This is a genomic window from Paenibacillus sp. YN15 (assembly GCF_003285005.1).
GTDB lineage: Bacteria > Bacillota > Bacilli > Paenibacillales > NBRC-103111 > Paenibacillus_AR.
In genome coordinates this window covers 1-51,713 of sequence record NZ_QMFA01000048.1, presented here as the reverse complement: position 1 = coordinate 51,713, position 51,713 = coordinate 1, and the positions used below count along the sequence as shown (strand labels likewise).

Annotated in this window: 43 protein-coding genes and 1 pseudogene; 35 read left to right on the top strand and 9 right to left on the bottom strand. The window is 55.6% G+C overall.

The annotated features are described in order from the left end of the window. The first annotated feature begins 594 nt into the window (after positions 1 to 594). The 9 genes from ruvC to DQG13_RS26465 all read left to right on the top strand — a co-directional run bounded on the left by ruvC (position 595) and on the right by DQG13_RS26465 (position 12,042). The gene (gene ruvC, locus DQG13_RS26505) at positions 595 to 1,098 is read left to right on the top strand and encodes a crossover junction endodeoxyribonuclease RuvC (RefSeq protein ID WP_113023195.1); all 504 of its coding nucleotides are present in this window, start codon (positions 595 to 597) and stop codon (positions 1,096 to 1,098) included. Further along, entirely contained in the window at positions 1,095 to 1,742 is a 648-nt protein-coding gene (gene ruvA / locus DQG13_RS26500; protein ID WP_113023194.1) for a Holliday junction branch migration protein RuvA, read from the top strand. Before ruvC ends, ruvA begins: the two co-directional genes overlap by 4 nt. Positions 1,743 to 1,847: 105 nt before the next feature. Continuing rightward, the gene (ruvB, locus tag DQG13_RS26495; RefSeq protein ID WP_113023193.1) at positions 1,848 to 2,855 is read left to right on the top strand and encodes a Holliday junction branch migration DNA helicase RuvB; all 1,008 of its coding nucleotides are present in this window, start codon (positions 1,848 to 1,850) and stop codon (positions 2,853 to 2,855) included. A 19-nt stretch (positions 2,856 to 2,874) separates the two neighbouring features. After that, positions 2,875 to 4,992, top strand: coding sequence for a SpoIID/LytB domain-containing protein (locus DQG13_RS26490; RefSeq protein ID WP_181593013.1), 2,118 nt, complete (start codon positions 2,875 to 2,877; stop codon positions 4,990 to 4,992). 5 nt (positions 4,993 to 4,997) lie between these two features. Beyond that, positions 4,998 to 6,059: a tRNA preQ1(34) S-adenosylmethionine ribosyltransferase-isomerase QueA gene (gene queA, locus DQG13_RS26485; RefSeq protein ID WP_113023191.1), complete on the top strand. Its 1,062-nt coding sequence runs from the start codon at positions 4,998 to 5,000 to the stop codon at positions 6,057 to 6,059. 59 nt (positions 6,060 to 6,118) lie between these two features. Then, positions 6,119 to 7,252 (top strand): tRNA guanosine(34) transglycosylase Tgt, encoded by a 1,134-nt coding sequence (gene tgt, locus DQG13_RS26480; protein ID WP_113023190.1) that lies wholly within the window; start codon positions 6,119 to 6,121, stop codon positions 7,250 to 7,252. A 73-nt stretch (positions 7,253 to 7,325) separates the two neighbouring features. Next, complete coding sequence (gene yajC, locus DQG13_RS26475) at positions 7,326 to 7,682, top strand: preprotein translocase subunit YajC (RefSeq protein ID WP_258525878.1); 357 nt, start codon at positions 7,326 to 7,328, stop codon at positions 7,680 to 7,682. Between the two features lie 122 nt (positions 7,683 to 7,804). After that, the gene (locus DQG13_RS26470; RefSeq protein WP_181593012.1) at positions 7,805 to 8,944 is read left to right on the top strand and encodes a response regulator; all 1,140 of its coding nucleotides are present in this window, start codon (positions 7,805 to 7,807) and stop codon (positions 8,942 to 8,944) included. Then, positions 8,941 to 12,042, top strand: coding sequence for an ATP-binding response regulator (locus tag DQG13_RS26465; RefSeq protein ID WP_181593011.1), 3,102 nt, complete (start codon positions 8,941 to 8,943; stop codon positions 12,040 to 12,042). The genes DQG13_RS26470 and DQG13_RS26465 overlap by 4 nt, the downstream gene beginning before the upstream one ends. Positions 12,043 to 12,097: 55 nt before the next feature. Here the strand turns inward: DQG13_RS26465 and DQG13_RS26460 are convergent, their stop codons facing one another. Then, positions 12,098 to 12,484 (bottom strand): TIGR04086 family membrane protein, encoded by a 387-nt coding sequence (locus tag DQG13_RS26460; RefSeq protein ID WP_113023186.1) that lies wholly within the window; start codon positions 12,482 to 12,484, stop codon positions 12,098 to 12,100. A 272-nt stretch (positions 12,485 to 12,756) separates the two neighbouring features. Between DQG13_RS26460 and DQG13_RS26455 the strand changes: the two genes are divergently transcribed. Beyond that, positions 12,757 to 13,440 carry a DUF421 domain-containing protein gene (locus DQG13_RS26455; RefSeq protein ID WP_113023185.1) on the top strand — a complete coding sequence of 228 codons (684 nt, stop codon included), beginning with the start codon at positions 12,757 to 12,759 and terminating at the stop codon, positions 13,438 to 13,440. 10 nt (positions 13,441 to 13,450) lie between these two features. Here DQG13_RS26455 and spoVB read toward each other — a convergent pair whose 3' ends face one another. Further along, positions 13,451 to 15,040: a stage V sporulation protein B gene (gene spoVB / locus DQG13_RS26450; RefSeq protein ID WP_397334022.1), complete on the bottom strand. Its 1,590-nt coding sequence runs from the start codon at positions 15,038 to 15,040 to the stop codon at positions 13,451 to 13,453. Between the two features lie 243 nt (positions 15,041 to 15,283). Between spoVB and DQG13_RS26445 the strand changes: the two genes are divergently transcribed. The 6 genes from DQG13_RS26445 to DQG13_RS26420 all read left to right on the top strand — a co-directional run bounded on the left by DQG13_RS26445 (position 15,284) and on the right by DQG13_RS26420 (position 21,888). Beyond that, positions 15,284 to 15,499, top strand: coding sequence for a post-transcriptional regulator (locus DQG13_RS26445; protein WP_113023198.1), 216 nt, complete (start codon positions 15,284 to 15,286; stop codon positions 15,497 to 15,499). Between the two features lie 141 nt (positions 15,500 to 15,640). Further along, positions 15,641 to 16,873, top strand: coding sequence for a protein translocase subunit SecD (gene secD, locus DQG13_RS26440; protein WP_113023184.1), 1,233 nt, complete (start codon positions 15,641 to 15,643; stop codon positions 16,871 to 16,873). After that, on the top strand, positions 16,863 to 17,798 hold the full coding sequence (secF, locus tag DQG13_RS26435; RefSeq protein WP_113023183.1) for a protein translocase subunit SecF: 936 nt from the start codon (positions 16,863 to 16,865) through the stop codon (positions 17,796 to 17,798). Before secD ends, secF begins: the two co-directional genes overlap by 11 nt. Before the next feature lie 161 nt (positions 17,799 to 17,959). After that, positions 17,960 to 18,913, top strand: a complete 954-nt coding sequence (locus tag DQG13_RS26430) for a cation diffusion facilitator family transporter (RefSeq protein ID WP_113023182.1) — start codon at positions 17,960 to 17,962, stop codon at positions 18,911 to 18,913. Positions 18,914 to 18,934: 21 nt separating this feature from the next. Further along, complete coding sequence (gene recJ / locus DQG13_RS26425) at positions 18,935 to 21,379, top strand: single-stranded-DNA-specific exonuclease RecJ (protein ID WP_113023181.1); 2,445 nt, start codon at positions 18,935 to 18,937, stop codon at positions 21,377 to 21,379. Beyond that, positions 21,376 to 21,888: an adenine phosphoribosyltransferase gene (locus DQG13_RS26420; RefSeq protein WP_113023180.1), complete on the top strand. Its 513-nt coding sequence runs from the start codon at positions 21,376 to 21,378 to the stop codon at positions 21,886 to 21,888. The genes recJ and DQG13_RS26420 overlap by 4 nt, the downstream gene beginning before the upstream one ends. 436 nt (positions 21,889 to 22,324) lie before the next feature. Here DQG13_RS26420 and DQG13_RS26415 read toward each other — a convergent pair whose 3' ends face one another. Together DQG13_RS26415 and uraA are read right to left on the bottom strand one after the other, a co-directional pair. Beyond that, on the bottom strand, positions 22,325 to 22,504 hold the full coding sequence (locus DQG13_RS26415) for a hypothetical protein (protein ID WP_113023179.1): 180 nt from the start codon (positions 22,502 to 22,504) through the stop codon (positions 22,325 to 22,327). A gap of 162 nt (positions 22,505 to 22,666) precedes the next feature. Beyond that, positions 22,667 to 23,935 carry a uracil permease gene (uraA, locus tag DQG13_RS26410; protein WP_113023178.1) on the bottom strand — a complete coding sequence of 423 codons (1,269 nt, stop codon included), beginning with the start codon at positions 23,933 to 23,935 and terminating at the stop codon, positions 22,667 to 22,669. Positions 23,936 to 24,843: 908 nt separating this feature from the next. Here uraA and DQG13_RS26400 point away from each other — a divergent pair. The 5 genes from DQG13_RS26400 to DQG13_RS26385 all read left to right on the top strand — a co-directional run bounded on the left by DQG13_RS26400 (position 24,844) and on the right by DQG13_RS26385 (position 31,594). Further along, on the top strand, positions 24,844 to 27,039 hold the full coding sequence (locus DQG13_RS26400; protein ID WP_113023176.1) for a RelA/SpoT family protein: 2,196 nt from the start codon (positions 24,844 to 24,846) through the stop codon (positions 27,037 to 27,039). Between the two features lie 107 nt (positions 27,040 to 27,146). After that, a complete protein-coding gene (dtd, locus tag DQG13_RS26395; protein ID WP_113023175.1) occupies positions 27,147 to 27,587 on the top strand; it encodes a D-aminoacyl-tRNA deacylase in 441 nt (146 codons plus the stop codon). Between the two features lie 120 nt (positions 27,588 to 27,707). Then, on the top strand, positions 27,708 to 27,872 hold the full coding sequence (locus DQG13_RS31020; RefSeq protein ID WP_181593010.1) for a hypothetical protein: 165 nt from the start codon (positions 27,708 to 27,710) through the stop codon (positions 27,870 to 27,872). Positions 27,873 to 28,049: 177 nt separating this feature from the next. Then, positions 28,050 to 29,585: a coproporphyrinogen III oxidase gene (locus DQG13_RS26390; RefSeq protein ID WP_113023174.1), complete on the top strand. Its 1,536-nt coding sequence runs from the start codon at positions 28,050 to 28,052 to the stop codon at positions 29,583 to 29,585. A 50-nt stretch (positions 29,586 to 29,635) separates the two neighbouring features. Next, complete coding sequence (locus tag DQG13_RS26385) at positions 29,636 to 31,594, top strand: FAD-dependent oxidoreductase (protein WP_113023173.1); 1,959 nt, start codon at positions 29,636 to 29,638, stop codon at positions 31,592 to 31,594. A gap of 143 nt (positions 31,595 to 31,737) precedes the next feature. On the opposite strand, the gene DQG13_RS26380 is transcribed toward DQG13_RS26385, so the two are convergent. Further along, entirely contained in the window at positions 31,738 to 31,995 is a 258-nt protein-coding gene (locus DQG13_RS26380) for a hypothetical protein (protein ID WP_113023172.1), read from the bottom strand. Between the two features lie 1,023 nt (positions 31,996 to 33,018). Between DQG13_RS26380 and hisS the strand changes: the two genes are divergently transcribed. From hisS to DQG13_RS26345, 6 genes are all read left to right on the top strand, one after another. Further along, the gene (gene hisS / locus DQG13_RS26375; protein WP_113023171.1) at positions 33,019 to 34,269 is read left to right on the top strand and encodes a histidine--tRNA ligase; all 1,251 of its coding nucleotides are present in this window, start codon (positions 33,019 to 33,021) and stop codon (positions 34,267 to 34,269) included. 37 nt (positions 34,270 to 34,306) lie between these two features. Then, the gene (gene aspS, locus DQG13_RS26370; RefSeq protein ID WP_113023197.1) at positions 34,307 to 36,082 is read left to right on the top strand and encodes an aspartate--tRNA ligase; all 1,776 of its coding nucleotides are present in this window, start codon (positions 34,307 to 34,309) and stop codon (positions 36,080 to 36,082) included. Positions 36,083 to 36,149: 67 nt separating this feature from the next. After that, positions 36,150 to 36,902: a tRNA threonylcarbamoyladenosine dehydratase gene (locus tag DQG13_RS26365; RefSeq protein WP_113023170.1), complete on the top strand. Its 753-nt coding sequence runs from the start codon at positions 36,150 to 36,152 to the stop codon at positions 36,900 to 36,902. A 635-nt stretch (positions 36,903 to 37,537) separates the two neighbouring features. Then, positions 37,538 to 38,524, top strand: coding sequence for a tryptophan--tRNA ligase (gene trpS / locus DQG13_RS26360; protein ID WP_113023169.1), 987 nt, complete (start codon positions 37,538 to 37,540; stop codon positions 38,522 to 38,524). A 411-nt stretch (positions 38,525 to 38,935) separates the two neighbouring features. Continuing rightward, positions 38,936 to 39,949, top strand: a complete 1,014-nt coding sequence (locus DQG13_RS30585) for a hypothetical protein (protein WP_146767209.1) — start codon at positions 38,936 to 38,938, stop codon at positions 39,947 to 39,949. Positions 39,950 to 40,170: 221 nt separating this feature from the next. After that, complete coding sequence (locus DQG13_RS26345) at positions 40,171 to 40,953, top strand: stalk domain-containing protein (protein ID WP_113023166.1); 783 nt, start codon at positions 40,171 to 40,173, stop codon at positions 40,951 to 40,953. 218 nt (positions 40,954 to 41,171) lie between these two features. Here DQG13_RS26345 and DQG13_RS26340 read toward each other — a convergent pair whose 3' ends face one another. Both DQG13_RS26340 and DQG13_RS26335 read right to left on the bottom strand, forming a co-directional pair. After that, positions 41,172 to 41,408, bottom strand: a complete 237-nt coding sequence (locus DQG13_RS26340; protein WP_113023165.1) for a hypothetical protein — start codon at positions 41,406 to 41,408, stop codon at positions 41,172 to 41,174. 28 nt (positions 41,409 to 41,436) lie between these two features. Further along, on the bottom strand, positions 41,437 to 42,699 hold the full coding sequence (locus tag DQG13_RS26335; protein WP_113023164.1) for a replication-associated recombination protein A: 1,263 nt from the start codon (positions 42,697 to 42,699) through the stop codon (positions 41,437 to 41,439). 795 nt (positions 42,700 to 43,494) lie between these two features. Between DQG13_RS26335 and DQG13_RS26330 the strand changes: the two genes are divergently transcribed. Next, a complete protein-coding gene (locus tag DQG13_RS26330) occupies positions 43,495 to 44,214 on the top strand; it encodes a hypothetical protein (RefSeq protein WP_113023163.1) in 720 nt (239 codons plus the stop codon). A 243-nt stretch (positions 44,215 to 44,457) separates the two neighbouring features. On the opposite strand, the gene mnmA is transcribed toward DQG13_RS26330, so the two are convergent. Beyond that, positions 44,458 to 45,555: a tRNA 2-thiouridine(34) synthase MnmA gene (gene mnmA, locus DQG13_RS26325; protein ID WP_113023162.1), complete on the bottom strand. Its 1,098-nt coding sequence runs from the start codon at positions 45,553 to 45,555 to the stop codon at positions 44,458 to 44,460. Between the two features lie 254 nt (positions 45,556 to 45,809). Here mnmA and cymR point away from each other — a divergent pair, with 254 nt between their 5' ends. The 5 genes from cymR (at position 45,810) to DQG13_RS26300 (ending at position 49,467) form a co-directional block, all read left to right on the top strand. Next, complete coding sequence (gene cymR / locus DQG13_RS26320) at positions 45,810 to 46,229, top strand: cysteine metabolism transcriptional regulator CymR (protein ID WP_113023161.1); 420 nt, start codon at positions 45,810 to 45,812, stop codon at positions 46,227 to 46,229. Positions 46,230 to 46,256: 27 nt separating this feature from the next. Next, positions 46,257 to 47,408 (top strand): cysteine desulfurase family protein, encoded by a 1,152-nt coding sequence (locus tag DQG13_RS26315; RefSeq protein WP_113023160.1) that lies wholly within the window; start codon positions 46,257 to 46,259, stop codon positions 47,406 to 47,408. Between the two features lie 106 nt (positions 47,409 to 47,514). Further along, positions 47,515 to 47,991: a PRC-barrel domain-containing protein gene (locus tag DQG13_RS26310; RefSeq protein WP_113023159.1), complete on the top strand. Its 477-nt coding sequence runs from the start codon at positions 47,515 to 47,517 to the stop codon at positions 47,989 to 47,991. 46 nt (positions 47,992 to 48,037) lie between these two features. Continuing rightward, the gene (locus DQG13_RS26305) at positions 48,038 to 48,238 is read left to right on the top strand and encodes a hypothetical protein (protein ID WP_113023158.1); all 201 of its coding nucleotides are present in this window, start codon (positions 48,038 to 48,040) and stop codon (positions 48,236 to 48,238) included. Between the two features lie 158 nt (positions 48,239 to 48,396). Then, the gene (locus DQG13_RS26300) at positions 48,397 to 49,467 is read left to right on the top strand and encodes an AI-2E family transporter (RefSeq protein ID WP_113023157.1); all 1,071 of its coding nucleotides are present in this window, start codon (positions 48,397 to 48,399) and stop codon (positions 49,465 to 49,467) included. 76 nt (positions 49,468 to 49,543) lie between these two features. Here the strand turns inward: DQG13_RS26300 and asd are convergent, their stop codons facing one another. After that, positions 49,544 to 50,629, bottom strand: coding sequence for an aspartate-semialdehyde dehydrogenase (gene asd, locus DQG13_RS26295; protein ID WP_113023156.1), 1,086 nt, complete (start codon positions 50,627 to 50,629; stop codon positions 49,544 to 49,546). Positions 50,630 to 51,023: 394 nt separating this feature from the next. On the opposite strand from asd, the gene DQG13_RS26290 reads away from it, so the two are divergent. After that, entirely contained in the window at positions 51,024 to 51,260 is a 237-nt protein-coding gene (locus tag DQG13_RS26290; protein ID WP_113023155.1) for an NUDIX hydrolase, read from the top strand. A gap of 176 nt (positions 51,261 to 51,436) precedes the next feature. Further along, positions 51,437 to 51,713, top strand: a pseudogene (locus DQG13_RS26285) (Rpn family recombination-promoting nuclease/putative transposase); the annotation flags it as partial.

Genomic DNA, 51,713 nt, shown 5'->3' with positions numbered 1-51,713 from the left:
CCATTATTTCCAAATTAACCTACGTTGAAGCAAACTGGATGTCGGTTTCGTTCATTATAACTATTCCAGTCAGTTTGTTCGTGGGGCCCAATTAGCGGAAATACCGTTCCGTTATCTGAGGAAAGGGAGAGGGCCCCCGTTTCCACCACGCACCGCGTATTCGGAATAGCGGAAAGTGAATTTCCGCTATTTCCTGTTAGAGCAGGCGAATTTGGCAATAGCGGAAGGCTATTTTCCTCTATTAAGCTGTTTCTCTATCACAACTCCCGACTTGGGGACTGATAGCGGAAATTAGACTGTCCTTATTCTCTCGAAAGCAGCCGCTCGGCGCAAATAGAGGAAAATTGGCTTCCGCTATCCTGAGAAACATCCGTCTGACTATCCGCAAAGAGAGGGCGCCCATCATCATGCCCAGCCTGCCCCCCAGAAGAGAAATGAGTGGAGAAGCTACCTGTCCGGTCCGCCCGGCCATCCGCATATTTGACCCGAATTGATTCTCCGGCAGGTACTCAAGCCTCTCATAATCTGCTATAATGTCAAAGAAAGAATACATATGTTCGCCTGCAACCGGCGGATTTTGACAGGAGGACTCTCGTGCGGATTCTGGGAATCGATCCGGGTATCGCCATTGCGGGCTTCGGGTTCATCGACAAAGAAGGCAGCAGAATAACACCCGTTCAATTCGGGTCCATCCAGACAGAGGCGGGCACCGATCCGGGTTTGCGCCTGAAGCAGGTATATGAGGCTGCCGTGCAGCTTATCGATACATACAAGCCGGAGGCTATGGCGGTGGAGAAGCTTTTTTTCAACCGCAACGTGACCACGGCCTTCACGGTTGGGCAAGCCAGAGGGGTTATTATTCTGGCCGCCGTCCAGGCAGGCATACCGGTGGCGGAATACACGCCTCTCCAGGTGAAGCAGGCGGTGGTAGGGTACGGCAACGCGGAGAAAAAGCAGGTGCAGGAGATGGTGCGGATTTTTCTTAAGCTTCAGGCTGCGCCCAAGCCCGATGATGTGGCGGATGCCCTGGCCGTTGCCATTTGCCATGCCCATTCCTGCACGTTAACTCAAAAATTGAACGGAGCATTCAAATCATGATCGATTTTCTGCGGGGGACACTCGCGTTTACGGATACGGATTTTGTGGTGCTGGATGTGCAGGGAGTGGGCTACCGGGTGTTTTGCGCCAACCCCTATGCCGTCGCCGCCCAAGAGAAAGAGACGGTTATGCTGTACATTCATTACCATGTCCGGGAGGATGCCGTCCAGCTGTACGGGTTCACCTCAAGGGAGGAGCAGTCCCTGTTCCGGCGGCTTTTGGAGGTATCCGGCATCGGTCCCCGGGTGGCTCTGGGCATTCTGTCGGCGGGACGGCCCGATGAGGTGGTGGGGGCGATTTACCAGGAGAATCTGGGCTTCCTGATGAAGCTTCCCGGCATCGGCAAAAAAACCGCCCAGCGGATTATCCTGGACCTGAAGGACAAGCTGGCCGATCTGCCTATGGCCGTTTCCGCCGCAGCAGCGGCTGCGGGAAGCGGAGCCCTCTCGGCAAAGCCGGGCAAACCAACCGCAGCGGGACATGGCTCCCGGGAATGGCTGGAGGCCAAGGAGGCGCTAATGTCCCTTGGCTATACGGAGCCGGAGGCGGACCGGGTATGGCCGCAGGTGCTGGAGAAGGCGGGAGAAGGCGCTTCGGCGGAGGCGATGGTGAAGCTGGCGCTCCAGGCGTTGTTCCGGGGGTAGTCGGCCGCTTGGCTTCAAGCGGGGACGCTAATGTTCCCGGACAGATTATTACGCGACAACATCAGGCATCGCTATAGAGCGGTTTGACCCTTGGGAGGAGAAAGCATGGAGGAGGACCGGATTATCTCCGCCAATTTTATGATGGAGGACCAGGTGATGGAGCTAAGCCTCCGTCCCCGCTATCTGGCGGAGTATATCGGCCAGGCTCAGGTCAAGGAGAACCTGAAGGTATATATTGAAGCGGCCAAGCAGCGCAAGGAATCGCTGGATCATGTGCTTCTGTACGGGCCGCCCGGGCTGGGCAAAACCACCCTGTCCGCCATTATTGCCAATGAGCTGGGCGTAAACATCCGCACCACCTCCGGCCCGGCCATTGAGCGTCCGGGAGACCTGGCCGCCATTCTCACTAATCTTCAGGAAGGCGATGTTCTTTTCGTGGACGAGATTCACCGGCTTCACCGGACGGTGGAGGAGGTGCTGTACCCGGCCATGGAGGATTTTGCTTTGGACATTATTATTGGCAAGGGCCCCAGCGCCCGTTCCGTACGGCTGGATTTGCCCAAATTTACCCTTATCGGCGCCACCACCCGGGCGGGGCTGCTGTCGGCGCCTCTGCGGGACCGGTTCGGGGTGGTCAGCCGCCTGGAATATTATACCGAGGACGAGCTGACCTTTATCGTTTCCCGGACAGCGGACATTCTGGGGGCGCAGATTATCGGGGAAGCGGCCCGTGAGGTGGGCAAACGCTCCCGGGGCACGCCGCGGATCGCCAACCGGCTCCTGAAGCGGGTCCGGGATTACGCCCAGGTGAAGGGCGACGGCATCATCACCCTGGAGCTGGCCCAAATGGCCCTGAAGCAAATTCAGGTGGATGACCGGGGCCTGGACCATATCGACTACAAAATGCTGGAAGCCATTATCCGCATGTTCAACGGCGGCCCCGTTGGCCTGGATACCATCGCCGCCACCATCGGCGAGGAAAGCCAGACCATCGAGGATGTGTACGAGCCGTATTTGCTCCAATTGGGATTTATCCAGCGGACTCCCCGGGGGAGAACCGCCACCCGTTTGGCTTATGCCCATCTGGGCATCACGCCGCCGGATGACAAATAGTGAAAGGAGAACCTGCATCATGATGAAGCCTGTTATCGGCCTTGCCGCTGCCGCATTCCTGGCCTTCAGCGCCACGCTCCCCGCTTTTCTGGCTCCCGCAACGCCGGTTAAAGCCGCAACAGAAGCCGCCGCCGGAGCGGAAACCATCCGGGTGGCGCTGATGCTGGAAGCCGGCAAGCTTAAATCCGCCGCCGCCTCTGTCACCATATCCTCTCCGGAAGGATTGACCGCCGCTCTCCGGTCCGCCGCAGGCACTGTACCGCTGCCGGCGGACGCCTTGTCCGCCAACACGGTCCGCGCAGCGGGCGACCAATTTCGGCTGAAGCTGCTGGAGACGGCTGATTTTACCCAAGCCAAAACATTGCAGGATCAGGTCGCGTCCGCTGTCCAGCCCGTGTTCCTGTTGACGGAAACCCGCAACGGGAAACCGTCCTACCAGGTGGTGGCGGGAGACTACGCCACCAAAGCGGCGGCGGCAAGCGCCCTGGCCGCTCTGAAGCTCCAGCCTGCATTGGCCCTGATGTCTTCCTCGCCGCAGGTGCAAGGCCCCTTCCGGCTCGTCGCGGGCAGCTATGCCAGCCAGGCGGAGGCGGACAAGGCCCGGGCTGCTTTTGCCAACAAGGGCTTCGAAACGGCAGTGGCTCTCACGGCCAAAACCGGCGCCGCCGCAGCCTATGAGGTATGGCTTGGGGCGGAAACGGACAATGAGGCGCTGGCTGCCCTGAAGCTGAACGTGCTCAAGTCCCAGCCGGCTGTTCAACTGGCGACGGCGGATACGTCCAAGCCCTATGCGGCCGTCAGGCAGGACGCAACCTCCTCCGAAAACGGAGCCGCCAATGCCTCCCTGCTGCTGTTCCCTGTACAAAACGTGAAGCTGGACGTGACCCCCAAAAAGGGCGAATTCGCTGTGGCTGAGAAGTTCAACCGGACGTACCGGGGCAAGGCCGAGATCTCCTACCATAACAATAAGCTGGCCGTGATCAACGAGCTGACTTTGGAAGAGTATCTGTATTCCGTGGTCAGCGGGGAAATGGGCAAGGGCTGGCCCGCCGAAGCCCTGAAGGCCCAGGCTGTGGCGGCCCGGAGCTATGCCAAGGCCTCCGGGATCAAATACGAAATTGCCCATGTTTCCGATACCAACCTGGATCAGGTTTACGACGGCAACGAGGACGCCGATTCCATCGCTGCGGTGAACGCAACTGCAGGAGAGGTGCTGAAGGACAAAAACGGCCCCATTCTGGCTCTCTTTTCCGCCAATGCGGGAGGAATGACCAGCGACGGCTCCGATGTCTGGGGCAATACGGTATCTTATCTGTCCGTGGGTCCCAGTCCCGACGACGGGGCGGAGAAGGCCAAGGCCCTGTGGAGGAGAGGGGTGCTGCCTGACGGCCAGGTGGCGTATATCCACTCCGATTATCTGGAGAATACGGGAACCAAAAACAGCGCCGGGCTGCCTGTTTACCAAATTACCGATAATGCTGTCAACGCCCGCAAGGAGCCTTACGTGGACAATGCCAAAAATCCGGCGGTGGCCAAGCTGAACCAAGGGGACAAGGTAACGGTGTTTGATGAAGCCCGGGAATCCAATTCCTATTCCTGGTTCCGCGGCCCTTATGACAGCGGCGAGCTGCTGGCCCTGATGAACAAAACCTTAAGCGAACCCATCACCGGCCCCCTCACAAGCCTGGAGGTCACCCAACGGGGCGCTTCCGGCCGGGTGACGGAGCTCTCGGTCAACGGAAAGCCTGTAGCCGTATCCACTCCCGACGCCTACCGTTCCGTATTGGGCGGAGTGCCCAGCACGCGGTTTGAAATTGAGCGCAGCGGAGGGTATACTATACAAGGAGCAGGCGGAGCGGTTTCCTCCGCTGCCAATGGGACGGCTTTGTATGCCTTGACGGCAAGCGGACAAGCCCAGCCGGTCAATGCCTCCTCATATTTTGCGCTGAACGGGGACGGCAAGGTAAGCTACACGGCGGGCGGCGCAGCAACCGCCATGTACACCATCAAGGGCACCGGCAACGGCCATGGCCTGGGTTTATCCCAGTGGGGCGCAAGAGGCTGGGCCGAAAAGGGCTATGACTACAAGCAAATTCTCGCCTATTATTATGACGGCGTAACCCTGACGAAGGAATGAACGGAATGGATGTCAATTTGTTTGATTTTGATTTGCCGGAAGAGCTGATTGCCCAGACTCCCCTCTTGGAGAGGACGGGCTCCCGCCTTCTGGCGTTGAATAAACGAACCGGAGAAATCGGCCATTGCCGCTTTGAGGACATGGCTGATTTTTTGCGCCCGGGCGATCTTCTGGTGCTGAACGACACCAAGGTGATTCCGGCGAGATTGTACGGCCATAAGGCCGATACCGGGGCCAAGGCGGAGCTTCTGCTCCTGAAATCCCTGGGGGAGGACCGCTGGGAAGCCTTGGCCAAACCCGGCAAACGGCTGCGTAAGGGCGCAGTCCTCCATTTTGGCCAGGAGGAAAACGGGAAGCCGCCGCTTGCGGCGGTGATTGAAGAGGAGGGCGAGATGGGCGCACGGATCATCCGGTTTCACTACACGGGGATTTTTAATGAGATCCTCGACCGGCTGGGCGAAATGCCCCTTCCCCCTTATATCAAAGAACAGTTGGAGGACCGGGACCGCTATCAGACGGTGTATGCCCGTCATGAGGGTTCGGCGGCTGCGCCTACTGCCGGTCTTCATTTTACCCGGGAATTCCTGGACCGGCTGCAGCGGCAGGGGGTTCAAATCGCCACTGTCACCCTGCATGTGGGCCTGGGCACCTTCCGCCCGGTTTCCGCCGATACGGTGGAGGGCCATGCCATGCACGCCGAATATTACGAGCTGCCCGAGGCTGCGGCGGCAGCCATCAACGCCGCCAAGGCGGCGGGGGGACGGGTGGTGGCTGTGGGCACCACCTCCGCCAGAACCCTGGAAACCGCGGCAAGGCGCTTTAAGCGGGAAGGGGAGGAGGCCATCCGTTTCGAGGCTTGCTCCGGATGGACCGATATTTTCATCTACCCCGGAGTGACCGTGCTGGCGGTGGATGCTCTTCTGACCAATTTCCATCTGCCCAAATCCACATTGGTGATGCTGGTCAGCGCCATTGCCGGCAGGGAGCATATTATGGAGGCGTACCGCCAGGCAGTGGAGGAGCGCTACCGGTTTTTCAGCTTCGGCGACGCCATGTTTATTTATTAGGAGAACTTATCCGGCCTTTGGCTTGGACCAAGTTATTCCCAGATGAGAGGAAGAGGCTATTGGCAGTCACATACGAACATATCAAAACCTGCAAGCAATCCGGCGCCCGCCTGGGCCGGGTGCACACCCCCCACGGGGTAATTGAAACTCCGGCTTTTATGCCCGTAGGCACCTTGGCCACGGTAAAGACCATGAGCCCCGAGGAGCTCAAGGCCATGGATGCCCATATCATTTTGAGCAATACCTATCACCTGTTTCTCCGTCCCGGCCATGAGATTATCCGCCAGGCAGGCGGTCTGCACAAGTTCATGAACTGGGACCGCCCGATTCTGACGGACAGCGGCGGCTTCCAGGTGTTCAGCCTAAGCGACATGCGCAAAATCTCGGAGGAGGGCGTGGCCTTCCGCTCCCACCTGAACGGGGACAAGCTGTTCCTGTCTCCCGAAAAGGCGGTGGAGATCCAAAACGCCCTGGGCTCCGACATTATGATGGCCTTCGACGAATGCCCGCCGTTTCCGGCCACCCACGAATATGCCAAGCAGTCTCTGGAGCGGACCACCCGTTGGGCGGAGCGCTGCCTGAAGGCCCATGAAAACACCAAGAATCAAGCCCTGTTCGGCATTGTGCAGGGGGGCATGTATGAGGACCTGCGGAAGCAGAGCGCTGCCGATTTGACTTCACTGGATTTCCCGGGGTATGCTATTGGAGGACTCAGTGTCGGCGAACCCAAGGAATTGATGTATGAGATGCTGGAGTACACCACGCCTGTTCTGCCGGCCAACAAGCCCCGTTATCTGATGGGCGTCGGCTCCCCGGATGCCTTGATCGAAGGCTCCATCCGCGGCGTGGACATGTTCGATTGTGTGCTGCCCACCCGGATTGCCCGCAACGGCACCTGCATGACAAGCGAAGGCAGACTGGTGATCCGCAATGCCCGGTTTACGGAGGACTTCGGACCCCTTGACCCCAAATGCAGCTGCTACACCTGCACCAACTATTCCCGCGCCTATATCCGCCACTTGATCAAGGCGGATGAAACCTTCGGCCTGCGGTTAACCACCTACCATAACCTTCATTTCCTGCTGGAATTGATGCGCTCTGTGCGCCAGGCCATCCGGGACGACAGACTGCTGGATTTCCGGGACGAATTTTTTGAAATGTACGGCATGAACGAAAACGGCCGGGGCTTCTGATTGCTGGAATCGGGTTTAATGAAAGCACATACATAAACCGCAACATCACTAATTGAAAATGGGAGGAATCCGCGTGTTTTATCTTGCAGAAGAACAAGCTGCAGCAGGAGGAGCCGGCTTGCTGGTCACCTTCGTTCCGTTCATCGCCATTTTTGCGATCATGTACTTCCTGATGATCCGCCCGCAGCAAAAGCGGCAAAAGGCTCGCAACATGCTGTTGGCCGGTATCAAAAAAGGCGACAAAATCACCACCATCGGAGGACTGCACGGCACCATCCTGGAGCTTACCGACGATACTGTGGTGCTCCGCGTCAATGATGTCACCAAGCTGACCTTTGACCGCTCGGCCATCAACAATGTAGTACAAGCCGCTCCTTCCACTCTGGAAAAGAAGGAAGAGAAGAAGGCTGACGGCGAGATTAAGGACTAAGGAACTGTATGAAAGGGGCCGAAAGGCTCCTTTTTTTTGCTTGGCGGCGGCAAGATTAGAAACGTTCCAGTCGCAGATATGCCTCTTCCATGGTAGAATCGGGAGAGAAAGGAAGGATTGCGATGATACGGGCTTTGCTTGCCGATGATGAACAACTGGCGCTTTTTCAAATGGAAAACTTGCTGGCCGCTTATCCCGACATCAAGGTGGCGGGAACGGCCATGGACTCCGCCTTGGCCCTTGAGCTGGCTTCCGTCATGCAGCCGGATGTGGTGTTTCTGGATATTCACATGCCCGAAATGAACGGCCTGCACACGGCGGAGCTGATCCAGCAGGCAATCCCGGGAACGGATATTGTGTTCGTCACGGCACATGGCGATTATGCGCTGGAGGCCTTCGACATCAACGCCCTGGATTATCTCCTGAAGCCGATATCCAAGGCAAGGCTGGCCAAAACCGTTCATCGCCTGCAGGAGCGGTTGAGCCGCAATGCCCCGGAAGGACCGGCGCCGGGCAGTATGCTGCTTCATGTTTTGGGGTCGGTTGCTTATTCCAGAGACGGCTTGGCGCCGCAGCCCTTAAAGTGGCGAACAACCAAGGCCCAGGAGCTGTTCTTGTATTTGCTTCACCACCGGAACCGGATTGTGGGCAAGGATGAGATTTTGCAGCTGCTGTGGCCTGATTTTGATCATAAAAAAGGCTCCACCCACCTGTATACCACCATTTATCAGATCAAGCAATGCCTAAAGCAGGCATCGTTGGATATTCGGCTTCAGAATGCAAGCAGCGGCGAGGGATATACGCTGGACGCGGATAAGGTGAAGCTGGACGCGGCGGAGTGGGAAGCGGGCGTCCGCTGCGCGGAGGAAATTCATGCGGATAACCGGTCTCTGCACCAAAAGCTGTTTGATATGTACCGGGGAGAGTATCTGAGCGCATCCGACTACCTGTGGGCGGAGGGGGAGCGGGAACGGCTGCGGGTCATCTGGCTCCACCATGCGTCCAAGCTGGCGGATTCCTATCTGCAGGACGGGCTGCTGCCGGAGGCAGTCACCTTATTGAAGCGTGTGCTGGAGCTGAATCCTTATTATGAGGAGGGATATTTATCCCTTATGAAGCTGTATGACCGTGTGGGGGACCGTGCCGCAACGGAGGCTTGTTTTGCGGAGCTGAAGCGCAATTTGGAGGACGATTTGGGGGTACGGCTGTCGCCTAAGGTGCTCCAATGGTACGATACCCGGAGAGAGAAAAACAGCGTATGAATGCTTACCGTAAAATGGTGCTGCTGGCTGTTTTGTTCCTGCTGGTATTGGCAGGTGTGCGGATGACGTGGCTGATTGTCCGCAGCCAGCCCCATGATCCTCCCGCGCAAAAAGGAGTGTTGGATTTGCGTCCGTACGGGCTGCCCGACGGCCGCACTATGAATCTGGACGGGGAATGGGAGTTCTATCCCTCCCAACTGCTGGAGCATGTGGAGCCCGAGGCGGAGCCTGCCCTCTCCCGGATTGTGGTGCAGGTTCCCGGCTTGTGGGGCAAGGAGCGGTTTGAAGACGGCAAGACTTACCGGTATGGAACCTACCGTCTGCGGATTCTGCTGCCTGAAGGGGAACATGGGATGTTGGGGCTTTCGTTGAAGGAGGTCAAGCAAGGCTCGGCCCTTTATGTGGACGGCCAGTATCTTGGCGGATCTGGACAGCCGTCGGAGGAGGCGGAAAGCTTTGTCTCCGGAGTGATGCCGTACCAAGCCTTTTTTGCACCAAAGGGCAATGAACTGGAGATAATGCTTCAGGTCTCCGCAGTCAGCACCAGCCACTTCGAGGAAGGCATTACCAAGCCTGTTCGCTTTGGCACCGGAACCGCCGTTCAACATGAACAGGCAACGGATTTGATGCTGCAGGGCGCTATCCTCACTTTGCTTCTTTCCATTATTCTGACGGTATTCATGATCTATCTGCTGAGGACCCGTTCCCAACTCTTGCTGAGCTTTTTGATTAGTCTGGCCATGGGAGCAGGCATTCTGTTCCTTTCTGACGATATGCTCGGACTGAATCCGGTCCCCCTGTCTTATGGAGGAATAATCAAGGCGACATGGTTCCTGACGCCGGTTCTGGCGGGAACATGCTTTGATTTTTACTTCAGACTGCTGCTTCCGGACAAGGTAAACCGCCGTTACCGGATTATGATGAAGGTGTTCTGGTTGTGGATGCTTGCATCAACCCTCCTTCCGGCTCGCACCGTGGCCCAACTGGTTCCCCTGAACCAGAGCTTGTCCCTGGGGTTCCTGCTGGGCGTTCTCGCCGTCATAGTAATGGCTCTGCGCAAAGGCAAAGAGGACAGCTTCTTTTTGCTTCTGTCCGGGGTGAGCATGATTTCAAACCTGTTCTGGAGCTATTTCAAAAACCAATCCACTTCATATATGGGTTTCTATCCGGTTGATCTGGCCGTGACCTTTTTCAGTTTGGCGGCATATGCCATGAAGCAGTATTTCCGGAAAGTGGAGCAGGCCAAGGAGCTGGCCGTGCGCCTCCAGCAGGAGGACCGGCGCAAGGATGAATTTTTGGCCAACACCTCCCATGAGCTGCGCAATCCCCTCCACGGCATCATAAACATTGCCCAGACCCTGCTGGAAACGGAGCGGAAGACCATCAGCGCGGAAAGTGTGCGGAATCTGGAGCTACTCCTGACCATCGGCGGCAGGATGACGCTGATGCTGAATGATCTTCTGGAGCAGGCGCGGCTGCGGAGCAAGGGAGTCAGCCTGCAGCTTGCTGCGGTGTCCCTGCAGCCTGTGGCGGCGGGGGTGATGGACATGCTGGCTTATCTGACGGAGAAAAGGCAGGTGCGGCTCCATGCCTCCATCCCGTCCGATTTTCCTCCGGTGCTGGCTGATGAAATGAGGCTGATCCAGATTCTGGTCAACCTGATCCACAATGCCTTGAAGTTCACCGAGGCAGGTTCGGTTACGGTTACGGCCCGAATTGCCGGCAAGGAAGCGGAGCTGGCAGTCCAGGACACGGGCGCAGGCATGGATGAGGATACTGCCAGAAGAGTCTTTGACGCGTATGAACAGGGAGAGTCCGGCCGCGGAGCCGGAGAAGGGGGTTTTGGCTTGGGCCTGTCCATCAGCAAAAAGCTGGTTGAGCTCCATGGCGGCAAGCTGGAATTGAAAACCTCCCCGGGGAAGGGGACTGTGTTTTCCTTCCGTCTGCCGCTTGCCTCTACGGCGGGCAATACTCCCGGGCTTTACCGGCCGCTTCCCGACGGGGAGGCTTCGTCCGCAGCCGGCTTTGTTGAGGCAGCCGCCGACTTGGAGGAGCCAACGGAGCAGGCCGGCAGGCCCCGGGTGCTGATGGTGGATGATGATCCCGTGAACCTGAAGGTGCTGACCAGCGTGCTGGCCCCTGACCAATACCGGATTGTGACTGCCGGAGGGGGCCGGGAGGCCCTCGAGAAAATGGAGGAGGGCTCCTGGGATCTGCTGATTTCCGACGTGATGATGCCGGGCATGTCCGGTTATGAGCTTGCCGCTGTCCTGCGCGCCCGTTATTCTCTGCTGGAGCTTCCCATTCTCCTGCTGACCGCCCGCAGCACCCCTGAGGATATTCTGGCAGGCTTCCGCGCGGGGGCCAATGATTACGTGGCCAAACCTGTCAATCCGCTGGAGCTCCGCAGCCGCGTGCAGGCGCTGACCCGGCTGAAGCGGACCATGGACGAGCTTTTGCAGCTGGAAGGAGCCTATCTTCAGGCCCAAATTGAACCTCATTTTTTGTTCAATGCCATGAACTCCATCTCTGCGCTGGGGCGTATGGATGTGGAGCGCATGTGTATGATGATCGAGGCCTTCAGCTCATATTTGCGGATCAGCTTTGACTTTCTCAATACCAGAGATGCCGTTCCCTTCCGCAATGAGCTGGAGCTGGTGAAGGCCTACCTTTATATTGAACGGGAGCGGTTCGGGGAGCGTCTTTTGGTGGAGTGGGAGCTGGAAGAGGAGGAGGACATTATGGATGTTATGCTTCCTCCGTACAGCATTCAGCCTCTGGTGGAAAATGCGGTGAAGCATGGAATCCTGCCCCGCTCCAAAGGCGGGAAGGTCGCCATCCGAATCCGGCGCAGGGGGGAGTCGGTTTATGTGGAGGTGGAGGATAATGGCGCCGGTATGGACCAGGCTCAATGCGCGGCCCTTCTCCAGCCATCATCCTCTCCGGAACGCAAGGGTGTGGGGCTGATGAACACGGACCGGAGGCTCCGAAAACGGTACGGCAGCGGGTTAACCGTGACAAGTCGGCTTGGCCAGGGGACGACGGTTTCCTTCACAGTCCACGCGCAGAAGGTAGCCGATATGCAGGAGCAAATATAAGGATGGAGGACCTTGGTCCGCCATCCTTGTTTTTTTGTGTGCAGGGGAAACTAGGCTATCTTTTGGTGTTTACCCCGGCGATACCGCCTGCAGCTCCCACCAAAAAAGCGGCCGCGGCAAACAGGACCACGCTCCAATCCAGCCCCTTGTCAAAGCTCAAAAACCCGATAATCAGCACAATGATGCTGTATAACAGCCCCAGAAGCCCGCCGTGATACCAGCCCTTTACCCCGGAGCGGCGGCCGCTGGCAAAGCTTCCGACCAATACGGAGAGGCCGTGGATGATCCACGCATAAACGGGAAGGGCGTCCTCTCCCTGATCGCCTGCCGTCACCGCCACTGACGCGGCCAACGCGCCGATGGCCATCACCACAAAGGCAAACAGCAATCCCCGCAGCATGGGAGAGCCGGAGCCCACTTGTCCCACTTGCTTGAAATTCATTTTCCATTCCTCCTTAAGGGCTTTCGTCAGAAAGCCGGCATCGTAAGCCTAAGCTTAGGGCTTTCGTCAGAAAGCCGGTATCGTAAGCCCAAGCTTGTAAACCTCTCTTTGTTTCATTCTATTGAACAAGCAGGCCAAATAGTACAAGTATGGGGCAGACGGCTTGGGTACCGCCTTTCGTTGGCAATAATTGAGGGCTTCCCGCCGTGTATGAGGGATTTTGGGAAGAGTCAAACTACCATTTATCACGGAACATGTCAGGGGGGCAGACCATGGAGATTATGCCGCTTTTTTGGCGGACGGTGCTGGTGTATATCATCGTTTTTCTCACCATGCGGTTGATGGGAAAACGGGAAATCGGCAAATTGTCCATCTTTGATCTGGTCATTTCCATCATCATCGCAGAAATTGCCGTATTCATTATCGATGATTTGAGCAAACCCGTGATTCATGGGCTGGTTCCCATCGCCACCCTGGTCCTGATTCAGATCGGCACGGCCAAGCTTTCCCTGCACAGCCAAAAGGCAAGGGAGATGCTGGACGGCTCTCCCAGCTACCTCATTAAGAACGGTAAGCTGGACCGGACGGAAATGAAGAAGCAGCGGTACAATCTGGACGACCTGATCGTCCAGCTGCGGCAGAACCGGATTATGAATGTGGCCGATGTGGAATTTGCCATTCTGGAAACCTCCGGCAAGCTGACCGTCGTGGAAAAGCCCCAGGAGAAGCGCCAGGAGGAAGCTCCCCCGGACCCCCTTGATACCATCCGCTATGAAGGGCTGCCTCTGCCCCTGATTATGGACGGCAAGGTCCAGGACCAGAATTTATCCCAGCTGGGCAAAACCCGCTTTTGGCTGAAGAGCAAGCTTCAGGAGCGGGGGGTCAAGGACTTCAAGGAGGTATTTTTCTGCTCTGTGGATCATAAGGGCGTGCTGTTTCTGGATAAGAAGCGGTAAAATTCGGCCGTTATTTTTTTTTGAGAAAGGGAAGTCTGCCAAAATCGCTTTTGTCCACCAGCTTCAGCATAATGGCGGCGGCAAGATAGACAACGAATCCGGCGGATGCCGCCAGGAAAAACCGGAGCAGGCCGGAGGAGATGAACCCCATCCGGTCAATCGCCCAGCAGGTAAGTCCCATCAGTGCCATGGCCGCCCCTGTCCGGACGAATTCCGCCGATTTCATGGAGAAGCGGAGCATTCTGGAGACGCTGCGGTAATGCATCAGGGTAACGAGAACGGTATTGAGATTGATGGCCATCACTGCGCCGAGAATGCCCATGCGCGGATTGGAGGCCAGGAGCAGAATCAGCGCCAGCTTGACCACCGTGCCTGCGGTTGTGTTGACCAGCGCCGTCCCCGGTCTGTCCAATGCCTGAAGGGCAGCCTGCAGAGGGGCCTGAAAATAGATGAACAGAGCGATGGGGGCCATCATTTTGAGCATGATGCTGATTTCCCCTTGGCCATAGAGAAATTGGCAGAGCGGGCCCGCCAGAATAAACATCATGACCGCAAAGGGCGCTCCCGTAACCAAGGCCAGCCGCAGGGATTGATGCAGCCGCATGTGGATGGTCCGCATGTCCCCTCTGGCGGCAGCCTCGGACAAGGAGGGGACCAGGGAGACGGAGAGGGAAAAGGTCAACGCGCTGGGCAAAAGCAGAATCGGCATGACCATACCCTGCAGAGCCCCGTATTGGGCAGTGGCTGCGGCGGTGGCAATGCCCGCTCTGGCCAGGGATTGGGCGGTAAGGATGGACTCGAACAGGTAGGAGGCGGAGCCCACAAGCTTGCTGGCGGTAACCGGCACGGCGATTCTGACCAATTGCTTCAGAGCGGCGATCCCGCCCATGTGCTGGTGATTTTTGCCGATGACGGCTTTTTCGTAGAGCAGGTAGTCCTTCCGGGTCCAGGCATACATCAGCAGCATCACCACCATCCCGCCCAATTCCCCCGCCAGCACCCCCAGCATGGCTCCCGCTGCGGCATATTCCAGCCCGTAGGGCAGCAGCAGCCAGGACAGAAGCAGCATGCCCGCGATCCGCACCAGGGTTTCAAAGGTTTGGGACAGGGCGGTGGGAATCATATTCCGCCTTCCCTGAAAGTAGCCCCTGTATACGGCCGAAACGGACACGACCAGAATGATGGGGCTCATCACCTGAAAGGTGGAAAACACCCTTTTGTCCGTCAGCAGGTGCGAAGTGATCCAATCGGCGCCGAGGTAGCAGAACCCCGTAAACAGAATGCCCAGGCCGATGGACAGGACCAGGGACACCTTCATCACCTTGCGGACTTTTCCCTCGTTGCCGGCGGACTCGGCCTCCGCCACCAGCTTGGCCACCGCCAGAGGAATCCCTCCGGTAATAACCGTCATCATCATGAGCATAAAAGGGTAGCCCAGCTGGTACAGGCCCACCCCCTCCGCTCCGATAATCCGGGGCAGCAGAATCCGCGGCACAAAGCCCAGGAGACGGTTCAGGATGCCTGCCGCCACCAGAATCAGGGTGCCGCCTATGAAGGATTGTTTGGTGATCCGTTTAGTGGTTGTCCGCTTTTTCGACATGCGATCCCTCTTCCCGTTACAGGTTTCTCTTACATGGATATGCAGCCCGTCCCGGAGCTGATGCTTAATTTATGAAAATCCCATGGACAGGCAGGAAATCGGCAGTTTGCGGCGAAATCCTTTCCAGAAGAAAACTTAGAGCCAATTTACTTGAATCCGCGAAGGGCAGGTGCTTAGCCGTTGGGGGATGAAGGACGGGAAGTGGAGCAGGGACTTGATCCGCAAGAAGCGAAACTGAACGCGATGATCGAGGAGCTGTGCATCAGCAAAGCGAAGGAATTCCGGCTTATTGGCTACGAATATGTGACGGGGGAGGATATTTGGGATTGTGTCAGCGAGAAGTACAAGAAGAACGGCAATCCTGCCCTGCATAAAGTGGTAAACGACATCTTATCCCTTAAGTCCACCCAATTCATGAACTGGATGACGCTGAGTGTATACAAGGGGCCGCCCCGTTAGCGGCTCTTTTTGCTGCTGGAAAGAGCAGCCCGTGCGGGGTGGACGGCAGCGGCTCGGGAGCGAATTTCCGTAAATTGACTCGAAGTTTGCAGGTGGTTATAATGGGACTATTGGAGTGAAGAAGGAAGGGGAAAGCATCTCATGAAAGCCAAAAGGTTAGTTGTTTTTTGCGCCATCGTGGTCATTTGTTTGACCATGACGGCAATTTTCAGCCCAAATGTCATCAAGGGGCTGCGGCTTGGCTTGGATTTGAAGGGCGGATTTGAAATTCTGTATGTGGCCACCCCCGTGGAAGAGGGCGGCAAGGTAACCAAGGCGGCCTTGATTGAAACGGCGCGCAATCTGCAGAAGCGGATCGATGCCCAGGGTATCGCAGAGCCGGACATCACTACAGAAGGCAGTGACCGGATTCGCGTGAAGCTTGCGGGGGTAACGGATGAGGCCAAGGTGCGGGAGACGCTGAAGAAGCCCGCCAACCTGACTTTCCGCGCGCCGGACGGCACTGTGATGCTGAACGGAAGCGATTTCGTGGCAGGCGGCGCCAAGGTGGAATTCGACCAGGCTCATCAGCCGTATGTCGCCATCAAGCTCAAGGATGCGGCCAAGTTCGGCGAGGTTACCGGCAAGCTGGTGGGACAAACCCTCTCCATCTACCTGGATGAAGAAATGAAGTCCAGCCCTACGGTCAATCAGGTGATCAACTCCGACACCGCCTCCATTACGGGCCGTTACAGCTATGACGAAGCCAAGGAAATGGTGGATATCATCAACCTGGGCTCCCTGCCGTTGAACCTGACGGAGAAATATACCCAGAGCGTGGGCGCTACCCTGGGCCAGCAGTCGCTGCACCAGACAGTGGAAGCGGGCTTGATCGGCGCCGTACTGATTCTGGCGTTTATGATCTTCTTCTACCGGATGCCCGGTATTGTCGCCTCCATTACTCTGATTACCTACATGTTCATCGTTCTGGTTATTTTCAACTGGATGAACGCAACCCTGACCCTGCCCGGCATTGCGGCTTTGATCCTGGGTCTCGGGATGGCGGTGGACGCCAACATTATCACGTATGAACGGATTAAAGAGGAAATCCGCACAGGCAAGAGCATGTTGTCCGCTCTGAAGGCGGGAGCCAAGCACTCCTTCCGCACCATTCTGGACGCCAACGTGACCAACATCATTTCCTGTGCCGTACTGTATTACATCGGGAATGGGGCCATCCGCGGCTTTGCCCTGACGCTGATCATCAGTATCCTTGTGAGCATGCTGACCAACGTATTTCTCTCCCGGATTCTGATCGAGCTTCTGGTCAAGGCGAACATTTTCAAAAAGCCCGCATATTACGGTGTAAAGGAGTCGGAAATCCGTGCACTCTAAAATCCATTACGATTTTATCAAGAACCGCAACCTGTTTTTCATCGGCTCCATTCTGATCACCCTGGTAGGTCTGGTGATGCTGGTCATTGCCACCGTTTCCCCCAAGGTAGACTTTCTCCATTACGGCGTTGACTTCAAAGCCGGCACCACCATCGACCTGACCATCGGGAAAAGCGTGGAAAAGGCGGAGGTGGAGAAGCTGTTCGAGGACGCGGGCTACAAGCCCAGCGTGCTGACCATCGGCGGCAATAATGACCGGGTTTCCGCCCGTTTTGATGAAACCTTAAACGACGACTCCGTCAAGCAGGTAACGGGAGCGTTCACTCAAACCTACGGCGACCAGGTCTCCACCGAGGTTAGCGCCGTGAGCCCGGATATGGCCACAGAAATGGGCAGAAAGGCTATCATGGCCGTGGCCATAGCAAGCTTGTGCATCTGCTTGTACGTGACCATCCGCTTTGAATGGCGGTTTGCCGTTGCGGCGATTATTACCATTCTGTACGATGCTTTCTTCGTGCTTTCAATCTTCTCCATCTTCCGGTTTGAGGTGGATCTTCCCTTTGTGGCGGCGGTGCTGACCACCATCGGTTATTCCATCAACGACAAGATCGTTATTCTGGACCGGATTCGGGAGAATATGCGTTTTGCCAAGGTCAAAACCGAGCAGGATCTGGCCGATGTGGTCAACCACAGCATCTGGCAAACCATGGGCCGCTCCATCAACACGGTTGTGACCGTATTGTTCGCGGCAGTGAGCCTGTTCATTTTCGGCAGCGAAGCCATCAAGCTTTTCGCTCTGGCCAAAATCTTCGGTCTGGTAAGCGGCGTCTATTCGTCCATCTGCCTGGCTACGCCTCTTTGGTATCTGCTGCGCAAGCGGAAGATCGGCCCTTCCCAGAAGCCTGTTTTGACAACCAACCCATAATCGCATTGCCCGCTTTGCAGGCCTGAACAAGAACAACCGGACGGATGATCCACGTAGACGGCGGGGACGAACAAGGAAGAAGCGTCTTCGCCATACAGTGGGTCTTTCTTTCGTAAGACAGATGTGTTCGGGATAGGTACTACAGGATAAGGAGTGGCGGAATGTCGGAAACACGATTTGGAAAAGCGCAGATGGCTGCGTGGATGGGCATCATCGGGAATTTGACATTAGCCGCCGTCAAGGGAACCATCGGGTTTATCGCCGGCAGTAAGGCGCTTATGGCGGATGCCGTAAGCTCCGCCTCGGATGTTGCAGGCTCGCTGGCCGTATTGGTGGGGCTAAAGGCCTCCAGACGGCCCGCAGATGCGGATCACCCTTATGGCCATGGCAAGGCGGAGCCCATCGCCGCCATTGTGGTGTCGGTGCTGATGATTGTCATTGGCTTTGAAATCGGCAAGTCGTCGCTGGAGGCGCTGAAGAGCGGGGTGCAGCAAGCCCCCGAATGGATCGCGCTGGTTGCGCTGGCCATTTCCATTCTGGTGAAGGAAGCGTTGTTCCGTTATAATTATTCTCTTGGCAAAAAGCTCTCCAGCCAAGCGCTGCTGGCCGGAGCTTGGGACCACCGGACGGATGTGTTTGCGTCCCTGGCCGCCGGAGTGGGAGTGCTGGGCGCCATGGCGGGAGATTTGTTCAATCAGCCCAAGCTGTATATGCTGGACCCGCTGGCAGGCATATTCGTCTCTATATTGGTGCTGCGCACCGGCTACAAGATGATCCGGGAATCGGTCCATAACACCATGGACCATGTTCTTCACGAAGAGGACGCTGCGGAGCTGGTCCAAGCGGTTCAGCGGATTCATGGCGTGATTACCGTTGATGGCTTGCGGGCCAGAGAGCATGGCCATTATGTCATTGTGGACGTAAAAATTAGTGTGAATCCGAAAATTACGGTTGCGGAAGGCCATGAGATTGCCAAGCTGGCCAAGCAGCATCTTATGAAACGGTTTATTCATGTATCGGATGTGCTGGTTCATGTCAATCCTTATGATCCGGGTTATCCCTACAAAAACAATGTTGATCCCGAGCAGGATGAAATGCCTACGCTCCTGCATTGACGTGTTGAGGCGAGGTGAGCCATGCTGGAAGCAAAAGCAAGATGGATAATATCTGAAGCAATGGAGGATGAGGCGGAGGAAACGGCCGGGAAGCTGGCCGCGGAGCTTTCGCTTCATCCTCTTGTGGCCCGGCTTTTGGCCGTGCGCGGCCTGAAGCGGGCGGAAGACGCCAAGCGTTTCCTGTATGGAGGCGCGGAGCTTTTCCATGATCCCTTTTTGCTCAAAGGAATGGCGGAAGCGGTGGAGCGCATCCGCCATTCCCTGCGGGAGGGCGAGAAAATCCGCATTTACGGGGATTACGATGCCGACGGGATCAGCAGCACCGCGTTAATGATTTTTCTGATGAAACGGCTGGGAGCCTGTTATGATACATATATTCCCCATCGGATTCATGAGGGCTACGGACTGAACCGGGAGGCGCTGGATCAGGCCGCGGCGGCGGGAGTTAAGCTGATTGTCACCGTGGACACGGGCATCAGCGCCAAGGAAGAGATTGCCTATGCAGCGGAGCTGGGGATGGATGTGGTGGTAACCGACCACCATGAGCCGCCTCCGGAGCTGCCGGATATGGCGGTGGCCTTGGTTAACCCGAAGCAGCCGGGCTGCCCGTACCCCTGCAAGGAGCTGGCGGGTGTGGGGGTGGCCCTTAAGCTGGCCCACGCTCTGCTGGGCGAACTGCCCCGGGAGTGGCTGGAGATTGCGGCCATCGGTACGGTGGCGGACCTGATGCCGCTTACGGATGAGAACCGGCTGATCGTCAAGCTGGGTCTGGAGCAAATGCGGCACACCTCCAATATGGGGCTGAGAGCGCTCCTGGATGTGGCCGGCGTAGAGCGCGGGGCGGTGAATGAGGGGCATATCGGCTTCTCCCTGGCTCCCCGGATCAATGCCAGCGGCCGGATGCAGCATGCCAATCTGGCTGTGCGGCTGCTCACCACGGAAAGCGAGCAGGAGGCGGAGCATCTGGCCTTCGATCTGGACGCGCTGAACAAGGAGCGCCAAAAAATTGTCGAGGACATGATGAAGGAGGCGCTGGCTCTTCTGGACGGGCGCGATCTGGACAGCCAGCGGGTAATTATTGCCGCCAAGGAAGGCTGGAACGTGGGGGTGGCCGGCATAGTTGCGTCCAAGCTTCTGGAGCGCTTCTACCGTCCGGTCATCGTGTTCGCGGTGGATGACAAAACCGGGCTGGCCAAAGGCTCCGCCCGCTCCATCGCCGGCTTCGACATCCATCATGCCTTGACGGAAGCAAGCGATTTGCTGGATCATTTCGGAGGCCACCAGGCCGCGGCGGGGTTAACCCTGCGGGCGGAGCTGTTGCCGGAGCTGGAGAGCCGTCTGTCCCGGCTGGCATTGGAGGAGCTGCGGCAGGAGGATCTGACGCCGATTATCCAGGCGGACCTGGCCTGCTCCCTCTCCGAAACCACCCTGCCCTGCATTGAGCAGCTGAGCGTTTTGGCCCCCTTCGGCAACGGCAACCCTTCGCCCCGGTTCGTGTTCAACAAGCTGCGCATCGCCGGCAAACGGACTATGGGCAAGGACCGCCAGCACCTGAAGCTGACGCTGGAGGAAACGGCGGCTGCTTCGGCCTCCTGCAGCATGGAGGCGGTCAGCTTCAATTGCGGCCAGGCCGCGGAGCGGCTGGCTACGGCCTCCTGTCTGGACCTGGTTGGGGAGCTGTCGGTGAATGTCTGGAACGGCTCCCGCAAGCCGCAAATTCTGATTCACGATATGCGGGTCAGCGAGCCCCAGGTATTCGACTGGCGGGGAACCGCTGCCCGCAAGGGGATGCGGCTGCCAGAGCTGCCGCAGGGCAGCGGCATTCTGATCTTCCATCGGAGCGGGGCGGAAGCTCTGCCGCAGGAGTGGCGGGAGCTTCCCCTGTGGCTGGTTGAGGAAGGAATGGAGGAGGACCCCCGTCCCATGAACCGTACGGCGCTCCTGACGGATTTCCGGGAGCTGCGGGACGCGGTGCTGTATACGCTGCCTTCCACCAGGGAGTCCCTGGATAAGACGGTGGCATTGATGGGCAAGCTGCGAAGAGTGTATGCCGTCTTCGCCGATGCCCTTCGGCTGGATGGAGTCCGGACGCCGGGCCGGGAAGTGTTTAAGCATTTCTATGCGCTGCTTCTGCGGGAAAAGGAGCTGGATTCCGGCGATGCCCGGGTATGGCCGGCCTTGAAAAAACGGTTTGGCCTGGAGGAGCCGGTTTCCCGGATGATCCTGGAGATTTTTGTGGAGCTGGGTTTTGTCAAGAGGGAAGGCGCGCGGTATTGCGCGGCGGAGGCCGTCCAGAAGCGGGATCTGGCCCAGTCGGCGCTGTATCGGCGGATGATGAACCGCGACCGTATGGAGCAATTATATATTTACTCCACAGCCGCCGAGCTTCGGGAGTTAATCTTGGAGGCCCGCTCCGGCGGTGGTGAAGCATCCACTTTAGAAAGCAAACGGAGGATGAACCGATGAACTTTAAAGACTATATCCGGGTGATCCCGGATTTTCCCCAGCCGGGCATCAGCTTCAAGGATATCACCACTCTGCTGCAGGACGGGGCGGCCTACAAGGCCTCCATCGACGCGTTGAAGGAATTGGTCAAGGAAAAGCAAATTGACCTGATTGCCGGACCCGAAGCCAGAGGCTTTGTAGTGGGAACGCCGCTGGCCTACTCTCTGGGGGTTGGCTTCGTGCCCATCCGCAAAAGCGGCAAGCTGCCTGCCGCCACCATTGAGGAGGACTATGCTCTGGAGTATGGCAAGGATAAGCTGGCTATGCATGCGGATGCTATCCTTCCCGGCCAGAAGGTGCTGATTGCCGACGATCTGCTGGCTACCGGCGGAACTATCTCCACCTCCGTGAATCTGGTCCGCAAGCTGGGCGGGGAGATTGTAGGGGCAGCGTTCCTGATTGAGCTGGAGGAGTTGAACGGCCGCGACAAGCTGGAGGGCATCGACGTATTCAGCCTGATGAAATATTAAGAAGCTGGAATAGTGGGAAAAAGGGGGGCAGCCGGATTCGGCTGTCTCTTTTTACAACATATCGGAAAGGCGGCTCGATTTCTTGACAAACGCAGGTTGTCAAAGGATGCCGATAGGCGTTTATCCTCGTCACAGTTAGGCGGACAGAGAATCCGTTATTTTCCGAATGTGATCCGTTTTCAGATTTACACGGACAGACGTTCCGCTATTTTGCTCCAGAAGGCATTGAATCCCCCGCTTTTTCAGATTTAACGAATCGTGAGTCCGCGGGGGAGAAGAAAAGGCGGATTTTAGCGAAATAACGGAACCACAGTCCGTCAAACTCAAACTCAAATGATGGTACCGGCTTTAGGGCAGGAGATGGACCGGGGAAGAGGGAGTGTCTGAAAATCCAAAAGAAAAAACCCGGGGAGTCCCGGGTTTGATATATAAATCCTTAAAATGCGTATTGGCGGAACAGCTCGGCGGTTACATTCTCGTCAGATGCCTCTACCTGAAAGCCTTGTTCGCTCCAGCAGGCATGGCTGGCTTCCTCTGTTTCGCAGGAGTGGGCGCCTTCACAGGTATAGCAGAAGTGGAGCAGGCTCTGAGTGGTTTTGGTTTCGGGTTGTTGCATAACAGCCACATCCTCTCGTATTGGTTATGTGAGTAGCTTACCACAAGAAGAGGCTATATATTGTGATTAATTTCACAATTTATTAGAATTATTATTAGCAAATAAAACCAGCCCGGCTCTGTTTCCAGAACCGGGCTGTTAAAATGGATTTGTATGGAGGAACTATTCGTTTAACAGGTTCAGCTTTTCCAGGACCTTGAAGAACAGGCTCAATATAATGGCTACAACGGTAGCCAAAGCCATCCCCTTCATGCTGAAGTTGCCGAAGGTTACACTGGCGCCGCTGATGCCGATTACCAGCACAATGGTGGTCAGGATGATATTGATCGCTTTGGAGTAATCCACCTTGGATTCCACCAGCATCCGGACACCTGAAGAGGCGATGATGCCGAACAGCAGCAGGGACACACCGCCCATAACCGGGTTGGGGATGGATTGGATCAGCGCGGCCAGCTTGCCGCAGAAGGAGAGGATGATGGCGAAAATAGCCGCCCCGCCGATTACCCAGATGGAGTATACCTTGGTCAGTGCCATAACGCCGATATTTTCCCCGTAGGTAGTGTTGGGCGTAGAGCCGATAAATCCGGACAGGACAGTGGAAATGCCGTTGCCGAACAGGGAGCGGTCCAGGCCCGGGTCCTTGGCCAGGTCCTTGCCGACAATGTTGCTGGTGACAATCAAGTGCCCGATGTGCTCGGCCACAACCACGAGGGCAGCCGGGGCAATAACGGCGATAGCGCTCCAGCTCCATTTGGGAGTGTAGTGCTTAGGCAGTTCAAACCAGCCCGCTTCCCTCACAGCCGTAAAGTCGATCATGTCGTAACCCAGCCATGCTACGAGATATCCCACGATAATGCCGATGAGGATAGGGATCATCTTGAAGAATCCGCGGAACATGACATTGCCGATGACGGTAACGCCCAAAGTGATGATGGCTACTGTAATGGCTGCCGTATCGAAGGGAGCATCCGCTGCCTTAAGAAACCCTGCCTGACCGGCGGCCACAGGCACCAGCTCCAACCCGATAACTGCAACGATAGCACCCATAGCGGCAGGAGGGAAGACTACGTCAATCCAGCCGGTTCCGGCAAGCCTGATGATCCAGGCAACCAGACAGAAGATTAACCCCACTACTATAAAGCCGCCCAGCGCATATTGGTAACCTTCGTCACCTGCATACTTGCCCAGCACAACAAAAACGGGCGATAAAAACGCGAAGCTGGAGCCCAGATATGCGGGGATTTTACCGCGGCAAATGAAGATGTACAGGAGGGTACCAATACCGTTCATTAACAGGATAATGGCAGGACTGACATGGAAGTAAATAGGGACCAGCACCGTTGAGCCGAACATGGCGAACAAATGCTGGATACTTAAGGGAATGCTTTCCGCGAGCGACGGGCGCTCGTCAACCTGGATAACACGCTGCACGTTCAAATTCCTCCTGATTTCATGATAAATTGACAATTCGACAAATCCTTCGATTTTTCTCCAACGAACATATTAACAGAAATAAGCTGTATTGGATATGCCTTTCTTGCGCGATGTCAGGTATTTTTCATCCATTGGAGAATTTATTGCCGTTACCGCGCGAAAGTGCAGTAAAGAACGTTCAGATTGGCGAATAAAAGCTGCATCTGGGGATAGACGCGGGGCATGTGTGGTGGTGCAGATGTCCATTGCTGCGGTGTGTGCAGCTTCCGTTGAGGACAGCGGAGAACAGGCCCGTCAGCGGTTGCGGAGGACAGAATGTTTGATGGTTGCGGACTGAGGGGCCGTTATTTTCCCCAAATGGCTCTTTTCTCGACTTTCACGGACAGACGATCCGCTATCTCGCTACAAAAGCATGGAATCTCCCCGGTTTTTCGCGGTTAACGGATTCTGTGTCCGCTCCGGAGAAAAAGAGGCGAATTTTTGCGAAATAACGGAACCAAGGTCCGCCAAATGAGCCACATAACGCGGGAAGCTCCCCGGGAGACCAAAAGCCACATAATGCGGGAGACTCCCGGGAGGCAAACTAGCCGCATGACGCGGGAGGCTGCAGAGGATGCCAGGTGGGAACCCGCGGAAGCAGGCGGAGCTGCCCGGTTAGGCTTGCTAACAAACCGGCGGCGTCAAAGAATGCCGGCAGCCGTTTATCCTCGCAGGTTCCGGGAAAAGCTTGCCGGTATGTGGGATATGCGCAAACCTCCGTCCCATAAGCAGCCGAGCCTATAAAGCGCTACGATTAATGATAATTTTACAAAATGCATCAGGTTTATGTCAGGTATTCTTGACGGGCGGCAGGTTTCAAGGGCATAATGAATTAAATCGACATTAAAGGAAAGGATCTCTCGCGAATGAGCATCGAGCAGCTCCTGGAGAAAGCCTCTGCATACATGAAGGAAAGCGACCTCAAGCGAATCAGGGAAGCTTATGAATTTGCCGAGCGTGCCCATTCCGGGCAGCTGCGCAAATCGGGAGAGCCTTATATCCTTCATCCCCTTGCGGTAGCGGATATTCTGATCGGCATGAATATGGACACCACCTCGATTATCGCCGCCCTTCTGCATGATGTGGTGGAGGACACAACCGTGTCCTTGGATGTGGTGGAGCAGCAGTTCGGCCATACCTGCGCCATGCTGGTGGACGGTCTGACCAAGCTTGAGCGGATTAAGTTCAAAACCAAGGAAGAGCAGCAGAATGAGAATTACCGCAAGATGTTTGTGGCCATGGCCCAGGACATCCGGGTGATTCTGATTAAGCTTGCCGACCGCCTTCATAATATGAGGACCCTGAAATTCCAGTCGGAGGAGAGCCAGCGCCGGATCGCCGATGAAACGCTGGAGATTTTCTGCCCCATTGCCCACCGTCTCGGTATTTCCGCCATCAAGTGGGAAATGGAGGATATCGCCCTCCGCTACCTGAATCCCCAGCAATATTACCGGATTGTCAATCTGATGCAGAAGAAGCGGGCGGAGCGGGAGCAATACATCGCCGATGTTATCCAGAGGATCAATGAGAAGGTCAGCGAGATGGGGATCGACAGCGATATTTCCGGACGCCCCAAGCATATCTACAGCATCTACAACAAGATGACCGTCAAAAACAAGCAGTTCAGCGAAATTTACGATTTGCTTGCCATCCGCGTCATCGTCGACAATATCAAGGACTGTTATGCCGTTCTCGGCATTATCCATACCTTGTACAAGCCCATGCCCGGCCGGTTCAAGGATTATATCGCCATGCCCAAGGCCAACATGTACCAGTCTCTCCATACAACCGTGATCGGGCCCAACGGCGAACCGCTGGAGGTGCAGATCCGCACCTGGGAAATGCACAAAACGGCGGAATTCGGCATTGCGGCCCACTGGGCCTACAAGGAAAACGGCTCCCAGCCTGTTACTGCAAGCTTCGGGACCGGCAACAAAATGAACATGTTCTCCGATATTCTGGAGCTCCAGCAGGAGGCCAGAGACGCTTCGGAGTTTATGGAATCCCTGAAGGTGGATTTTTTCTCCGACCTGGTGTTTGTTTTCACCCCCAAGGGGGAGGTTATTGAGCTGCCGGCAGGATCGGTGCCCCTGGATTTTGCCTACCGGATTCATACGGAGGTGGGTAATCGGACCATCGGGGCCAAGGTCAACGGGCGGATTGTGCCTTTGGATCACCGGCTGAAGACGGGGGACATTGTAGAGATTCTCACCTCCAAGCATTCCTACGGGCCCAGCCAGGACTGGCTGAAGCTGGCCCAATCCTCCCATACCAAGAGCAAGATCAAGCAGTTCTTCAAAAAAGAGAAGCGGGAAGAAAATGTGGAGAAGGGCCGGGACGCCATCGAGCGGGAAATCCGCCGCATCGGCTTCGAGCCTTCCCAGGTGATGGCGGACGACAAGATGCTGGAGGTTGCCGCCAAGTTCAACTTCCATGACATTGACGATATGCTCTCCGCAGTCGGCTTTGGCGGCATTACCGCCTCGCAGATCTGCACCCGCCTAACGGAGAAGCTGCGCCGGGAGAAGGAGCAGGAGGAAACCCAGCGCCAGCTGGAGGAAGCGGCCAAGGAGATCAAAACCGCCCCTCCGGAGAAAAAGGGACGCCCCACCCACGGGGTCCGGGTCATCGGGGTGGACAATGTGCTGGTCCGGTTTGCCCGCTGCTGCAACCCTGTGCCGGGAGACAGCATCATCGGCTATATTACCCGGGGCAGAGGCGTTTCCGTACACCGCACCGACTGCGCCAATATTCCTGCCGGGGACGGTGAGGAGGGCAATCGGGTCATTGAGGTGGAATGGGTGGATTCGGTGGAGGCCAATTACAGCGTGGATATCGAGATCACCGGCCATGACCGCCGCGGCTTGCTGAATGAGGTTTTGCAGGTGGTATCCGAAAGCAAAACCATTATTTCCGCAGTGTCGGGGCGTTCGGACAAAAACAAGATGGCGCTGATTCAGATGACCATTCTGATCCGCAACATCGACCATTTGCAGTCGGTGGTGGATAAAATCAAGCGGCTGAAGGATGTCTATTCCGTTCAGCGCATTATGCAGTCGTAATAGTTCCCGCTAAAAACATTTCATTTCGTAGAAAAAGGCTGTCCGGTTGGAACGGTGGTGCGCCGTTTTGAGCCGGGCGGCTTTTCAGTTGAAAGGGAGAGAGTGCTGTGAGAATTGTGGTGCAAAGATGCAAGGAAGCGTCGGTAACCGTGGAGGGCAAGGTCACGGGGGCCATTGGACCGGGGCTCGCGCTTCTGGTGGGGATCACCCATGAGGATATCGAGGAGGATGCCCGGTTTGCGGCGGAGAAAATCGCCAATCTGCGGATTTTTGAGGATGACGGCGGGAAAATGAATCTGTCCGTGCTGGAAACGGGGGGAGCCATTCTGTCCGTCTCCCAATTTACCCTGTACGGGGATTGCCGGAAGGGGAGGCGCCCCAACTTTATGGCGGCGGCCCGGCCGGAGCAGGCGGAGCCGCTGTACGAACGGTTCAATGCGCTTCTGCGGGAGCAGGGCCTCCAGGTGGAAACAGGCATCTTCGGGGCGATGATGGATGTGAGCCTCATCAATGACGGACCGGTGACGCTGATCGTGGAAACCCGGTAGGGCCAAAGCAGTCGACTGCCTACCGGGCACCGGTGAAGAGGCCGCCAAGAATGAAGGTTGGGCTTTCTGGCAAAACTGTGAATGAAGGCATCCATCTTGAAAGCCAGAGGACCGACATCCATGAGACAATCCATGAAAGCAGCCGCCATTCTGGGCATGCAGGCGGAAGCCTCTTTTGGGCCCAGTGAAGCAGCCTCCCTGATGCTGGCGGCGGGCAGGCAGGAAGAGCCGGTGGCAGGGTCCGGCGGACCGCGGCAGCAGCCGTGGCTGAAGCCGGGGAGATAACCGTTAGGTTAAGAGAAGCAGGCAGCGTTTCCCGCGGCAGGGAGGCGCTGCCTGCTTTTGTTGCTTGTATATACGATTGCCTGTTGGGTGCATTTTCTTCCCCCCTGACAATGTGGTACACTAAAAAGGTTGGGGAATTTTGCGTAAAAAACGTACCGGAAAGGGGAACTGTGCCGGATGAGAATATCCCTGATTCGTACGGGATTTGATGATTTTCAGAATGAAATCTACCATATTTGCAAGCTGTTTTTTGAGGCTGTGGAGTGGGTGGAGGAAGGCGGGGAGGCTGCGGAGCTGACTATCCGGGCCGCGCTCACGCACTCCCAGGAAACCGACGGCGCGTCCATCCATGACGCCGCCAGCATCACCGCGTCGGTGTCCATCCATGATGCCGCCGGGACGATGCTCTGCCGCCAGCAGGATGTCCGTTCCCTTCCCGGAACGGGCACGGAAGCGTCCCGCCGGGAATGCAAACGCGCCTTGGGCAGGGCCCTGCTGAAATGTCTGCAGACGGCCACCGGCATGGAGCAGCCTTGGGGGATTCTGACAGGGGTGCGGCCCATGAAGCTGATGCATAATCTGATGATGCAGGAATCCATGGAGACCTGCAGGCAGGTGCTGCGGGAGGATTATCTGCTCTCCCCGGAGAAGGTGCGGCTGCTGTCGGAGATTGGCGAACGGCAGCTTCGGGTGATTCCCGATCTGTTCCGGATGGACCGCCAGGTCAGCCTGTATATCGGGATTCCCTTTTGTCCCACCAAATGCGCTTATTGCACCTTTCCCGCTTATGATATCCGCGGCAATAACGGCTCCGTACAGGCCTTCCTCAAGGGGCTGCAATACGAAATCCGCCAGGTGGGAGGCTGGCTTGCCGGAGCAGGCATGTCGGTGACCACTGTATATTGGGGAGGAGGCACTCCCACCAGCATCGAGGCGGAGGAGATGGATGAGCTGTTCCAGGTGCTCCATGAAGCTGTGCCGGGTATGGCCGGGATCAGGGAGCTGACGGTGGAGGCAGGGCGTCCGGACACGATCACTCCGGAGAAAATCGCCGTGATGAAGCGCTGGAAGGTGGACCGGATCAGCATCAATCCGCAAAGCTTCACCCAATCCACCCTGGATACCATCGGCAGGCATCATACCGTCAAGGAGACGGTAGAAAAATTCCTGCTGTGCCGGGAGCTGGGAATGAACAATATCAATATGGACCTTATATTGGGCCTGCCGGGCGAGAGCTTAAGGGAGCTGGAAATTTCCCTGGAGCAGCTGGAGCGGCTGATGCCGGAATCGCTGACGGTGCATACCCTGTCCTTCAAACGGGCGTCCCGGCTGACCCAGAACCGGGAGCGCTACGAGGTGGCGGAGCGGGATGAAATCCAGGCGATGATGGCGCGGACGGTGGAATGGACCGCTGCCCGCGGCTACAACCCGTATTACATGTACCGGCAGAAAAATATCCTGGGCAACCAGGAGAACGTGGGCTACTCCCTTGAGGGCTACGAAAGCCTGTACAATATTCTGATGATGGAGGAGCGCCAGACCATCATCGGGCTGGGCTGCGGCGCCGTCAGCAAGGTGATGGGGCCGGATGGGACGGTGGAGCGTTTTCCCAATCCCAAGGAGCCGTCCGTTTACAACAGCGCATACCAAGATTATACCAAGCGCAAGCTGGACCTTCTGGATTCGGTGCTGGGCATCGCGCCCAAGGGCTGACGGAAGGGGATTAGATTTCCGGGGGTTCCCCGGTTAAAGGAGGAGAAGCATTGTTCCGCAATAAGTGGTTTATTCTCGCTATGACGTTTGTGCTTTTGTTCGCCATCGGCGGGCCGTATCTCGTGTGGAAGGAGAAGTACGGAGGGGGTCTGCATAATAAAACGGCGGAGGCCCAGGAGCTGGAGACGGTCAAAACCGTCAAAACACCGGCTGAGATGTATGACGTGATTGTGGTGGGCACCGATCCCGAAGGGGTAGCAGGCGCTGTCGCCGCTTCCCGGCACGGGCTGAAAACCTTGCTGGTGGACGGCCGCAACCGGGAAATATTGGGCGGTCTGATGACCCTGGGCTGGTTGAACTCCCTGGACAACAACTATGACGAGGATACCTACGATTGGCTGTCCCCCAAACCCAATGTGCTGAACAAGGGGATTTTTCAGGAATTCTATAACGGGATCGAAGGGACCTCCTTCGATGTGACCACGGCGGCAAATGTATTCAACCGGCTGGTGGCCAAGGAGAAGCATATCGATGTCCTTCTGAAAACCCAATCCATCGCCCCTGTGCTGGCAGAGGGCAAGGATGGCGCGAAGCTGGTGACCGGTTTAGACATTACTTTGGAAAATGGGGAAAAACGGACGGTTCAAGCCAAGGCGGTGCTTGACGCCACCCAGGACGCGGATGTGGCGTATGCAGCCGGCGCGCCCTTCAGCCGGGGCCGGGAGGATCTGAATGATCCCGACTCGCTGATGGCGGTGACAGTAGTATTCCGTCTGAAAAACGCCGACGAAAGCTTCTGGAAAGAGGTCCGCAAGTATCTGGAGAACGACGGCAACGACGGAACCCATGCGGATACATACTCCGCCGCAGGCTACGGCGACATCAAGGACTACAAGGCGCAGAACCCCACCCGGGCCAAAATGCGCGGCCTTAACATCGGCCGCAACAATGACAACACCATTTTGATCAACTCTCTGCAATTATTCGGGGTCGATCCCTTTAATCCGGCTTCCGTCAAGGAGGCGTATGCCATTGCCGAGCAGGAGCTGCCCCATGTGCTCCAGTTCATCAAGGAGAAGCATCCGGAATTCGTCAAGCTGGAGCTGGACGGCATGGCGCCGGAGCTGTACGTGCGGGAAACCCGGCATCTCTACGGGGAGTACCGGCTGACCGCCATTGATCTTCTGGAGAACCGGGATCAATGGGACCGGATCGCCTTCGGCTCCTATCCCGTGGATATCCAAAGCACGAATCCCCAGGATTTCGGCGCAGTATCCATGGAGCCCTACAAGTATGCCGTGCCGTTCCGCAGCATTGTGCCGCAGAAGGTGGACGGGCTTCTCGTAGTCGGCCGTTCGGCCAGCTATGACACCATTCCCCACGGCAGCGCCCGGGTCATTCCTCTGGGAATGGCAGTGGCGGAATCGGCGGGGGCGGCGGCCAAGGTGGCTATCGACCACAACATCACCTTCCGCGAGCTGTCCAAGTCCAAGGAGCGGGTGGCGGAAATGCAGGACCTGGCGGTCAAGAAGGGACTGGCGCTTGCTCCTTACACTCCGCCGAAGCAGCCTTACCAGGACCACAAGGCCTATCCCGGCCTGAAGGCTGCGGTCTATACGGGGCTGGTGAACGGGTCCTACGGCAACGCCAATTTTAAGCCTGAAGAGCTGGACAAACCCAGCAATCCGCAGCGGTTTGTGAACCATTTTGCCACCCTCAAAAAGCGCTATCCCCAATCCTTCAAAGGGGAAGCCTCCAACGCCATTGCAGGTATGGCCGCCGATAAGGCCAAGTCTGATCCGCTTACGCTGCAGCAGGCGGCCTACACCATTGCCCGTTCGGCAGGGCTTATGCTGAAGCCGGAGCAGGCGGAGGCGGAGCTGCTGGCCAAACGGCTGGTCAAGGAGGAGACCCTGAAGCTGATTGCCGATAAGGAGAAGCTGAGCAACGGGGAAGCCTATTTGCTGGTGAAGGATGCTTTGGAAAGCCTTGTGAATCTGCGTTTCTAAAAACATCCCCCGAAGGAAAATGCGCAGTACACAGCCTTTTTGTAAAACAAAAAAAGCCATTCTTGCGAGGGGGAACACCTCAAAAGGATGGCTTTTTGTGTGCTGCATTCGTGTTTTGCGGCGGCGCGGCGGAAGATTGGACCTTAGGCTTCTTCTTCCGGTTCAGCCTCTTCGGTCAGCTCGTCCAGCTCCGCTTCAGCATCATCTTCCACTTCGCCCAGCACCTCTTCCTCGTCTGAGAAGAGCTCCTCCAGCGTTTCCACTTCCTGCACCTCGTCGACAATTTCGTCGACAATTTCGTCGACAATTTCGTCGACGATTTCCTCGGCAGCCTCGTCGACAGCGATTTCTGCTTCCACAGTCTCATCCAGAGCTTCGATTGATTGATTTTCCTCCGCCATGTTTGTTCCCTCCGTTTTATCGTTTCACAAGGTTTTTTCCCTTGTGATTCCATGTATATGTCTGTCCGCACAACATAGACTAGCCTGTTCAAAAAAAAATTAAAGCGCTTTATATAAAGCGTTTCATAATTTGTAATATATTTGTAATCGACCTTTAATGTTTCTTTAACAAGCCTCAGGTACACTTAATTTCGACCCCCTTTTTAAAATATATTTTTTCTTAAACCTACACTTTGCGGTAGGTTTCTTCTTTTTTTGGGCTAGTTATGGGGGATGAGCTTTTGGCGATGTCCGGGAAGCCGGATGAAGAACTTTGATTTTGCCTTACGGAAATGAGCGGCTCTTACACCCCCAATTTGCACGTTTCCCAAAAATAACGGAACAGAGATGCCGTTAATGGTTGAAAACGAGGCATAAACGAGCATACACGGCGCTTTTTCCCTGTTAGCGGCTCCTTAGTTCCGTTACAAATCGAAACTCGGCAAATCTGCCGATTAAGGTACGTTTTGTTCCGTTAGCGGCACCATCCAGCATACATAGCTTGGGAACCAGTTCGGGACTAACTGGGGACCAAATCGGGATGAACTCGGGACAGACCCTACTCGGGACACACTCGGGACAGATACCGCTTGACTTTATCCGACAGCTTGTTTACAATTTGAACTAATATTCATCCCATGATTCGTTGAAGGGACAAAGTACTTCACCCCCGCATCTTCAGAGAGGAAGCCTTGGCTGGAAGCTTCCGTTGCAGGAGGAAGGAAAGACCTCCCCGAGAACAAGCCGTGAACCCGGGGGCGCAAGCAGGCGCCGGACGTGCAGTAACGGATTTGCGTAAGGCGGTCGTTACCCGCCGTTAAAGTGCGGAACCCATCTGCCATGGCTTTAAGCCGCGGCATGTTCCGAAAAGCGGGTGGTACCGCGGGAAATTGTTAACCCAATCTCTCGTCCCAGGCATAAGGCCGGGGATGGGGGATTTTTTATTATTTTTTGACGGTAAAAAGAAAGGCAGGTCGACGGACGTTGAGTATTCAAAGACCCAAGGGGACCCAGGATTTTCTGCCGGGAACTGTGGAGGTATGGCAATTTATCGAGAAAACGGCCAGGGATGTTTGCCGCAGATTCCACTACAAGGAGATCCGGACGCCGATTTTTGAGCATACGGAGCTGTTCGCCCGGGGGGTAGGGGAAACCACGGATATTGTGGAGAAGGAAATGTACACTTTCCTGGATAAGGGCAACCGGTCCATCTCCCTGCGGCCGGAGGGAACCGCCGGTGTGGTGCGGGCCTACGTGGAAAACAAGCTGTACGGCGAGCCCGATGTGTGCAAGCTGTACTATACCGGACCCATGTTCCGCTATGAGCAGCCGCAGGCCGGACGCTTCCGCCAGTTCCACCAGTTTGGGGTGGAAGCCTTCGGGGCAACGGACCCCTCCATCGATGCCGAGGTTATCGCCTTGGGATTGACCATCTATGAGGAGCTGGGGATAAAAGGGGTGCGGGTGGAAATCAACTCCGTGGGCAATGCGGAAAGTCGCAGCGCATACCGCGAGGCGCTTCTCGGCTTCCTCACGCCCAAACGGCATCTCCTCTGCCGGGACTGCCAGTCCCGGATGGACCGGAACCCGCTGCGGGTGCTGGATTGCAAGGTGGACCAGGCTCATTTTGTCGGTGTGCCGGAGCTGATCGATTATCTGGATGAGGAATGCCTCTCCCACTTTGAAGCGGTAAAAAGCCATTTGACGGCCATGGGCATTCCCTTCTCCATCAATCCCCGGCTGGTGCGGGGGCTGGATTATTACACCCTGACCGCCTTCGAGTACAAGGCGGAGGGCATCGGAGCCATCGATACCATCGGCGGCGGCGGGCGCTACAACGGCCTGGTGGGCCAGATCGGCGGCCAAGACCAGCCGGGCATTGGCTTTGGCATCGGCCTGGAGCGGACCGCTTTGGTGCTGGGCGCTCAAGGGGTGGAGATTCCCAGGGAGGATCAGCTGGCGGTTTATCTCATCGGGATGGGGGACGCGGCGGAGGCGAAGACCACTGCTCTCCTGTATCAGCTGCGCCGGGCGGGGATCGCCTGCGAGAAGGATTATCTGAACCGCAAGATGAAGGCCAGAATGAAGTCGGCTGACCGGGTTCAGGCCCGTTTTGTAGCCATTCTCGGCGATGATGAGCTGGCTCTTGATGAGATTACGGTAAAGCGGATGGAAACCGGCGAGCAGGAGCGGGTTCCTCTGGCTGAATTGGCGGATTGGATCAAAGGTCACTAACTATTTTCCACATACACGGAGGTTAAGAAATATGTCTATGTTAAGAACCCATCAATGCGGCCTGCTTACCAAAGCCGACATCGGAACAAAAGTAACCCTGAACGGCTGGGTCCAGCGCCGCCGGGACTTGGGCGGAGTGCTGTTTATTGATCTGCGGGACCGCAGCGGGATCATCCAGGCGGTCTTCAATCCGGATTTCTCCGGAGAAGCGCTGGCCATTGCCGACCGGGCGCGGAATGAATATGTGCTGGCGGTAAGCGGCGCTGTGGTGGAACGCAGCGAGGATACCAAAAACCCCAACCTGGAAACCGGGGAGATTGAGGTCCGGGTTACGGAAATCGAGATTATGAATACGGCCAAAACCCCTCCCTTTTTCATCGAGGACGGTGTGGAAGTGGATGAGCAGGTGCGCCTGAAGTACCGCTACCTGGACCTGCGCCGCCCGGAGATGCAGCGTTCTTTGTACCTGCGCTCCAAAGCGGCCAAGGTATTCCGGGATTATCTGGACGAAAACGGCTTTGTGGAAGTGGAAACGCCCATTCTGACCAAAAGCTCCCCGGAGGGCGCGCGGGACTATCTGGTGCCGAGCCGGGTCCATCCGGGCGAATTCTTCGCCCTGCCCCAATCGCCGCAGCTGTATAAGCAGCTTCTGATGGTCGGCGGCGTGGAGCGTTATTACCAAATCGCCCGCTGCTTCCGCGACGAAGATCTGCGCGCGGACCGTCAGCCGGAGTTTACTCAGGTGGACATTGAGACCTCCTTCCTCTCCCGGGACCAGCTCCTGGACATGATGGAGGAGCTGTGTGTGAAGCTGTTCAAAACTACCCTGAACATGGATATTCCGCGTCCCTTCCAACGGCTGACCTATGCCGACGCCATGGGCAAATACGGCTCCGACAAGCCGGACCTTCGGTTTGGCCTGGAGCTGCGGGATGTCTCCGACATTGTGGCGTCAAGCGGCGTGAAGGTGTTCGCATCTGTGGTTGCTGGAGGCGGTATCGTCAAGGCGCTGAACGCCAAGGGCTGCGCCACCTGGAGCCGCAAGGAGCTGGATGATCTGGCGCCCTTCGCCTCCCGCTACGGCGGCAAGGGTCTGGCCTGGATTCAGATCAAGGACGGCGAGTGGAAAGGCCCCATTGTCAAGTTCTTCAACGAAGCGGAAATTGCTGCGCTGACTGAGCGGCTGGACGCTCAAGAGGGAGACGTGCTGATTTTCTCCGCGGACAAGGCCAAGGTGGTCAACGATGTTCTTGGCAACCTGCGTCTGAAGGTGGGCAAGGAGCTGGGGCTTATCAACGAAAACGAGTACAAATTCGCTTGGGTTATCGACTTCCCGCTGCTCGGCTATGATGAGGAAGCCAAGCGTTATGTGGCGGAGCATCATCCGTTTACCCGTCCCCATGACGAGGACCTGCACTACTTCGACACTGATCCGGGCAAAATCCGCGCCCAAGCCTATGACCTGGTGCTGAACGGCTACGAGGTGGGCGGCGGCTCCATGCGGATTTACAAGCGGGATGTGCAGGAGAAGATGTTTGACGCCCTGGGCTTTACCCCGGAGCTGGCCAGAGAGAAATTCGGCTACCTGCTGGACGCCTTCGAATACGGCACACCGCCCCACGGCGGCATGGCCTATGGCTTCGACCGGCTGGTAATGCTTATCGCCAAGCAGTCCAATTTGCGCGAGGTGATCGCCTTCCCGAAAACGGCCAGTGCCACCTGCCTCATGATGAACGCGCCGAGCCCTGTAGATGACGAGCAACTTGAGGAGCTGTCCATCAAGCTGGCGGTGAAGGAGCCCGCGGCCAAGTAATATAGACTTCAGATCCGTTGCGCTCCGCGAAGAGCGCGTGGATTGAAATAAATGGAGGATTTACCCGATGCTGAATCAATTTTCCCGGACGGAGCTTGCCGTTGGGCCGGAGGGGCTGGATATCTTAAGGAACAGCACAGTGGCTGTGCTGGGGATCGGCGGAGTAGGCTCCATTGCCGCTGAGGCTTTGGCCCGTTCCGGCGTTGGCCGGATCATCATGATCGACAAGGATGTTGTGGACATTACCAACATCAACCGGCAAATTCACGCTCTTCTGTCCACTGTCGGCAAACCCAAGGCGGAGCTGATGAAAGACCGGATTGCCGATATCAATCCGGAATGCGACGCCATTGCATTGAGGATGTTTTATACGGAAGAAACCTATGAGGAGCTGTTCAAATACCCGCTGGACTATGTGCTGGACGCCTCGGATACGGTCAGCTACAAAATTCACCTGATCAAGGAATGTCTGAAGCGCAAAATTCCGATTATCTCCAGCATGGGGGCAGCCAATAAAATGGACCCTTCCCGGTTCCAGGTGGCGGACATCTCCAAAACGACCGTTGACCCGATTGCCCGGGTTATCCGCCAAAAGCTGCGCAAGGACGGCATCCATAAGGGGGTAAAGGTGGTATTCTCCACGGAGGAGCCGCTTTTGCCGCGGGAGGATGTCACCCAGAAGATTGTCCCGGAGAATGCTCCGGAAATCCGCAAGGCGCAGAATCCGCCTGCCAGCAATGCGTTTGTGCCTCCGGTGGCGGGCCTGATTATGGTCGGCGCCGCCGTGAAGGATCTGTTGAAGAAGAAGGGCGGCAACTAAGCTGCCCGAATGCAAATCACCCTCACTCTGCCATGGGCGGAGGGGGTGATTTGTTTTTTTACATGCTTATCCGGCTGCTATAAGCTGCTATAAGCTGCCTATTGACTGCCTGTGTATTTTGGAGTAAAATGCACCCATATCTGATCAACCTGGAAAAAGGGTAAGTAGACATGAGGAAACGGACCTCAGAGAGCCGGTGGCTGCTGCGAACCGGTGTCCGGCCTATGCTCGAATGGCCTTTGGAGTTGCTTTGCCGAATCGCCTGTGCCGGCGTAGTAGGGGGAGCCGGGTTTCCCGCCGTTATCACGGGAGCAGTATCGGGCAAGCTTCGCAAGCGGAGTATGTTGTCCCCGTACTGTCAGCGGACCTTTTACGCCTCGCAGGAGGATAAGGAAGGTTATTTAAGGTGGCCAACGACAAGCTTCGTCCTTAGAGGACGGGGCTTTTTTTATTTCATTGGGAAACTGGTTTGGGTGTTATGTTTTCGGGGGCACCCCCGAAAGTAATCGGACTAAGCTACAGAGCATCTCGTCACTTTTGGGGGAATTTTTATAAGGGGGTGATGGCCATGGATGATGGCTGGGGTTGGCGTCGGAAAAGCTTGATCTTTGATCCCAATTTAGGAGGAAGCTGCAATGAAAAATCGGGTATTGACAGGAGACCGGGTCACCGGCAAGCTGCATCTGGGCCATTACGCCGGAAGCTTGAAAAACCGGGTGGCGCTTCAGGAGGAGCATGAATGTTTTGTGATGCTGGCGGATGTGCAAGCGTTGACCACCCATTTTGAACGGCCGGAGCTGATCCGCAGCTCGCTCAAGGAGATGGCGCTGGATTATTTGGCCGCAGGAATTGATCCGGGCAAAACCATGATTTTTGTCCAATCCATGGTGCCGGAAATTGCCGAATTGACCATGTTTTTTTCCATGCTGGTGACGGTGAATACATTGCGCCATAATCCGACGGTGAAGGCGGAGTCCAAAGGAGCGGGGCTGGATGAGCTGAACTACGGCTTTCTGGGGTATCCTGTGAGCCAAGCGGCGGATATCGCCTTTTGCAAGGCAGCCCTGATTCCGGTAGGGGAGGATCAGCTGCCCCATCTGGAGCTGGCCCGCAAGGTGGTCCGCCGCTTCAACGAGCTGTACAAACCGGTGCTGGTGGAGCCCCAGGCGTTGATCAGCGATGTGCCTAGGCTGGTGGGTACGGACGGGGAGGCTAAAATGAGCAAAAGTCTGGGCAATGCTATCGAGCTGGATTGCAGCACGGATGAGCTGGCCCTGAAGCTGCGCAGAGCCAAAACCGACCCGGCCCGCATTCACAAGGATGATCCCGGGCATCCCGACATTTGTCCCATCTATGCTTATCACACTGCTTTCCGATCCGAGGGGGCGGCAGAAATCCGGGAATGCTGCGCCGCAGGGACTATCGGCTGCACCGCCTGTAAGGATCAGCTGCGGCAGGCCTTGGAGGAGCTGTTGGCCCCCATGCGGGAGCGCCGGGCCTATTATGCTGCGCGGCCCCGTGACATCGATGACATCCTCCGGGCGGGTACGGAGAATGTCCGCCGCATTGCGGCAGTGACCATGGGCGAGGTCCGGGAAGCCATGGGTCTGGATTATTTTTAGCCATAGCTGAAAATTGTGCAAATAGGAAAACCCTGCACTTGCCGGTGCAGGGTTTTCTCTATCGGCGGAGCTCCTCCAGCCGGTCCAATATGATGCATTTCCTCAGCAACTCTGACTGTTACGCCGCACTACTTGCTCCTCCTCGTATACCGGCTGGACTAAAGCCGCCCCGGTTTCTTGTGGCGAGCATAACTCAGCCTACCTCAACCAAGAACAAGCCGGGACCCGGACATTAAAGCCGTTATTACTTTGACCTTTGTTTTCAAAGTACCTAAATTAATTAATCATAGAGCCTGTTTTTAAATCTTGATGTTATTCCCCCAGGAAAGTGTAAATCTTTTTCATATATTGATTTCGAGATGGCGCCAATCTCACAGTCTACTTTATGAGTTCAATGAAAGGGGTAGAAAAATGGCATCGTTTGTCTATAATGTTCCTGCAGCATCACGCTCTCCAATTCTTGCACCAAAAGGAAGCAGTACTGTTTATCAGGGCGGCGGTTATTTATTTTATTGCGACAATCCTGAAAAAATCCTTTCGAAACATCTGGCTGACGCCGGGAAATATCTTAATCAAAATTCAGTTATTGGTGCTGGTCAAGTGTATTTATGGCATGAAAATGGAACGCCGGGAACAATCACTCATTGTCTTTTGATTTACAACCCTAACAATTACTCTATTACTGTATCTTCAAGCAATTATGGATTAACAAATGGGAAGGGGCTCAGCGACACGCAGGCATGGGCCAATTATTTTGCTGGACACTCCAAATCAATCCAAATAGGTCCCTATGGATGGGCAACTTTATTTTCTCAAAACGTTAATCCTGGCCATAATGTTGGCATTGTTGCCCGTACTAACATTACAAATAGTAGTACTGGTGCTGCCACTTCCGCTGTATTTTACGATTTGGCGTACGTAAGTAACTCCTCTGGAGCTACAGGCTTTTCAGATCCCGATGGTACAGGAAGACCAAGAGGGGTTGGTTCCGCCTTTTATCTCACCCTTGATCTGGATACGATTGCTCCTACAACAACTGATGGGATCGCTTATGGAATGGCTTCCGGTGACAGTTACGATATATTTGGCATGAATGATCTGGTTTGGGTATCTGGCGAGAATTCTGGTTATATACTTGGTAATTACGGTATCCAACACAGTATCACAATGAAAGTGAAAAATAGTTTCAGTCAAGCAAAGAATTTCTATATCTATTTCGGAACGAATGTAACATCGGCGTTCGCCTTTCCCGTGGTTAATATGTCTGGTTATACTAATCAGGCGGTTTGGATTAATGGAGGAAAATACGTGGACTTAATCCAAACGGGAGAGATTAGCCCGGGGGCAACAGTAACTGTATCGTTTTTCATGGTAATTGGAGCGATTTCCAGCACGGCATGGTTTATAGGAGCTCGTCCAGTTTAAACACAAAATTAAAAATGACCTGCGAGGAAAGCATGTACAGCTAACCTGAGCAGGTCATTTTTTTGTCGAAGAGAATTGTGGCTTTGTCTTATGATTTACGAACAGGTAGAAAGATTCGATTTTTATTTTTAATGCGTTTATAATAAATTTAGGGAAACTTGAAACAAAATTACTGTTTGTTGCGTTTGGTTATTATCCATAATCAGAGGGGTGATGGAATTATGAAGAAGTTTGTGACAGGACTGATATGTGGAGCAGCACTGTCTATATCTACCGTTGCTCTTGCTTCTGACAGTATTCAAGCCCATTTGTTTCCCAGCAAAATCATATTTCAAATGAAAGGCAATCAAGCTATTCTGAATACGGAGGAGTCCCCTGTTCTTAATTATAATGACAAAACCTATATTCCTCTGCGTGCTTTTGCAGAGGCTATGGGGGCGAATGTTGATTTTGTCGCAGGATCGGAACTCACGGATCATCTAAACTTGATTAGGATTTCAAGTAACGAATTTAAGCTAATTCAATACGGCCCTGATGATAACCTTACTCCAGCAGACAACACATTTTTTCCTTTGAGCGTAGGTCTTCAACTTCCTGATGAGTATCGGCAATACTCGAATCAATTGAACATTGAAAATACAAATCAATTTGAGTTTTTCATATTAAATAGATCGGATGATAATCTACTTGTAGATCCTGCAACTAAGCTAGCCATAGAAGTGTATACGGTCACTCCAGCAGATGCAGAAAATCAACTTGTTTATCGCTATGTCCTTCCGCAAATTCCTGATCCTATCCCAAGTAGATCAAGCTATGTACTCACTATCCCATGGAATCAAACAGACTCAAATGGGAATAAAATAACACCTGGTCGATATATTGTAAAACTCACAACACCGGATAGCATTGATTATAAAGTTGTAGGTGATACCAGTACGAGATCTGTTCTGGCTGATCAGGGCATGAAATATGGATTGAAAAGATACATCGTAGATTACAAATAAACGTTGATGTGAGGTGTAACCTAAAAACAAGTGTTTAAATTTTGCGCGCCCGCGTGATATTGATGAGTTTCTGCGGGCGGGCACGGAGAATGTCCGCCGCATTGCGGCAGTAACCATGGGCGAGGTCCGGGAAGCCATGGGTCTGGATTATTTCAGCCGCAGCTGAGAATATGCGCAAACAAAGGAAAAACCCTGCACTTGCCGGTGCAGGGTTTTCTCTATCGGCGGATCTCCTCCAACCGGTCCAATATGATGCCTTGCGCGTAAAGTCCAAGCCCCAGTGCAAGACCGCCGATCCACCATAGAACCGCCTCGCCGAAATGGAAGGTATAATGGTTGGTTGCCGAACCGGCAGCCTCCGTGACGGTGTACAGGATCGCCCTCCCCTTGGCAAAGCCTGCGATAATCCCTGTAAGCGCAGAAACAATACCCGCCAACCTCAGTATAATCGCCATATCCGTTTCCTCCTCGCCAAATGAGTCGCTAAAGCCGTCCCTGTTCCTTGTAGCGGGCATAAATTTTTCCTTCCGTGCCGCTGTTCTGCGGCCTGTAGAAACGGGTTTTGGCCAGCTCCGGAGGCAAATACTGATTGGAGGAGCCAGGGTTGTCAATGGGATTCCGGTAGGACTTGCTGCCGTCCCGGATATCCTCGGGAACCTCATATGAGGGCGAATGGGCCACCAGCTCCAGCGCGCCATTGATGGCCTTATAAGCGCTGTTGGATTTGGGGCTTTCGCAGATAAAAATCACCGCCTGAGCCAACGCCATCCTTGCCTCCGGCATGCCCACGAACAGCACGGCGTCCTTGGCCGCCAGGGCCATCTGCAGGGCAACGGGATTGCCCATGCCTACATCCTCTGTGGAATGGACCACTATCCTCCGGGCGATATATTCCGGATCAACTCCGCTGTACAAGAGCCGCGCCAGCCAATACATGGCTGCATCTGTCTGGCCTCCCCGCATGGACTTGCACAAGGCGGAGGTCAGGTTGTACCGGTCACTGGTTGTAATGCCGTTCAAACGGAAGGAATACGCCTCCTGGACATGGCGCAGCTCCAGCGTGTCCGTGCCGTGAAGCGAGTAGGCAGCCGCCTCCAGGGCGTTCAGCGCATTGCGCACGTCCCCATTGGAGATATCGGCCAGATAGTCCAAGGCTTCCTGGGACAAAGTAATACCGGAGCCGCCCAGTCCTTTTTCCTTGTCGGCCATTGCCCGTTTGATCATATCCCGGATGTTTTCCTGGGAAAAAGCGTTCAGCCGGTACACCCGGCAGCGGGACACAAGTGGAGGAATAATGTCGTGATGAATGCTCTCCGTAGTGCAGCCGATGAGGATGATGGTCCCATTTTCCACAACGGGCAAAAGAGCCTCTTGGATGTTGCTTTTCAAGGCATGAATTTCGTCGATCAGCACAATGGTTTTCTTCCCGTAAAAATTAAGCTGATCCCGGGCTTCATCGAAGGTTTTCCGCAGCTCGGCAATGGATAGGGAGACTGCATTAAGCTTGATAAAATTGGATTTGGTCATCTGGCTGATGATTGTAGCCAATGTGGTTTTGCCGGAGGAGGGAGGCCCCTGAAGGATCATGGAGGGAACCTTGTCCGTCTCAATCAGCACCCGCAGGGATTTTCCCTTCCCCACCAGATGCTCCTGCCCCGAATATTCGTCCAAAGACAAAGGGCGCATACGCTCAGCCAGCGGCTTGAAGCTTTCGTCCTTGGTTTGCTCCATCGAAAATAAGTCCATTACCATTCCCCACCTTAAATTATGCTTCCGTTGCAGTTTTTTCCAAAGAGGAGCCTGCAGAGTATACCTATTAACCCGGCTTAGCCTGAGGAAACTATTGAGTCATGGCTGACTGTCTGTTTGCGCGCAGGGCTGTTCGGGATTGGAAGGCACCTTCTTTCATTTTACCATATTTTCCTCTGTTATTCCCGGAGGTGGGCGACTGGTCGGGCAGTACAGTCATCCGGCGGACTTCACCGGCAGGTGCATAAGCGGGGAATTTGGGGTAAAAAATGGGGGAATGCTCCTCTGCTTCCGCGGGTGGGACGCCGCCATGGGGCCATGCCGCTGCAGCACGGATGGTGGAGGGTGGCAGGGTCGACGGAGGCCCGGTTTGTTTCTATGGCAGTCTGCCGGGTACGGCCATACAGCCGCGTTGGTCTACGGACACAGGGTACGCTATTCGGCAAAAAATCGGTGTTTTCTTGGCTACGCGGACTGACGATCCGTTATGAGACGGAAAAACGCCGATTCGAGCGGTAATGGGGGCAAATAACGAATCGAGTGTCCGTGAAATTCGCAAAAGGAGGCATATTTGAAACATAGCGGAACGTGAGTCCGGGTAGCCGTACCCAAGTTTAGAGGTTCCCAGACACATTCGGATTGGCGATAAAAACTTCCGCTAAACGAGGTCGCTCATCCTCGAAATACTCCGATACGAGTTTTTCTCATTATCCGAATAACCGTCTTGTAACTTTCGTCCGCTGTTTGCCGTCCATAAGGTATGGCATGCAGCCAAGGAGAGGAGGCTTCACCATGAAATCCATCGCCGCAGGTTTGCTCCTGCTGACGCTGGCGGCCGGCTGCCAGGGCGGCTCCGCCCCCGCCGCTACTGCCACCAGCCCAGCTCCCGCCGCCACCGCATCCTTGGCGCCGACGGCTGCTACAGCAACTCCGGTGCCTGCGGAAAGACGCACTCCCGGGGCTACAGCTTCGCCGGCTGTGTCCTCTGCCCCGGCCTCCGCCGGGCAGATCCGGCAGCAGGTGGAGGCCGCCGCAGCCAAAGCGGTCACCGCCCTGAAGGAGCGGGACTGGGCTGCTTTGGCCCTTGCCGCCCATCCTGACAACGGGGTGCGGATTTCTCCGTACACCCATGTGGACACCAAGCAGGACGTAGTGCTGACCCGGGAGGCGGTTCGGCAGCTTAAGGACGATAAAACTGTCCGCACCTGGGGAACATACGACGGCTCCGGAGAGCCCATCAAGCTGACTTTTGCGGAGTTCTACGACAAGTTCCTCTACAACCACGATTACGCCGCGCCGGAGAAAACGGGCTATGATGAGCCCATCGGCAAGGGCAATACCGCCAACAACATCAAGGAGGTTTATCCCGCCGGCCATTTTGTGGAGTATTACTTCAGCGGCTTTGATCCGAAGGTGCAGGGAATGGATTGGGCCAGCCTGATCCTTGTTTTCGAGGAAAAGGGAGGCAGTTGGTTTCTGACGGGGCTGGTTCGCAATCAGTGGACCATATAAAACCGATCCCCCAAAAGTGAAGCGAAGCTTCGAAGCGGTTCCGGGTACTTTTGGGGGAGCCCCCGCAGATCAATCCCCCAAAAGTGAAGAGAAGCTCTGAAGTGGAATCCGGTGTTTTTACACAAAAAAAGACCTGCCTCCCCCGGCTGTGGAAGCCTTGGGGAGGCAGGTCTGCTGCCGCATATTGCGGATGCTCACGGACGTATTACATGCGGCCATGGCAACGCGTCACGCGCACCGGCACTACTTCCGGATGATCTTGTCGATGGTGGCGCCGCCCAGACATACCTCGCCGTCGTAGAAGACGACGATCTGCCCCGGGGTTACCGCCCGTTGGGGCTCGGCGAAGTTCACCCGGCAGGTGCCGTCCGCCGGCGAAAAATGAACCGTCACCGCCTGATCGGGCTGGCGGTAGCGGAACTTGGCAGTGCAGGCAACAGTCGCCGGCGGGTTGCCTCCGGGAATCCAGTTCACGCCCGTAGCGGTTAAACCGACGGAATACAGATGGGAATCATCCCCCTGGGCGACAACCAAGGTATTGGTCTCCAGATTCTTGTCCACCACGAACCAGGGCTCCCCGGTGCCGGAGCCGCCGATGCCCAAACCCTGGCGTTGGCCCAGGGTGTAGTACATCAGGCCCTCATGCCTTCCCTTCAGCTCTCCGGCCAGGGTTCGCATCTCCCCAGGCTGAGCGGGCAGATATTGGCTCAGGAATTCCTTGAAGTTGCGCTCGCCGATAAAGCAGACGCCGGTGCTGTCCTTCTTTTTGGCGGTGGCCAGCCCCGCTTCTTCGGCAATCCGCCGCACTTCGGGCTTGGGCAGATGGCCGATGGGGAACATGGCCTTGCTCAGCTGGTACTGGTTCAGGGGGCTCAAGAAGTAGGTCTGGTCCTTGCCGGGATCATTGCCCCGCAGCAGCCGGTAAACGCCGTCCTGCTGATCCACCCGGGCATAGTGGCCGGTAGCGATATAATCCGCTCCCAGGTCCAGCGCCTTTTGCAGAAACTCGCCGAACTTGATCTCCCGGTTGCACATCACATCCGGGTTGGGCGTCCGCCCCCGGCGGTACTCCTCCAGAAAGTATGCGAACACTTTATCGTAATACTGCTTTTCAAAATTAACGGTATAGTAGGGAATGCCGATTTTCTCCGCCACCCGCCGCACATCCTCGGCATCGTCCTCGGCGGTGCAATGGCCGAATTCGTCGGTATCGTCCCAGTTTTTCATGAATACGCCGATTACGTCATACCCCTGCTGCTTCAGGAGAAGGGCGGCCACAGAGGAATCCACGCCTCCCGACATGCCCAGGACAACCCGTGTGTCTTGCGGTGCTTTCATCATGTTTGCGCCAGACCTTTCGTTTGGGAAATATGCAATACCTCTTATTGTACCATTTTTCTAAAAGAGAAGCATTTTTTTCATGAAGTTGTCATACTGGAGTTCCCAAGAACCTCTCCGGTGTGATAACATAATAACAATGTGGACAAAAAAATCGGTTATCAGCAGATTTGAATTCCGGGCTGTCTGGATATGCTGGTAAGAGGCAAGCCGACCACTGGAGCGGAACAAGAACAGTCGATTGAGGTGGCGTTCTCTTGAAAATATCAACAAAGGGCCGTTACGGCCTTACCATTATGATGGAACTTGCAGCCAAGAACGGGGAAGGCCCCACCTCCCTGAAAAGCATTGCCGAGAAGCACCGTCTCTCGGAGCATTATCTGGAGCAATTAATCGCCCCCCTGCGGAATGCGGGGCTGGTGAAGAGCATCCGCGGCGCTTACGGGGGGTATATCCTCTCCAAGAATGCGGAGGAGATTACCGCCGGCCATATTATCCGTGTGCTGGAAGGACCCATCAGCCCGGTGGATTTCACCGAGGAGGATGATCCGGCCAAGCGGGATCTGTGGATTCGCATCCGGGACGCCATTGCGGAGGTGCTGGATTCCACCACATTGGCCAATCTTATCGAGTTTCATGATGAGGGTAAGACAGATAATTACATGTTTTACATTTAGTGCAAAATAGAAGGTGTATCGATTTCCATGAAACCCATCTATCTGGACCATGCGGCGGCAACGCCGCTGTTACCTGAAGTGCTGGATGCGATGCTGCCGCTCCTCCGGGAGCAATACGGCAATCCTTCCAGCCTTCACCGTTTTGGGCGGGATGCCAGGGCAGTATTGTCACGTGCAAGAGAGACCATCGCCGGGCTTCTTCATTGTGCGCCGAAGGAGCTGATTTTTACGGGAGGGGGTACGGAAGCGGATAACGCCGCCATTTTTGGATTGGCTCCGCTGCCTGCCGGTCCCAGGAACCATATTATTACATCTGCGGTGGAGCATCACGCGGTGCTGCATGCCTGCGAAAGGCTGGAGCAAGCCGGCTATGAGGTGACTTATCTCCCGGCAGACGCCTCGGGTCTGGTATCTGTGGAAGACGTGGAGGCGGCCATTACCCCCAGGACCCTGCTGATTTCCGTTATGTACGGGAACAATGAGGTAGGGTCCATTCAGCCTGTTTCGGCAATCGGACTCCTGGCCAGAAGCCGGGGCATTCCCTTCCACGTGGATGCCGTCCAGGCGGCGGGGATGGTGCCTATAGATTTGTCCGCATTGCCGGTGGATCTGATGAGCTTCTCCGCCCACAAGCTGGGCGGTCCCAAAGGCATCGGAGCCTTGTACTGCTCCTCCCGGATTCATCTGTCGCCGCTGATTTACGGAGGGGCGCAGGAGCGAAGAAAGCGTGCGGGCACAGAGGATGTAGCCGCAGCGGCAGGTTTTGCCGAAGCCCTCCGGTTGGCTGTCCAATCCATGGGAGAGAAGCGCCGGCGGATGGAGGAGCTGCGTGAGCATATGCTCCGCGGACTGGAGGCGCAGTTAGGCCTGTCGGGCTTCGTCGTAAACGGACCGTCCCGCCAGTCGGACCGCCTGCCCCATATCCTCCATGTGAGCTTCCCGGGCTGCGCCACCGAAACTCTGCTCATGCGGCTTGATCTGGAGGGAATTGCTGCCGCCAGCGGCTCCGCCTGCACCTCCGGATCTCTGGAATTGTCCCATGTGCTCACTGCCATGGGGTTGCCCCAGGAGGTTGCCGCCTCCGCCGTTCGTTTCAGCTTCGGCCCGGCAACCACTTTTGAAGAAATTGCAACAGCTTGCGAAAAAGTTGGAACCATTGTGAAGCGTTTGCGTAAATAATGGAATGTCTAGCTCCTCCTTATAACTGGGATAATTCTTCTTTATTGCCGCACCCTAATTTCGAGTGGACAAGCAGCCGGAATGGGTGGCAGAAGGAGGAAGCGGATTGAGGAGCATTTGCAATTTGTTGGGATTGCCTGTTATGGATATTGTCACCGGAAAACGGGTAGGCACGGTAAAGGATGCGTTGATCACCGCCGACTGGAAGCTCCGCGGCATCGTTCTGGAGTACAAGTCCTGGTTCAATTCCGCACGGTATGTGGAGTGGGATGCCCTGGTTTCCATCGGGGAGGACGCGGTGATCATCAACAGCACAGCATCCGTCCGTCCCTTCAAGGCCATTCCCGGCACCAGCCTGTTGGGCTGGGGCAAAGGCAAGCTGAAGGGTTTGCCGATGGTTTCCGTGGAAGGAATTCAGATGGGGCGGCTGGAGGATGTTTATTTTTCAGAAAAAATGGAAGACTCTATAGTAGGCCTGGAGCTGTCGGACGGTATATTGACAGACTTGCAGGAGGGAAGGCGAAGGATTCCCGTTCCGCCGGGTGCTGTGCGGGGCGAAGACGTCATTACGGTGCGCGTCTGACAGGCAGCCATTTTATTTTACGAGAACAAGGGTGATGGATTTGACAATGCAATGTCCCAACTGCAATTCCAAGGATATCGGAAAAATCGGCTCCCATCAGTTTTACTGCTGGGGCTGCTTCATCGAATTGACGGTAAACGGCGACAAAATGTCCGTTTATCAGGTGGAAGAGGACGGAACCCTCAGTTCCTTGGACGATCTTTTCTTCGAAGACGAATTCATTGCGGAGCAAATTCAGGCTAACTGACAGCCTGTCCTCCGCTTGCTATAAAAGCCCTTGCCCATGGCGGCCTGGGCTTTTTTGGCGTTTTGCCGCGGCAAGGTTTAATTCCCCTTGAGCGACATATACTGAACTAGAGAGTCTGTCCGGCGAAAGGGACAACCAAGACAAAGGGGGCGGCTGCCATGGAGCCATTCTGGACGACCAAACGGTTTCGAGGTCTGATCTATGCCCTGCTGGGGCTTCTGATCGTGTACATGCTATGGCTGGTCCGGCCCATTCTGGGCGGCATCTACAGCTTTGCCAAGGCGGTGCTGGCGCCTTTTATTATCGCCATGATCATTTCCTATGTGCTGAACCCCGTGGTGGTGCTGCTGAACCGGCGGCGGGTGCCGAGAACGGTGGCGGTGCTTTTGATTTATGTGGCGTTTCTGGGATCGCTGACGGTGATTCTCATGAACGGCATCCCCATGTTTATGAACCAGCTGACTGAGCTGAATGAGCATATGCCGGAGTTCACCATGCGGGCCCAGGGGATGATTGACCAGTTCAACGACAGCGAAATGCTGCCGGACAGCATCCGCAGCGGCATCAATAATTCGCTTTTCCGGCTGGAGCAGGGGGTCTCCGATTGGGTGGCCAATTACCTGAACGGGATCGGCAGCAAGCTGAATGTGGTGTTTGTGGCGCTGATTGTGCCGTTTGTGGCGTTTTATATTCTGAAGGATTTTCAGCTTATCGAAAAAACAGTGCTGGCCGTGGTTCCCCGCAAGCATCGCCGCCACATCACCCGCCTCCTGTTCGAAATTGATGAGGCCCTGGGCAGCTATATCAGGGGACAGTTTCTGGTGTGTGTCATTATTGGGGTCATGGCTTACATCGGATATTGGCTTATCGGCATGGAATATCCCTTGCTCCTGGCCTGTGTGGTGGCGGTGTTCAACATTATTCCATACCTGGGGCCCTATCTGGGAGCCGCGCCCGGGGTGCTGATGGCAGCCTCTATCTCCTGGAAAATGGTGCTTTATGTGCTTTTGGTCAACTGGATCTGCCAGCTCCTGGAGGGCAATGTGATCTCGCCCCAGGTGGTGGGGCGGTCCTTGCATATGCATCCGCTGCTTATTATCTTCGCACTACTGGTGGGCGGTCAGGTGGCGGGGATCGCGGGGCTGATTTTGGCGGTGCCTTTTTTTGCGGTGCTGAAGGTGATCTTCTCTCATGTGTCGCAATATTTCATCCAAAGGCGGACGACATAGGAAACTGACGGCTGGTATCATGAAAAAAGCTGCCCCACACAGGGACAGCTTCTTTTGTTTCAGGCTGATGCATAGCTTACTTGGCCTGGATATACCCTTCCGCCTTGAGCAGCTCGGCGATGAGCACCGCGCCGCCTGCAGCGCCGCGCAGGGTGTTGTGGGACAGGCTGACAAACTTGTAGTCATGCAAGAGATCCTCGCGGAGTCTGCCCACGGAGACGCCCATGCCGTTTTCGATGTTTCGGTCCAGACCGGTTTGCGGGCGGTTCTCCTCTTCAAAGTAGGTAATGAATTGCTTGGGAGCGCTAGGCAGCTGAAGCTCCTGGGGTCTGCCCTTGAAGCTCCGCCACAGGTCGATGATCTCGTCCTTGGGGGGCTTCTTTTCGAAGGAGGCAAATACCGCGGCCAAATGGCCGTCGGATACCGGCACCCGGATGCATTGGGTGGTGATGGCCGGGCTTGCGGCCTTGACGATAGCGCCGTTTACGATGCTGCCCCAAATGCGCAGAGGCTCCTGCTCGCTCTTTTCTTCCTCGCCGCCGATGTACGGAATGACGTTGTCGATCATTTCCGGCCAATCCTTGAAGGTTTTGCCTGCGCCGGAAATGGCCTGGTAGGTTGTTGCCACCACGGTGGTGGGCTTAAAGGCGGCCAATGCGCTCAAGGCCGGCACATAGCTCTGGATGGAGCAGTTGGGCTTCACGGCAATAAAGCCGGTTTTGGTGCCCAGACGCTGGCGCTGATGCTCGATAACGGCAATATGGCCCGGATTGATCTCGGGAATCACCATGGGAACGTCAGGCGTCCAGCGGTGGGCCGAGTTGTTGGAGATGACCGGCGTGCCGGTTTTGGCATAGGCCTCCTCCAGCGCTTTGATTTCTTCCTTCTTCATATCCACAGCACAGAAGATCAGATCCACCTGTGCGGCAAATTCCTCCACTTTGGACGCATCCTCAACCGTGATTTGCTTCACGGCTTCCGGCATGGCTTGCTCCAGCTTCCATCTGCCCTTCACCGCTTCCTCATATACCTTGCCCGCGGAGCTGGCGCTGGCTGCGATAGCGGTTACTTCAAACCAGGGATGATTTTCTAACAGATTGATAAAGCGTTGGCCTACCATGCCGGTGCCCCCGACAATACCTGCCCGTAACTTGCGAGACATTCGACTTTTCCCCTTTCTTCATAACGCGATGGATTAGCGTCATTATAAAGAACTTAGAGCCTCTAGGCAATACCTGATTTTTATCCAGCCGACAGGCTGCCGCCTGGTAACGGTGCCACACAAATCGGTTTGCTCTGATTTTTTTGCGAAAATGCTGTGTACTGCGCATTTTCCTTCGGGGGCTCCCCCAAAAGTACCCGGATTCCGCTTCAGAGCTTCTCGTCACTTTTGGGGGACCGTTTTTAGACTATGCCGCTTGTTTCGGGGAATTGCATGTCCTAACGCCGTTTAACGCAAAAGTAATGAGACGGAATTTGATGGATTGAAACAAGAACGCATGTTTGGTATAATGCGGAGGTAAGCTTTTGGACGGGCACAAGGAGGCATCTTTCCAATGAACGGGGAGCAGGCGGTTATTGCTTTTGGCCAGAAGGATGAAGGCAGGGAATACAAGGAACGGCCCGCGGTATATGCCGTGATTTTGAATGAGCACCATGAAGTGGCGGTGGTTCGGTCCCGTGGCAGGCTGCTGCTGCCGGGATGTTCACCGAGTTTGCAGGGTGGGCCATCCGTTCGTGCGCATAAGCGGAAGCGGCTTGTGGACAAGGTGCCGATGGCCATGTTAAGCTAACAGCATAATCAATCATGTACGGACGCAAAGCATGCGCCGACGGTCTCTCGTTAAGGGGGGCAGTCGGCTTTTTTGCATTTGTACGAGAGCAGAAAGAAGGTGTTAATGTGAAGCAAAACCATTCTCTGTCCCATGACGAGGCANCATTTGTACGAGAGCAGAAAGAAGGTGTTAATGTGAAGCAAAACCATTCTCTGTCCCATGACGAGGCATTGAAAAAGCTCCTGCAGACCTTTTTTGCCGAGTTTTTGGAGCTGTTTTTACCGGAGGTGGCTGAACAATTGGATCACCGGGAAACCCGCTTCCTGCAGCAGGAGCTGCTGGTGGATGTGGTGGGCGGCGAATCCAGGGAGCTGGACCTGCTGCTGGCTACCCGCTTCCGGGAGACGGATGCCTACGTGCTTGTCCATTTTGAGCCGCAATCCTACCGCGAAGCGGACTTTCACGAGCGGA

Coding starts and splice junctions, on each gene's coding strand:
- DQG13_RS26430 (WP_113023182.1), top strand. CDS start 17,960: ATGTCGGAAACACGATTTGGAAAAGCGCAGATGGCTGCGTGGATGGGC.
- DQG13_RS30585 (WP_146767209.1), top strand. CDS start 38,936: ATGGCATCGTTTGTCTATAATGTTCCTGCAGCATCACGCTCTCCAATT.
- DQG13_RS26315 (WP_113023160.1), top strand. CDS start 46,257: ATGAAACCCATCTATCTGGACCATGCGGCGGCAACGCCGCTGTTACCT.
- DQG13_RS26330 (WP_113023163.1), top strand. CDS start 43,495: ATGAAATCCATCGCCGCAGGTTTGCTCCTGCTGACGCTGGCGGCCGGC.
- DQG13_RS31020 (WP_181593010.1), top strand. CDS start 27,708: ATGAGACAATCCATGAAAGCAGCCGCCATTCTGGGCATGCAGGCGGAA.
- DQG13_RS26490 (WP_181593013.1), top strand. CDS start 2,875: ATGATGAAGCCTGTTATCGGCCTTGCCGCTGCCGCATTCCTGGCCTTC.
- DQG13_RS26465 (WP_181593011.1), top strand. CDS start 8,941: ATGAATGCTTACCGTAAAATGGTGCTGCTGGCTGTTTTGTTCCTGCTG.
- aspS (WP_113023197.1), top strand. CDS start 34,307: ATGTTAAGAACCCATCAATGCGGCCTGCTTACCAAAGCCGACATCGGA.
- queA (WP_113023191.1), top strand. CDS start 4,998: ATGGATGTCAATTTGTTTGATTTTGATTTGCCGGAAGAGCTGATTGCC.
- DQG13_RS26380 (WP_113023172.1), bottom strand. CDS start 31,995: ATGGCGGAGGAAAATCAATCAATCGAAGCTCTGGATGAGACTGTGGAA.
- asd (WP_113023156.1), bottom strand. CDS start 50,629: ATGTCTCGCAAGTTACGGGCAGGTATTGTCGGGGGCACCGGCATGGTA.
- DQG13_RS26340 (WP_113023165.1), bottom strand. CDS start 41,408: ATGGCGATTATACTGAGGTTGGCGGGTATTGTTTCTGCGCTTACAGGG.
- ruvA (WP_113023194.1), top strand. CDS start 1,095: ATGATCGATTTTCTGCGGGGGACACTCGCGTTTACGGATACGGATTTT.
- secD (WP_113023184.1), top strand. CDS start 15,641: ATGAAAGCCAAAAGGTTAGTTGTTTTTTGCGCCATCGTGGTCATTTGT.
- DQG13_RS26470 (WP_181593012.1), top strand. CDS start 7,805: ATGATACGGGCTTTGCTTGCCGATGATGAACAACTGGCGCTTTTTCAA.
- DQG13_RS26345 (WP_113023166.1), top strand. CDS start 40,171: ATGAAGAAGTTTGTGACAGGACTGATATGTGGAGCAGCACTGTCTATA.
- DQG13_RS26445 (WP_113023198.1), top strand. CDS start 15,284: ATGATCGAGGAGCTGTGCATCAGCAAAGCGAAGGAATTCCGGCTTATT.
- DQG13_RS26365 (WP_113023170.1), top strand. CDS start 36,150: ATGCTGAATCAATTTTCCCGGACGGAGCTTGCCGTTGGGCCGGAGGGG.
- DQG13_RS26460 (WP_113023186.1), bottom strand. CDS start 12,484: ATGAATTTCAAGCAAGTGGGACAAGTGGGCTCCGGCTCTCCCATGCTG.
- DQG13_RS26335 (WP_113023164.1), bottom strand. CDS start 42,699: ATGGACTTATTTTCGATGGAGCAAACCAAGGACGAAAGCTTCAAGCCG.
- DQG13_RS26455 (WP_113023185.1), top strand. CDS start 12,757: ATGGAGATTATGCCGCTTTTTTGGCGGACGGTGCTGGTGTATATCATC.
- DQG13_RS26400 (WP_113023176.1), top strand. CDS start 24,844: ATGAGCATCGAGCAGCTCCTGGAGAAAGCCTCTGCATACATGAAGGAA.
- mnmA (WP_113023162.1), bottom strand. CDS start 45,555: ATGATGAAAGCACCGCAAGACACACGGGTTGTCCTGGGCATGTCGGGA.
- DQG13_RS26305 (WP_113023158.1), top strand. CDS start 48,038: ATGCAATGTCCCAACTGCAATTCCAAGGATATCGGAAAAATCGGCTCC.
- DQG13_RS26415 (WP_113023179.1), bottom strand. CDS start 22,504: ATGCAACAACCCGAAACCAAAACCACTCAGAGCCTGCTCCACTTCTGC.
- recJ (WP_113023181.1), top strand. CDS start 18,935: ATGCTGGAAGCAAAAGCAAGATGGATAATATCTGAAGCAATGGAGGAT.
- DQG13_RS26300 (WP_113023157.1), top strand. CDS start 48,397: ATGGAGCCATTCTGGACGACCAAACGGTTTCGAGGTCTGATCTATGCC.
- DQG13_RS26390 (WP_113023174.1), top strand. CDS start 28,050: ATGAGAATATCCCTGATTCGTACGGGATTTGATGATTTTCAGAATGAA.
- ruvB (WP_113023193.1), top strand. CDS start 1,848: ATGGAGGAGGACCGGATTATCTCCGCCAATTTTATGATGGAGGACCAG.
- DQG13_RS26290 (WP_113023155.1), top strand. CDS start 51,024: ATGAACGGGGAGCAGGCGGTTATTGCTTTTGGCCAGAAGGATGAAGGC.
- spoVB (WP_397334022.1), bottom strand. CDS start 15,040: ATGTCGAAAAAGCGGACAACCACTAAACGGATCACCAAACAATCCTTC.
- DQG13_RS26420 (WP_113023180.1), top strand. CDS start 21,376: ATGAACTTTAAAGACTATATCCGGGTGATCCCGGATTTTCCCCAGCCG.
- trpS (WP_113023169.1), top strand. CDS start 37,538: ATGAAAAATCGGGTATTGACAGGAGACCGGGTCACCGGCAAGCTGCAT.